General features: G+C 61.3%; 52 protein-coding genes and 1 pseudogene (1 of these 53 running past the window's edge). 24 read left to right on the top strand and 29 right to left on the bottom strand.

All coding sequences use genetic code 11. The features are described from left to right. From E4P01_RS07585 to E4P01_RS07530, 12 genes are all read left to right on the top strand, one after another. Positions 1 to 132: the final stretch of a DUF1543 domain-containing protein gene (locus tag E4P01_RS07585; RefSeq protein ID WP_216091560.1), read on the top strand. The gene continues 363 nt to the left of window position 1, outside the view; only the last 132 of its 495 coding nucleotides appear in the window; the start codon falls outside the window, past its left edge; it ends in the stop codon at positions 130 to 132. Positions 133 to 239: 107 nt separating this feature from the next. Next, on the top strand, positions 240 to 521 hold the full coding sequence (locus E4P01_RS07580) for a peptidylprolyl isomerase (RefSeq protein ID WP_005788801.1): 282 nt from the start codon (positions 240 to 242) through the stop codon (positions 519 to 521). A gap of 130 nt (positions 522 to 651) precedes the next feature. Beyond that, positions 652 to 2,511: an extracellular solute-binding protein gene (locus E4P01_RS07575; protein ID WP_032876050.1), complete on the top strand. Its 1,860-nt coding sequence runs from the start codon at positions 652 to 654 to the stop codon at positions 2,509 to 2,511. Further along, on the top strand, positions 2,511 to 3,569 hold the full coding sequence (gene yejB, locus E4P01_RS07570; protein ID WP_032876053.1) for a microcin C ABC transporter permease YejB: 1,059 nt from the start codon (positions 2,511 to 2,513) through the stop codon (positions 3,567 to 3,569). The genes E4P01_RS07575 and yejB overlap by 1 nt, the downstream gene beginning before the upstream one ends. Further along, positions 3,569 to 4,591 (top strand): ABC transporter permease, encoded by a 1,023-nt coding sequence (locus E4P01_RS07565; RefSeq protein ID WP_216091561.1) that lies wholly within the window; start codon positions 3,569 to 3,571, stop codon positions 4,589 to 4,591. The genes yejB and E4P01_RS07565 overlap by 1 nt, the downstream gene beginning before the upstream one ends. A gap of 10 nt (positions 4,592 to 4,601) precedes the next feature. Next, positions 4,602 to 6,173, top strand: a complete 1,572-nt coding sequence (locus tag E4P01_RS07560) for an ABC transporter ATP-binding protein (protein WP_216091562.1) — start codon at positions 4,602 to 4,604, stop codon at positions 6,171 to 6,173. Positions 6,174 to 6,195: 22 nt separating this feature from the next. Next, positions 6,196 to 7,599: a sigma 54-interacting transcriptional regulator gene (locus tag E4P01_RS07555; protein WP_216091563.1), complete on the top strand. Its 1,404-nt coding sequence runs from the start codon at positions 6,196 to 6,198 to the stop codon at positions 7,597 to 7,599. A gap of 280 nt (positions 7,600 to 7,879) precedes the next feature. Beyond that, complete coding sequence (locus E4P01_RS07550) at positions 7,880 to 9,271, top strand: GntP family permease (protein ID WP_216091564.1); 1,392 nt, start codon at positions 7,880 to 7,882, stop codon at positions 9,269 to 9,271. A 7-nt stretch (positions 9,272 to 9,278) separates the two neighbouring features. Next, on the top strand, positions 9,279 to 10,052 hold the full coding sequence (locus E4P01_RS07545) for a 3-hydroxybutyrate dehydrogenase (protein ID WP_216091565.1): 774 nt from the start codon (positions 9,279 to 9,281) through the stop codon (positions 10,050 to 10,052). A 162-nt stretch (positions 10,053 to 10,214) separates the two neighbouring features. Next, positions 10,215 to 12,170, top strand: coding sequence for an acetoacetate--CoA ligase (locus E4P01_RS07540; RefSeq protein WP_216091566.1), 1,956 nt, complete (start codon positions 10,215 to 10,217; stop codon positions 12,168 to 12,170). Positions 12,171 to 12,311: 141 nt separating this feature from the next. Then, a complete protein-coding gene (locus E4P01_RS07535; protein WP_216091567.1) occupies positions 12,312 to 14,849 on the top strand; it encodes a PAS domain-containing protein in 2,538 nt (845 codons plus the stop codon). Between the two features lie 43 nt (positions 14,850 to 14,892). Continuing rightward, positions 14,893 to 15,168, top strand: coding sequence for a peptidylprolyl isomerase (locus E4P01_RS07530; RefSeq protein WP_003174397.1), 276 nt, complete (start codon positions 14,893 to 14,895; stop codon positions 15,166 to 15,168). 103 nt (positions 15,169 to 15,271) lie between these two features. On the opposite strand, the gene E4P01_RS07525 is transcribed toward E4P01_RS07530, so the two are convergent. From E4P01_RS07525 to E4P01_RS07490, 8 genes are all read right to left on the bottom strand, one after another. Next, complete coding sequence (locus tag E4P01_RS07525) at positions 15,272 to 16,177, bottom strand: sugar kinase (RefSeq protein WP_216091568.1); 906 nt, start codon at positions 16,175 to 16,177, stop codon at positions 15,272 to 15,274. Between the two features lie 109 nt (positions 16,178 to 16,286). After that, positions 16,287 to 17,495, bottom strand: a complete 1,209-nt coding sequence (locus E4P01_RS07520; RefSeq protein ID WP_216091569.1) for an amino acid deaminase — start codon at positions 17,493 to 17,495, stop codon at positions 16,287 to 16,289. Between the two features lie 9 nt (positions 17,496 to 17,504). Continuing rightward, entirely contained in the window at positions 17,505 to 18,269 is a 765-nt protein-coding gene (locus tag E4P01_RS07515; protein WP_032876076.1) for an IclR family transcriptional regulator, read from the bottom strand. Positions 18,270 to 18,436: 167 nt separating this feature from the next. Next, positions 18,437 to 18,826, bottom strand: a complete 390-nt coding sequence (locus E4P01_RS07510; protein WP_005788829.1) for a RidA family protein — start codon at positions 18,824 to 18,826, stop codon at positions 18,437 to 18,439. A 15-nt stretch (positions 18,827 to 18,841) separates the two neighbouring features. Further along, positions 18,842 to 19,624 (bottom strand): amino acid ABC transporter ATP-binding protein, encoded by a 783-nt coding sequence (locus E4P01_RS07505; protein ID WP_103734357.1) that lies wholly within the window; start codon positions 19,622 to 19,624, stop codon positions 18,842 to 18,844. Beyond that, the gene (locus E4P01_RS07500) at positions 19,621 to 20,283 is read right to left on the bottom strand and encodes an amino acid ABC transporter permease (protein ID WP_032876082.1); all 663 of its coding nucleotides are present in this window, start codon (positions 20,281 to 20,283) and stop codon (positions 19,621 to 19,623) included. The genes E4P01_RS07505 and E4P01_RS07500 overlap by 4 nt, the downstream gene beginning before the upstream one ends. Positions 20,284 to 20,295: 12 nt before the next feature. After that, positions 20,296 to 20,958 carry an amino acid ABC transporter permease gene (locus E4P01_RS07495; RefSeq protein WP_005788836.1) on the bottom strand — a complete coding sequence of 221 codons (663 nt, stop codon included), beginning with the start codon at positions 20,956 to 20,958 and terminating at the stop codon, positions 20,296 to 20,298. A 52-nt stretch (positions 20,959 to 21,010) separates the two neighbouring features. Further along, the gene (locus E4P01_RS07490; RefSeq protein WP_005788838.1) at positions 21,011 to 21,859 is read right to left on the bottom strand and encodes a transporter substrate-binding domain-containing protein; all 849 of its coding nucleotides are present in this window, start codon (positions 21,857 to 21,859) and stop codon (positions 21,011 to 21,013) included. Positions 21,860 to 22,184: 325 nt separating this feature from the next. Between E4P01_RS07490 and E4P01_RS07485 the strand changes: the two are divergent. Then, a pseudogene (locus tag E4P01_RS07485) lies at positions 22,185 to 22,457 on the top strand (thioredoxin family protein); the annotation flags it as partial. A 37-nt stretch (positions 22,458 to 22,494) separates the two neighbouring features. Here the strand turns inward: E4P01_RS07485 and E4P01_RS07480 are convergent. The 3 genes from E4P01_RS07480 to rpiB all read right to left on the bottom strand — a co-directional run bounded on the left by E4P01_RS07480 (position 22,495) and on the right by rpiB (position 25,963). Continuing rightward, a complete protein-coding gene (locus E4P01_RS07480; protein WP_216091570.1) occupies positions 22,495 to 24,063 on the bottom strand; it encodes a TerC family protein in 1,569 nt (522 codons plus the stop codon). 394 nt (positions 24,064 to 24,457) lie between these two features. After that, positions 24,458 to 25,438 (bottom strand): sugar-binding transcriptional regulator, encoded by a 981-nt coding sequence (locus E4P01_RS07475; RefSeq protein WP_005788844.1) that lies wholly within the window; start codon positions 25,436 to 25,438, stop codon positions 24,458 to 24,460. A gap of 63 nt (positions 25,439 to 25,501) precedes the next feature. Further along, entirely contained in the window at positions 25,502 to 25,963 is a 462-nt protein-coding gene (gene rpiB, locus E4P01_RS07470) for a ribose 5-phosphate isomerase B (protein ID WP_078821549.1), read from the bottom strand. Between the two features lie 283 nt (positions 25,964 to 26,246). Here rpiB and E4P01_RS07465 point away from each other — a divergent pair, with 283 nt between their 5' ends. From E4P01_RS07465 to dhaL, 7 genes are all read left to right on the top strand, one after another. After that, the gene (locus tag E4P01_RS07465; protein ID WP_078821550.1) at positions 26,247 to 27,734 is read left to right on the top strand and encodes a sugar ABC transporter ATP-binding protein; all 1,488 of its coding nucleotides are present in this window, start codon (positions 26,247 to 26,249) and stop codon (positions 27,732 to 27,734) included. Continuing rightward, on the top strand, positions 27,731 to 28,708 hold the full coding sequence (locus E4P01_RS07460; RefSeq protein WP_216091571.1) for an ABC transporter permease: 978 nt from the start codon (positions 27,731 to 27,733) through the stop codon (positions 28,706 to 28,708). Before E4P01_RS07465 ends, E4P01_RS07460 begins: the two co-directional genes overlap by 4 nt. 34 nt (positions 28,709 to 28,742) lie before the next feature. Further along, the gene (locus E4P01_RS07455) at positions 28,743 to 29,750 is read left to right on the top strand and encodes a substrate-binding domain-containing protein (RefSeq protein WP_216091572.1); all 1,008 of its coding nucleotides are present in this window, start codon (positions 28,743 to 28,745) and stop codon (positions 29,748 to 29,750) included. A gap of 153 nt (positions 29,751 to 29,903) precedes the next feature. Further along, entirely contained in the window at positions 29,904 to 30,659 is a 756-nt protein-coding gene (locus E4P01_RS07450) for an SDR family oxidoreductase (RefSeq protein ID WP_216091573.1), read from the top strand. 28 nt (positions 30,660 to 30,687) lie between these two features. Further along, the gene (locus tag E4P01_RS07445) at positions 30,688 to 31,803 is read left to right on the top strand and encodes an alcohol dehydrogenase catalytic domain-containing protein (protein ID WP_032876099.1); all 1,116 of its coding nucleotides are present in this window, start codon (positions 30,688 to 30,690) and stop codon (positions 31,801 to 31,803) included. A 63-nt stretch (positions 31,804 to 31,866) separates the two neighbouring features. Continuing rightward, positions 31,867 to 32,868, top strand: a complete 1,002-nt coding sequence (locus E4P01_RS07440) for a dihydroxyacetone kinase subunit DhaK (RefSeq protein WP_032876100.1) — start codon at positions 31,867 to 31,869, stop codon at positions 32,866 to 32,868. A gap of 2 nt (positions 32,869 to 32,870) precedes the next feature. Continuing rightward, positions 32,871 to 33,518, top strand: a complete 648-nt coding sequence (dhaL, locus tag E4P01_RS07435; protein ID WP_216091574.1) for a dihydroxyacetone kinase subunit DhaL — start codon at positions 32,871 to 32,873, stop codon at positions 33,516 to 33,518. On the opposite strand, the gene E4P01_RS07430 is transcribed toward dhaL, so the two are convergent. Further along, positions 33,475 to 34,371, bottom strand: a complete 897-nt coding sequence (locus tag E4P01_RS07430) for a LysR substrate-binding domain-containing protein (RefSeq protein WP_216091575.1) — start codon at positions 34,369 to 34,371, stop codon at positions 33,475 to 33,477. The two genes, dhaL and E4P01_RS07430, sit on opposite strands and share 44 nt — an antisense overlap. A 150-nt stretch (positions 34,372 to 34,521) precedes the next feature. Between E4P01_RS07430 and E4P01_RS07425 the strand changes: the two genes are divergently transcribed. Continuing rightward, positions 34,522 to 36,030 carry an MFS transporter gene (locus E4P01_RS07425; RefSeq protein WP_216091576.1) on the top strand — a complete coding sequence of 503 codons (1,509 nt, stop codon included), beginning with the start codon at positions 34,522 to 34,524 and terminating at the stop codon, positions 36,028 to 36,030. Between the two features lie 460 nt (positions 36,031 to 36,490). Here E4P01_RS07425 and sohB read toward each other — a convergent pair whose 3' ends face one another. After that, positions 36,491 to 37,516, bottom strand: a complete 1,026-nt coding sequence (gene sohB / locus E4P01_RS07420; RefSeq protein ID WP_032876106.1) for a protease SohB — start codon at positions 37,514 to 37,516, stop codon at positions 36,491 to 36,493. Positions 37,517 to 37,710: 194 nt separating this feature from the next. Here sohB and E4P01_RS07415 point away from each other — a divergent pair, with 194 nt between their 5' ends. Both E4P01_RS07415 and E4P01_RS07410 read left to right on the top strand, forming a co-directional pair. Further along, positions 37,711 to 38,421 (top strand): histidine phosphatase family protein, encoded by a 711-nt coding sequence (locus E4P01_RS07415; protein WP_032876109.1) that lies wholly within the window; start codon positions 37,711 to 37,713, stop codon positions 38,419 to 38,421. Between the two features lie 56 nt (positions 38,422 to 38,477). Beyond that, entirely contained in the window at positions 38,478 to 38,792 is a 315-nt protein-coding gene (locus tag E4P01_RS07410; protein ID WP_005788868.1) for an SCP2 sterol-binding domain-containing protein, read from the top strand. A 68-nt stretch (positions 38,793 to 38,860) separates the two neighbouring features. Here E4P01_RS07410 and E4P01_RS07405 read toward each other — a convergent pair whose 3' ends face one another. The 4 genes from E4P01_RS07405 to E4P01_RS07390 all read right to left on the bottom strand — a co-directional run bounded on the left by E4P01_RS07405 (position 38,861) and on the right by E4P01_RS07390 (position 42,340). Beyond that, positions 38,861 to 39,448, bottom strand: coding sequence for an NUDIX domain-containing protein (locus E4P01_RS07405; RefSeq protein WP_005788870.1), 588 nt, complete (start codon positions 39,446 to 39,448; stop codon positions 38,861 to 38,863). Positions 39,449 to 39,476: 28 nt separating this feature from the next. After that, on the bottom strand, positions 39,477 to 40,340 hold the full coding sequence (locus E4P01_RS07400) for an SDR family oxidoreductase (protein ID WP_078821160.1): 864 nt from the start codon (positions 40,338 to 40,340) through the stop codon (positions 39,477 to 39,479). A gap of 348 nt (positions 40,341 to 40,688) precedes the next feature. Continuing rightward, a complete protein-coding gene (locus tag E4P01_RS07395) occupies positions 40,689 to 41,318 on the bottom strand; it encodes a ribonuclease T2 (RefSeq protein WP_032876116.1) in 630 nt (209 codons plus the stop codon). Between the two features lie 44 nt (positions 41,319 to 41,362). After that, positions 41,363 to 42,340 (bottom strand): Gfo/Idh/MocA family oxidoreductase, encoded by a 978-nt coding sequence (locus tag E4P01_RS07390; RefSeq protein ID WP_032876119.1) that lies wholly within the window; start codon positions 42,338 to 42,340, stop codon positions 41,363 to 41,365. Positions 42,341 to 42,466: 126 nt separating this feature from the next. On the opposite strand from E4P01_RS07390, the gene E4P01_RS07385 reads away from it, so the two are divergent. Next, complete coding sequence (locus tag E4P01_RS07385; RefSeq protein ID WP_032876122.1) at positions 42,467 to 42,829, top strand: NUDIX domain-containing protein; 363 nt, start codon at positions 42,467 to 42,469, stop codon at positions 42,827 to 42,829. Positions 42,830 to 42,844: 15 nt separating this feature from the next. Here the strand turns inward: E4P01_RS07385 and E4P01_RS07380 are convergent, their stop codons facing one another. The 12 genes from E4P01_RS07380 to E4P01_RS07325 all read right to left on the bottom strand — a co-directional run bounded on the left by E4P01_RS07380 (position 42,845) and on the right by E4P01_RS07325 (position 56,899). Beyond that, positions 42,845 to 43,093 (bottom strand): DUF1652 domain-containing protein, encoded by a 249-nt coding sequence (locus tag E4P01_RS07380; RefSeq protein WP_032876124.1) that lies wholly within the window; start codon positions 43,091 to 43,093, stop codon positions 42,845 to 42,847. Positions 43,094 to 43,550: 457 nt separating this feature from the next. Continuing rightward, positions 43,551 to 43,787: a hypothetical protein gene (locus E4P01_RS07375; protein ID WP_078821158.1), complete on the bottom strand. Its 237-nt coding sequence runs from the start codon at positions 43,785 to 43,787 to the stop codon at positions 43,551 to 43,553. Between the two features lie 4 nt (positions 43,788 to 43,791). After that, a complete protein-coding gene (locus E4P01_RS07370) occupies positions 43,792 to 44,238 on the bottom strand; it encodes a GNAT family N-acetyltransferase (protein ID WP_032876130.1) in 447 nt (148 codons plus the stop codon). 89 nt (positions 44,239 to 44,327) lie between these two features. Further along, positions 44,328 to 44,657: a hypothetical protein gene (locus E4P01_RS07365; RefSeq protein WP_032803867.1), complete on the bottom strand. Its 330-nt coding sequence runs from the start codon at positions 44,655 to 44,657 to the stop codon at positions 44,328 to 44,330. Between the two features lie 150 nt (positions 44,658 to 44,807). Next, positions 44,808 to 45,881, bottom strand: coding sequence for a class I SAM-dependent methyltransferase (locus E4P01_RS07360; RefSeq protein ID WP_032876133.1), 1,074 nt, complete (start codon positions 45,879 to 45,881; stop codon positions 44,808 to 44,810). 38 nt (positions 45,882 to 45,919) lie between these two features. Beyond that, positions 45,920 to 47,368: an adenylosuccinate lyase family protein gene (locus tag E4P01_RS07355; protein ID WP_103734372.1), complete on the bottom strand. Its 1,449-nt coding sequence runs from the start codon at positions 47,366 to 47,368 to the stop codon at positions 45,920 to 45,922. After that, on the bottom strand, positions 47,368 to 48,801 hold the full coding sequence (purB, locus tag E4P01_RS07350; protein WP_216091577.1) for an adenylosuccinate lyase: 1,434 nt from the start codon (positions 48,799 to 48,801) through the stop codon (positions 47,368 to 47,370). The genes E4P01_RS07355 and purB overlap by 1 nt, the downstream gene beginning before the upstream one ends. 29 nt (positions 48,802 to 48,830) lie before the next feature. Next, on the bottom strand, positions 48,831 to 49,817 hold the full coding sequence (locus E4P01_RS07345; RefSeq protein WP_216091578.1) for an HOASN domain-containing protein: 987 nt from the start codon (positions 49,815 to 49,817) through the stop codon (positions 48,831 to 48,833). A 37-nt stretch (positions 49,818 to 49,854) separates the two neighbouring features. After that, on the bottom strand, positions 49,855 to 50,850 hold the full coding sequence (locus E4P01_RS07340) for an HOASN domain-containing protein (RefSeq protein ID WP_216091579.1): 996 nt from the start codon (positions 50,848 to 50,850) through the stop codon (positions 49,855 to 49,857). Positions 50,851 to 51,111: 261 nt separating this feature from the next. Beyond that, on the bottom strand, positions 51,112 to 52,563 hold the full coding sequence (locus E4P01_RS07335) for an efflux transporter outer membrane subunit (RefSeq protein WP_216091580.1): 1,452 nt from the start codon (positions 52,561 to 52,563) through the stop codon (positions 51,112 to 51,114). Continuing rightward, positions 52,560 to 55,736 (bottom strand): efflux RND transporter permease subunit, encoded by a 3,177-nt coding sequence (locus E4P01_RS07330; RefSeq protein ID WP_032876146.1) that lies wholly within the window; start codon positions 55,734 to 55,736, stop codon positions 52,560 to 52,562. The genes E4P01_RS07335 and E4P01_RS07330 overlap by 4 nt, the downstream gene beginning before the upstream one ends. Next, positions 55,733 to 56,899, bottom strand: coding sequence for an efflux RND transporter periplasmic adaptor subunit (locus tag E4P01_RS07325; protein WP_216091581.1), 1,167 nt, complete (start codon positions 56,897 to 56,899; stop codon positions 55,733 to 55,735). Before E4P01_RS07325 ends, E4P01_RS07330 begins: the two co-directional genes overlap by 4 nt. Positions 56,900 to 57,063: the final 164 nt, after the last annotated feature.

Here is a 57,063-nt window from a genome sequence, read left to right as displayed (position 1 = left end):
GCCCACACCGACGGCGTGCTGGATATTGACGACTGCCTGCCGATCGACTTGGTGGACGGCCGTTATATCCACCTGGTGCAGGGGCCGCACCAACCGATCGTGCAGCGCAACGACTACATCGTGTTGCCTTGAACCGCCACGCTGAAAAAGGCAGGACTGAACAACAGCGGAACTTTGCCAGGAAATAACCGCCTGAATCCGGTACGCTCACCGTTTTTTTACTCTAGGAGTTATTCCCCATGGCCAAAGCCACCGCCCGTCACATCCTCGTTTCCACTGAAGACAAGTGCAACGAACTCAAGGCCCAAATCGAAGGCGGCGCTGATTTCGCAGAAATCGCCAAAGCCAATTCGTCCTGCCCATCCAGCCGCCAGGGCGGTGACCTGGGTTCGTTCGGCCCAGGCCAAATGGTCAAGGAATTCGACACTGTCGTATTCAGCGCCCCGGTCAATACCGTGCAGGGCCCGGTGAAAACCCAGTTCGGTTATCACCTGCTGGAAGTCACCAGCCGCCAGGATTGATTCAATCGGCGCAGATGCGATAAACAACGGCCCGCCCTTTGGCGGGCCGTTGTGCATGTGATGACTGGCGATGCCCAGGCCGTTAGCGTACAAATCTCTATTCTTCTTAACCCGGCGTTCAAGGCTGATAATGCGATTGGCTTTTTCATCTCTGCTCTGCTCCACCTTGGCCCTGCTGATGGCCAGCACTGCGGCGATCGCAGCCCCGCAAACCTACCTGACGGTTTACGGCGAGCCCGCCAAGTACCCCGCCGGTTTCAGCCACTTCGACTATGCCAACCCCAACGCGCCCAAGGGCGGCAGCCTGCGGCGCTCGGCGCTGGAGGTCGGGCGGTTTGATCATGTGCTGCCGTATATCGACAAAGGTATTGGCGTGTCTCAGGTCGACGGCTGGGTGTATGCGCCCCTGGCGCTGCGCTCGCTGGATGAGCCCTACACCGTTTATGGCCTGGTGGCAGAAAAAATGGAGCGCGCCGACGACGGCCTGTCGCTACGTTTCTACCTCAATCCCAAGGCGCGTTTCGCCGACGGTACCCCGATTACAGCCGAAGACGTGCGCTACAGCTTCGATCTGCTGATGACCCAAGGCAGCCTGCGCTTTCGCACGTTGTTTGCCGACGTCAAGCACGTCGAAGTCGAAGGCGAGCGTCAGGTACGCTTCGACTTCTCCAGCAACGACAACCGCACCCTGCCCCTGGATATCGCCACCTTGCCGGTGTTCCCGGAGCATTGGTGGAAGACCCGCGACTTTGCCAATGGCGGCGGCTACGAAGCCCCGCTGGGCAGCGGCCCGTACAAGGTCAGCAAGATCGACTCCGGCAGCACCATCACCTTTACCCGCGATCCGGATTGGTGGGGCAAGGATTTGCCGGTCAGCCGTGGCCTGTACAACTTCGATCACCTGAGCTTGGAATACTTCGGCGACACCGAAGTGGCGCGCCAGGTGCTGCGCGGCGGCGCCTACGACTTCAACCGTGAATTCTCCGCCACCGGCTATTCCATCGGCTACAACGGCCCGGCGCTGGACGATGGTCGCCTGCAGCGCGCACACCTGGCCAAAGAGATGCCGCAACCGGCCCAAGGCTATGTGTTCAACGTGCAGAAGCCGATTTTCAAAGATCGCCGCGTGCGCCAGGCCTTGGCGATGCTGTGGGATTTCGAATGGGCCAACCGGCAAATGATGCGCAACCTGTACATCCGCCAGCAAAGCTACTTTTCCAACAGCCCGCTGGCGGCCAGCCAATTGCCGACCCAGGAAGAACTGGCGATCCTGGAACCGTTGCGCGGACAAATCCCGGATGAAGTGTTTACCCAGGTATTCAAGGCCCCGGTCACCGACGGCAGCGGCATGATCCGCGATAAACAACTGCAAGCCCTGGCACTGCTTGAGGACGCTGGCTGGAAACCGGTGGGTGACAAACTCGTCAACGCCCAGGGCGAGCCGCTGGAGTTCACCTTCCTCAACGTCCAGAACGGGCTTGAGCGCCTGTTGCTGCCCTACAAGCGCAACCTGGCGCAGATCGGCATCACCCTCAATATCCGCCGCATCGACTCGTCGCAGTACGTGAACCGCCTGATGGCCCGTGACTACGACATGATCGTCACCGGTTTTCCGGTCACCACCTCGCCCGGCATGGAGCTGTACAACTACTTCGGCTCCGCCGCTGCGTTCGATCCGGGCGCCAACAACTACATCGCACTCAAGGATCCGGCCGTCGATACGCTGATCAACGGTTTGGTGAAGGCCGACACCCAGGCGCAGATGCTCACCTACGCCCACGCCCTGGACCGTGTGCTGCAATGGAATTACCTGTGGATCCCCAACTATTACCCCCCGGGCACCTCCGCCGCGTGGTGGAACCGTTTCGGCCGCCCGGCGATCGAGGCGAAGAATGACGAAGCCCTGGAAACCTGGTGGGAAGTCAGCCCCACGCCACTGACTAACGAGCAAATGCAGGCCGAGCTGAAAAAACGCGGAGGAGCCCGTTGATGTTTGCCTATATCGTACGGCGCCTGCTGCTGATCATCCCGACGCTGGTGATCATCCTGCTGGTGAACTTCGTGATCGTGCAGGCCGCGCCCGGCGGGCCGGTGGAACAGGCCATTGCCCATCTGCAAGGCATTGGCGGCGGCGGTGTAGCGGGCGCATCCGGCGAAGGTATCAGCGGCTCCCGGGCCAGTCGTGGCCTGGACCCGAAGCTGATCAAGGACATCGAAAAACAATACGGCTTCGATAAGTCCGCACCGGAACGCCTGTGGCTGATGCTCAAGAACTACGCCCAGCTGGACTTCGGCAACAGTTTCTTTCGCGGCGCGACGGTGACCGACCTGATCCTGGAAAAGATGCCAGTTACCATTTCCCTAGGCCTGTGGGCGACGCTGATCACCTACCTGGTGTCGATACCCTTGGGGATACGCAAGGCCGTGCGCCATGGCAGCAGCTTTGACATGTGGAGCAGCACGGCCATCGTGATCGGTTACGCGATGCCGGCGTTCCTGTTTGCGATGTTTCTGATTGTGGTATTCGCCGGCGGTACGTCGCTGAACTGGTTCCCGGTGCGCGGGCTGGTGTCGGAAAACTTTGCCGAACTGAGCACCGTGGGCAAGGTTGCCGACTATTTCTGGCACCTGGTTTTGCCGGTGACGGCGCTGGTGATCGGCGGGTTTGCCACCTTGACCATCCTCACCAAGAACTCGTTCCTCAATGAGATTACCCGCCAGTACGTGGTGACCGCCCGTGCCAAGGGCCTGAGCGAACGCCGGGTGCTGTACGGCCATGTGTTTCGCAATGCCATGCTGCTGGTGATCTCGGGGATTCCCCAAGCGTTTATCAGCGTATTTTTTGCCGGCTCACTGCTGATCGAAGTGATCTTCTCCCTCGACGGCCTGGGCCGCATGAGCTACGAGGCGGCAGTGTCCCGTGACTACCCGGTGGTATTCGGCTCGCTGTTTATCTTCACCCTGTTCGGCCTTTTGATAAAACTCATCGGTGACCTCTGCTACACCCTGGTGGACCCGCGTATCGACTTTGCTGCGAGGAACGCCTGATGCTTGACCTGTCTCCCGTTGCGCGTCGGCGTTTCGAACGCTTCAAGAAAAACCGGCGTGGCTGGTGGTCGCTGTGGTTGTTTATCGGCCTGTTTATCCTGACTCTGGGCGGCGAGTTGATCGCCAATGACAAACCCTTGGTGCTCAGCTTCAAGAACGAACTGTATTTTCCGGTGTTCAAGCGCTACACCGAACAGCAGTTCGGCGGGCAGCTGCCGTTCCAGGCGGATTACCGCAGTGACTATGTGCAAAAGCTGATCAAGCAGGACGGCGGCTGGATGCTGTTCCCGCCGATTCCCTTTAGCGACGACACCCCCAATTATGAGCTGACCCGCCCTGCCCCGAGCCCACCGTCGGCGGTGAACTGGCTGGGCACCGATGACCAGTCCCGCGATGTGCTGGCGCGGGTGATCTTCGGCGCAAGGGTGTCGATCCTGTTTGCCCTGGCCCTGACCGCCATCAGCGCCGCCATCGGCATTGCCGCCGGGGCGTTGCAGGGTTACTACGGCGGCTGGGTGGATTTGCTCGGGCAGCGCATTCTGGAGGTGTGGTCCGGCCTGCCGGTGCTGTACTTGCTGATTATCCTGTCGGGGTTCGTCGAGCCGAATTTCTGGTGGTTGCTGGGGATCATGGCGCTGTTTTCCTGGCTGGCGCTGGTGGATGTGGTGCGCGCCGAGTTCCTGCGCGGGCGCAACCTGGAGTACGTCAAGGCCGCGCGCGCCCTGGGCCTGGGCGACGCCAAGATCATTCGCCGGCATATCCTGCCCAATACCATGACCGCGACGCTGAGCTATCTGCCGTTTATCTTGACCGGGGCGATATCCACCTTGAGCGCCCTGGATTTCCTCGGCTTCGGTATGCCGGCTGGCAGCGCGTCCCTGGGTGAGCTGATCGCCCAGGGCAAGCAGAACCTGCAAGCCCCCTGGCTGGGCCTGACCGCGTTTTTCACCTTGGCGCTGATCCTGTCGTTGCTGGTGTTTATCGGCGAGGCGTTGCGTGACGCCTTCGACCCTCGCTCATGAGTAATTGCCTATGAACCTGATCGAAATCCGCGACCTGTGCGTCGCGTTCAGCGGCCAGACCGTGGTACGCAATCTGAGCCTGGATGTGCGCCCCGGCGAGTGCCTGGCGCTGGTGGGTGAGTCGGGCTCGGGCAAGTCAGTGACCGCCCATTCAATCCTGCAACTGCTGCCGCAAGCCGGTACCGAAACCACGGGCTCGATCAAGTATCGTGGCCAGGAGTTGATCGGTGCAGCGTCGTCTACCCTGCAAAAACTGCGCGGTAACCGAATTGCGATGATCTTCCAGGAGCCGATGACGTCCCTGAACCCGTTGCACAGCATCGAAAAGCAAATCGGCGAAACCCTGCTGCTGCACAAGGGCCTGGGCGGCAAGCAGGCGCGGGCGCGGATTCTCGAACTGCTGGAGCTGGTGGGTATCCAGAAACCCCAGGAACGGCTCAAGGCCTACCCGCATCAGTTGTCCGGCGGCCAGCGCCAGCGGGTGATGATCGCCATGGCCCTGGCCTGCGAGCCGGAGTTGCTGATTGCCGACGAGCCCACCACCGCGCTGGACGTGACCGTGCAGCGCAAGATCCTGCTGCTGCTCAAGTCTTTGCAGCAACGCCTGGGCATGTCGCTGCTGCTGATCAGCCATGACCTTAACCTGGTGCGCAGTATCGCCCAGCGGGTCTGCGTGATGCGCGCCGGGGAAATTGTCGAGCAGGCTGACTGCCAGACCTTGTTCACGGCCCCACAGCACCCTTACAGCCGCCTGCTGCTGGACGCCGAGCCCACGGGCGATGCGCTGTGCAGCGATGCGCGCGAGACGGTGTTGCAAGTAGACAACCTCAACGTCGATTTCCCCTTGGGCGGCGGGTTGTTTCGGCGCAAGACCTGGCTGCGTGCGGTCGACGGCATCAGCCTCAGCGTGCAGCGCGGCAAGACCCTGGGGATTGTCGGTGAGTCCGGCTCAGGCAAATCGACGTTGGGCCAGGCGATCTTGCGTTTACTTGACTCCACCGGCAGCATCCGCTTCCAGGGTGAGGCCCTCGACCCGCTCAACCATCAGCAGATGCGCCCGTGGCGCAAGCAGATGCAGGTGGTGTTCCAGGACCCCTATGGCAGCCTCAGCCCGCGCATGTCGGTCGAGCAGATCATCAGCGAAGGCCTGGAAGTGCATGCGCCATGCAGCCTGGCCGAGCGCGATGCCCAGGTGATCCAGGTGCTCAAGGACGTGGGCCTCGACCCCGCCAGCCGGCATCGCTACCCCCATGAGTTTTCCGGTGGCCAGCGCCAACGCATCGCCATCGCCCGCGCCCTGGTGCTCAAACCGGCGCTGATGCTGCTCGACGAACCCACTTCGGCCTTGGACCGTACGGTGCAGAAACAAGTGGTGGCGTTGCTGCGTGAACTGCAGGACAAATATGGCCTGACTTATCTGTTTATCAGCCATGACCTGGCCGTGGTGCGCGCCATGGCCCATGACATGATCGTGGTCAAGGATGGCAAGGTAGTGGAGCGCGGTGCCAGTCATGATGTGTTTGATTCGCCCCAGCACCCCTATACCAAAGAACTGCTGGCTGCAGCGCACATCCCTTTGTGATGATCAACAGGACTCTGCCTCCATGAGTACCAGCCTCAAGGATTATCAACACGTTCGCGGCCTGGCCATTCAGTCGTTGTTCGAGATCATCGAGCAGTCCAGCGAAGGCACGGTCATCGTCGACCGCGACGCGAACATCGTGTGGATGAACGAGCGCTACGCTAGGCGTTTCGGCCTGCACAGCGCCGATGAGGCCATCGGCCAGCCCTGCGAGCAGGTGATTTCCAACAGCCTGTTGCGCCAGGTGGTGCACAACGACCGGCCGATCCTGCTGGATATCCAGGACACCCCCAAGGGCCCGCTGGTGGTGATGCGCCTGCCGATCCACGACGATGCCGGAGTGGTGATCGGTGCGATTGGCTTTGCGCTGTTCGATGAGTTGCGCAACCTGTCACCGCTGATCGAGCGCTACCTGAGCATGCAGCAAGAACTGGCCTCGACGCGCTCGCTGCTGCGCTCGCGGCAAAGCAAATACAACTTCGCGCATTTTATCGGCACCAGCGCTGCAAGCCTGGAGGTCAAGCGCCGGGCGCGGCGCAGTGCGAGTGCCGAGTCGCCGGTGTTGCTGCTGGGGGAAACCGGCACCGGCAAAGAACTGCTCGCCCAGGCTATCCACGGTGCGTCACCGCGGGCGCACAAAGCCTTCGTGAGCATCAACAGCGCCGCGATTCCACACGATCTGCTCGAAGCAGAGTTCTTCGGCACCGCACCCGGTGCATTTACCGGCGCCGACCGCAAGGGTCGCCCCGGCAAGTTCCAGATCGCCCAGGGCGGCACGCTGTTTCTCGACGAAATTGGCGACATGCCGCTGCCGCTGCAAAGCAAATTGCTGCGGGTGTTGCAGGAAAAGGAATTCGAACCGGTGGGCTCCAACGAGATGCTGCACAGCGATGTGCGGGTGATTGCCGCCACATCCATGAACCTGGAAGCAGCGATCAAGCGTGGCGAGTTTCGTGCGGATTTGTATTACCGCCTCAACGTACTGCCGATCCAGGTACCGCCGTTGCGTGAGCGGCTGGAGGATATTCCGGCGTTGAGCGAGGCGATCCTTGAGGAGCTGCGCAGCCAGCACGAACTGGACCGCGATGCCCTGGCGCTGTTGGCCCAACATGCGTGGCCGGGGAATATCCGCGAGCTGCGCAATGTGCTGGAGCGGGCGGCGCTGTTGAGTGATGACCTGATGCTCAATGCCAGCGACCTTCGCGCAGCGATTGGCACGTTCAGCCCGGTACAACGAGGCTCCGTGGCGGCGGTCGAGGGTGAAACCTTTGCGGCGGCGCGGGAGCGGTTTGATCGGCAGGTGATTGGTGCGGCGTTGCAGGCGTGTACCGGGAATGTGGTAGAGGCCGCCAGGCAGTTGGGGCTTGGCCGGTCGACGCTGTACAAGAAAATGGTGGCGCTGGGGCTAACTCAGTCTCCATATTGAGACCCAATTCTCAATACAAAGACAATCCATTGTGAGAGGGGCTTGCTCCCGATGGCAGTGTGTCAGGCTGAGCATCTGTACCTGACCCACTGCTCTCGGAAGCAAGCCCCCTCCCACATTAGGTATTTGCTTGTCTCAAAATAGAGATAAAATTTCAAAGCGCTGTTGAAAATTCTGAAAATATTGTTGTTTTTCAAATAGTTAATAACATGGCACACATCTAGCTATAGCCCTCCCACCGCTTCACCCCACAACAATAACAATCCGATGGAGACACACCATGAGTGTGATCATTGCCCTGGCCGCGCTCGCGCTGCTGATGCTGGCTGCGTACCGTGGCTATAGCGTTATCCTGTTCGCCCCCATCGCCGCCCTCGGCGCGGTGCTGCTCACCGCCCCATCAGCCGTCGCCCCCGCCTTTACCGGGGTGTTCATGGAAAAGATGGTCGGTTTTATCAAACTGTACTTCCCGGTGTTCCTGCTCGGCGCAGTGTTCGGCAAGCTGATCGAGTTGTCGGGTTTCTCGCGCTCGATCGTGGCGGCTGCGATCCGCTTGCTGGGCACGCGCCAGGCAATGCTGGTGATCGTGCTGGTCTGCGCCCTGCTCACCTACGGCGGCGTGTCGCTGTTCGTGGTGGTGTTTGCGGTTTACCCGTTCGCGGCGGAGATGTTTCGCCAGAGCAATATCCCCAAGCGCCTGATCCCGGCAACCATCGCCCTCGGCGCGTTCTCGTTCACCATGGACGCCCTGCCCGGCACGCCGCAGATCCAGAACATCATCCCCAGTACCTTCTTCAACACCACTGCCTGGGCGGCGCCGTGGCTGGGGCTGATCGGCACGATCTTCGTGTTTTGCACCGGTATGCTCTACCTGGCCCGCCAGCGCAACAAGGCCCAGCGGGCCGGGGAAGGTTATGGCACCGAGTTGCGTAACGAGCCGGAAACCGCCGAGAACCTCAGCCTGCCCAATCCCTGGATCGCGCTGTCGCCGTTGATTCTGGTCGGGGTAATGAACCTGCTGTTTACCCACTGGATCCCGCAGTGGTACGGCAAGACCCACAGCCTCAGCCTGCCAGGCATGAGCGCGCCGGTGACCACCGAAATCGCCAAGCTCACCGCGATCTGGGCGGTGCAGGCGGCGTTGCTGGTGGGGATTATCGTGGTACTGGTGTTCGGCTTCTCCGCGATCAAAAGCAAGCTGGCCGAAGGCAGTAAAAGTGCGGTCAGCGGCGCGCTGCTGGCGGCAATGAACACCGCCTCGGAATACGGCTTTGGCGCAGTAATCGCCTCGCTGCCAGGCTTTCTGGTACTGGCGGACTGGCTCAAGGGCATCCCCAACCCGCTGGTCAACGAAGCAATTACCGTGACCCTGCTGGCGGGCATCACCGGCTCGGCTTCCGGCGGCATGAGCATTGCCCTGGCGGCGATGTCCGAGAGCTTTATTTCAGCGGCCCATGCGGCCAATATCCCTCTTGAAGTGCTGCACCGGGTCGCGGCCATGGCCAGCGGCGGCATGGACACCCTGCCCCACAACGGCGCGGTGATCACGCTGCTGGCGGTCACCGGCTTGACCCACCGCGAAGCCTACAAGGACATTTTCGGCATCACGATTATCAAGACCCTCGCGGTGTTCGTGGTGATCGGTACTTTCTATGCCACCGGCATTGTGTGAGGTTTTCATGACGACTTTGAATGGCAAGACCGCCCTGGTCACCGGCTCCACCAGCGGCATCGGCTTAGGGATAGCTCTGAGCCTGGCCAAGGCCGGCGCCAACCTGATTCTCAACGGCTTTGGCGACGCCAGCACGGTGATCGCCCAGGTGCAGGCGTTTGGTGGCAAGGTCGGGCATCACCCGGCGGATGTCAGCGACCCGGCGCAGATCGCCGACATGCTCACCTACGCCGAGCGCGAGTTCGGTGGCGTGGATATTCTGGTCAACAATGCCGGCATCCAGCATGTGGCGGCGGTGGAAGACTTCCCGGTGGAGCGCTGGGATTCGATTATCGCGATCAACCTGTCCTCGGTGTTCCACAGTACACGTTTGAGCCTGCCGGGCATGAAGGCCAAGGGCTGGGGGCGTATCGTCAATATCGCCTCGGTGCACGGCCAGGTCGGCTCAGTGGGCAAGGCTGCCTACGTGGCGGCCAAGCATGGCGTGATCGGCCTGACCAAGGTGGTGGGCCTGGAAACCGCCACCAGCAATGTGACCTGCAATGCGATCTGCCCGGGCTGGGTGCTGACGCCGCTGGTGCAGAAGCAGATTGATGATCGCGTGGCCAGTGGGATCGACCCGCAACAGGCGCAGCAGGATTTGCTGGCTGAAAAGCAGCCGTCCCTGGAGTTTGTGACGCCGTCGCAGCTGGGTGAGCTGGTGCTGTTTTTGTGCAGCGAAGCTGGCGCCCAAGTGCGCGGTGCGGCGTGGAATATCGACGGTGGCTGGCTGGCCCAATAACCCCCCAGACACCGGAGATCAAAATGTGGGAGGGGGCTTGCTCCCGATAGCAGTGTGTCAGGGTAGACATTTGTAACTGAACCACCGCTATCGGGAGCAAGCCCCCTCCCACATTGGAACGCTATTGTTTGGAAGACCGATACTAGAACAAGAGATCTCGCTATGTCCGACATCCTCTGGCAACCCTCGCCCGAACGCATCGCCAACACACGGATGGACCAGTTCCGCCGCTTCATCAACCAACGCCACGGCCTGCACCTCCACGACTACCCTGCCCTGCACCAATGGAGCATCGACCAGCGCCCGGACTTCTGGCGGGCGATTGTCGCGTTCTTCGACGTGCAGTTTCGCAGCCCGCCCAGCGTCACACTGATCGAAGACATCGAGATGCCCAGCGCCCAATGGTTTCCCGGCGCCACCCTGAACTTTGCCGAACACCTGTTGCGCCGCCGCGACAATCATCCTGCGGTGGTGGCTGTCAGCGAAGACGGCCAACGTGAACAGTTGAGCTATGCGCAACTGGCGGAACATGTTGCCGGCCTGCAAAAAAGCTTGCGGGCAGCCGGGGTGGGCATGGGTGACCGGGTGGCCGCGTGCATGCCCAACACCTGGCAAACCCTGGTGGGTATGCTTGCCACTACCAGCCTCGGCGCGATCTGGTCATGCTCTTCGCCGGATTTCGGCACCCAGGGCGTCATCGATCGATTCGGCCAGATCGAACCCAAAGTGCTGATTACCTGCGCCGGCTACCGCTATGCAGGCAAAAACATCGACCAGAGCGCCAAGCTCAATGAAATCCTTGCGCGCCTGCCCTCCCTGCAACAGCTGATCATCGTGCCGTACGCCCGGCCTCAGGCACAGGTCGACGATTATCTGAGCCAAGCCCGTGTCACGCTGTGGGACGACTTCTATCAGGCCGGCGGCGTGCCCGAATTTGTCGCAGTGCCGTTCGATCATCCGCTGTATATCCTCTATTCCAGCGGCACCACCGGCATCCCCAAATGCATCATCCATGGCACCGGCGGCGTGCTGCTCACCCACCTCAAGGAACACGGCCTGCACGCCGACCTGAGCCGCGAGGACTGCCTGTTCTACTACACCACCTGCGGCTGGATGATGTGGAACTGGCTGGTGTCGGTGCTGGCGATGGGCGCCACGGCGGTGCTGTATGACGGCTCACCGTTCCACCCCGGCCCCGAGCGTTTGATCGACTTGATCGATGCGGAAAAAATCAGTGTATTCGGCACCAGCCCGAAATTCCTCGCTACCCTGGAGAAAGCCGGGTTGCGGCCACGCCTGAGCCACGACCTGAGCAGCCTCAAAGGCCTGATTTCCACCGGCTCGCCGCTGTCACCCCAGAGCTACGACTATGTGTACCGCGAGATCAAGAACGAGCTGTGCCTGTCGTCGATGTCCGGTGGCACCGATATCGTCTCCTGCTTCGTGATCGGCAACCCGGTGCTGCCGGTGCGGCGCGGTGAGATGCAATGCAAGAGCCTGGCCATGGCCATCGAGGTGTGGGACGACCAGGGCCGGCCGCTGATCGGGGAAAAAGGCGAACTGGTCTGCACCCGGCACTTTCCGGCCATGCCCATTGGGCTGTGGAACGACCCGAACCAGCACAAGCTGCGCGCCTCCTATTTCAGCCAGTTCCCCGGCGTATGGGCCCAGGGTGACTATGCCGAGCAGCGGACCAATGGCAGCCTGCTGATTCATGGGCGCTCAGACGCGGTGCTCAACCCTGGCGGCGTACGCATCGGCACCGCCGAAATATACCGCCAAGTGGAAAAAGTCCCACAGGTGCTGGAAAGCCTCGCCATCGGCCAGCGCTGGCAGGACGATGTGCGTGTGGTGCTGTTTGTGCGCCTCGATGACGGCGTCGAGCTGGATGAAGCGCTGCAACAGCAGATCCGCCAGGTGATCCGTGCCAACACCACGCCGCGCCACGTACCGGCCAAGATCCTCGCTGTCACGGATATCCCGCGCACCATCAGCGGCAAGATCGTGGAGTTGGCGGTGCGCAACGTGGTACATGGGGAGCCGGTAAAGAACACCGATGCCCTCGCCAATCCCGAGGCATTGGAGCAGTTTCGCCGACGCCCTGAACTGGATTTTTAGATGAAAGGTTTCAGCGCTGAACCGCTGTTTTGAAGAAAAGCCGTCAATGCGTGCTATTTTTCCGGGGTAGTCATCCATTGATGATCCTTGGGACAATGGATGTGGTTATTTTTCAAAGCGTCGTGCTCAGGGCTTTTTTTCATGAATGGAACATCCACCGGTAGCGAAGCCGCTGCATTGATCAAGCGGCTGGACTGGGCGCAAAGCCCCCTCGGTGAGGCCACTGATTGGCCGCAGAGCCTGCGCACCGCCGTCGATATCGTCGTGCATTCGCCTATGCCGATGGTGCTGCTGTGGGGCCCGCAACTCATACAACTGTATAACGATGGCTTCGCCCAACTGGTGGGCAACAAGCACCCCGGCGCCCTGGGCCAACCTGCGCACCAGACCTGGCCGGAGCTGCAAAGCTTCGCTGCGCCGGTATACGACGCGGTGCTCGGCGGCCAGGTGCGCACCTTCAGCGAGCAGCGTTTTGTCTTGCAACGCGAATGTCGCGACACCGAAATCTGGCTCGACCTGACCTACAGCCCGGTGCGCGACGAAAGTGGCCAGGTGGCAGGCATCCTGGTCACCGCCATCGAAACCAATGAACGGCGCAGCAAAACCCTGGAACTGCAGCAGCGTTCCGAAGCGAGCCTCAAGGCCCAGCACAACACCGAGCAGCGCCTGCAACTGGCACTGGCGGCGACCGATGCCGTGGGCACCTGGGACTGGGACATCGGTGAAGATCACTTTATCGCCGATGCACATTTCGCCTACCTGCACGGTGTCGACCCGAGTGACGCCGGCCTGCTGCCCATCAGCGCCTATCTGCTCGGCGTGCATCCCGAAGACCGTGGCATGGTCACGCGCAGCATCAAGCATTGCATCACCTTCGGCACTGAATACGCCGAGGAGTACCGCCTGCTGCAAGCCGACGGCCAAGTGCGCTGGGTGTTCGCCCGTGGCCGCTGCTACAAGGACCAACAAGGCCGACCCGCACGCTTCCTCGGCGCCGCGCTGGACCTCACCGAGCGCAAGCACACCGAACAGGCGCTGCGCCAGAGCCAGACCGAGCTGCAACTGATCATCAACGCCATGCCGGTGTTGATCGGCTACGTGGACCATGAGCAGCGCTTTCGCCTGAACAACAGCGCCTACCTCGACTGGTACGGCAAGACGCCCCAGGAGCTGTACGGCAAGACTATCCGCGAAGTGCTCGGTGATGAGGTGTATGCCGGACGAATAGACAAGATCGAAGCGGCCCTGAACGGCAAGGCGTGCAGCTTCATGACCCTCACGCCCCATCGCGACGGCCGCCCGCGCCACGCGTTGATGAAATACCTGCCGCGCTTCAGCAATGACGGTTCGGTGAATGGCTTCTACATTTTTGTCATCGACGAGACCGAACGCAAACTCACCGAGGAAGCCCTGCGCCATCTCAACGAGAACCTCGAAGAGCGTGTGGCCCAGCGTACCCAGGCGCTGGCCGAGGCCAACCAGCGCCTGCAGAACGAGATGTTCGAGCGTGAACGCGCCGAAGACGCCCTGCGCCATGCGCAGAAGATGGAAGCGGTGGGCCAGCTCACCGGCGGTATCGCCCATGACTTCAACAATATGCTCACCGGCATCATCGGCAGCCTGGACCTGATGCAGCGCTATATTGCCGCCGGGCGCAGCGATGAGATTGGCCGCTTTGCCGATGCCGCCGTATCCTCGGCCCATCGCGCCGCCGCCCTCACCCACCGCCTGCTGGCGTTTTCGCGGCGCCAGTCGCTGGACCGCCGCCCCACCGATCCCAACCAGCTGGTGGCATCCCTGGAAGATCTGTTCCAGCGCACCAAGGGCGCGCATATCGCGCTCAAGGTGCAACTGGGCAAGGACATCTGGCCGGTAAATACCGATGCCAGCCAACTGGAAAACGCCCTGCTCAACCTGGTGATCAACGCCCGCGACGCCATGCCCGACGGCGGCGAGTTGCTGATCGAAACCGCCAACAGCTACCTGGACGGCACCGACATCACAACCCTGGAGCCGGTCAAGGCCGGCGACTACGTGATGCTCGGCGTGAGCGACAACGGCAGCGGCATGGCGCCGAAAATCCTCGCCAAGGCATTCGACCCGTTCTTCACCACCAAGCCTATCGGCCAAGGCACCGGCCTTGGGCTGTCGATGATTTACGGCTTTGCCCAGCAGTCCGGCGGCCATGTAACGATCCAGAGCGAACCGGGCCAGGGCACCTGCGTGCGCCTGTACCTGCCGCGCCTGCACGGCACCGCACTGGAAAGCGACCTGCCCGTCAGCCTCACCGAAGCCCCGGTGGCCCTGGCCGGTGAAGCCGTGGTGGTGGTCGAGGACGACCCCGCAGTGCGCATGTTGGTGGTCAACGTCCTCGATGAACTGGGCTATACCGCGCACCAGGCGGCCGACGCCCGTGCCGCGCTGCCGCTGCTGGAGTCGGATTTGCGCGTGGATTTGCTGGTGACCGACGTCGGCCTGCCGGGCATGAACGGCCGGCAACTGGCGGAAATCGCGCGCCAGCATCGCCCCGGCCTGCGGGTGTTGTTCATGACCGGTTATGCCGAGAAAGCCGCTGAGCGCCAGGGCTTTTTGGAAGACGGCATGGACATGGTCGCCAAGCCCTTTTCGATCGACCTGCTGGCCACCAAAATCCGCAGCATGATCGGCGGCGAGGCCTGAGTTCAGGCATAATCGCGCGCCGTCGCACACCTGGTAGAGATCAATGAAAGCCCAAGCCCGTCATATCCTGGTGAAAACCAGCGAAGAAGCCGAACAACTCAAGCAGCGCATTGCCAAGGGTGAAGCCTTTGACGTGCTGGCCAAGAAGTACTCCACCTGCCCGTCGGGCAAGCGTGGCGGCGATCTGGGCGAAGTGCGGCCCGGGCAGATGGTGGGCGCGATTGATGCGGTGATCTTCAAGAAGCCGGTGAAGGTGGTGCACGGGCCGATCAAGAGCAAGTTTGGCTATCACCTGGTGCAGGTGTTTTACCGGGATTGATGGGATTGCCTTTAGCCCCCTCCCACAGTTGACCCTGTTCCAACTGAAGGAATGCAGTCTAATGTGGGAGGGGGCTTGCTCCCGATCCGCCGCAGGCGGCCATTCACCTCGGTATCAGCGCCCCCGGCAGCTGAATCACCCGACTCGCCAGCCGATGCCCAGCCAATGCAGCCTCTTGCGGCGAGCCACCTTTGAGCCGCCCGGCCAGATACGCCGCACTGAACGAATCTCCCGCCGCCGTAGTGTCCACCACCTTTTCCACCTTCAACGCCGGCACCGCAAAACGCTCTCCCGCACAGCGAATCAAACACGCATCCGCGCCACGCTTGAGCACCACTTCTGCAATCGATGGATAGGCCGCAAACACCTGCTCGCTGTCCTCATAGCCAAACAACGCGTGCTCGTCATCCTCGGTCAACAAGGCTATATCCACTTCGGCCAACACCTTGCGATAAGCCGCACGGGCCGCTTGCACATCGGCCCATAGCCGTGGCCGGTAATTGTTATCGAACACCACCTTGCCACCTCGGCGGCGGGTTTCGACCAGGGTGTGCAGCAAGCGCTCGCGCCCAACCTCGCCCAGCACCGCCAGGGTAATGCCGCTGAAATACACCACGTCATAGTCCGGCAACGCTGCCAGGATCGGCTCGGCCGCAGCCGTGGTAAAGCAGTCACGCACGGCCGCTTCGTTGCGCCAGTAAAGAAACTTGCGCTCGCCACTGGCGTCGGTCTGGATGCAGTACAAACCCGGCAGACGCCCGGGCAGGCGCTGGACCATGCTCAGGCCAAGGCCCTCGGTTTGCCACTGCTGGCACATGGCGTCGCTGAAACTGTCATCGCCCAAGGCGGTGACGTAGTCGACGCTGGCGCACTCGCCCAGCTCACGGCGCAGGTACACCGCCGTGTTCAGGGTGTCGCCGCCGAAGCTCTGGTGCAGGCTGCCGTCAGCGCGGTGTTGCAGTTCGATCATGCATTCGCCGATAAGGGCGATGCGGGGTTGGGTGGTCATGGCTGCTGTCTCGATGGGGCTGATGGCCTCATCGGGGGCAAGCCCCCTCCCACAGGGGAATGCATTCCAAATGTGGGAGGGGGCTTGCCCCCGATAGGTGCGACTCGGTCTAGAAACAGGTACGCAGCGACTCGACCACCTGCAACTGCTCATCCACCAGGCAACCCACCTGCCATTTGTCGAAGGTCAGGCAGGGGTGGGACGTGCCAAACGAAATGATGTCGCCAATGCGCAACTCAACACCCGGCGCTACGGTCATGAACGCATGTTGGTCCATCACCGCGGTGACCTTGCACGCGCTCACATCATCACCGTGCGCCGGGACGATCCCGGCCTTGTAGCGCTTGAGCGGCACCGGCAAGCCGGCGTCATAGGCCACGTCACGCTTACCCAGGGCAACCACCGCAAACCCCGGCTCCGGCAGCGACTGCACGTGCGCCCAGACTTCCATCGCCGGGCGCAGGCCCTCGTTGAGGTCGCTGCGTCGGTCGAGCACACAGCATTGCGCGTCTTTGTAGATGCCATGGTCGTGGGCCACGTAGCTGCCTGGGCGCAACACACTGAGGAAACGACCGGCAGCGTTCTGGGCCTCGAACGACTCGGCGATCAGGTCGTACCAGGCCGAGCCCGACGCCGTGATGATCGGTTTGGGCAGGTCGAACAGGCCGCTGTCTTGCAGGTCCACCGCCAGGCGCACCAGGCTGGCAGCGAAGTCACGGATGCCGCTGATGGCGTGCTCGCCGTGGATCACCCCTTCGTAGCCTTCGATGCCGGTCAACGCCAATGCCGGTTGGGCCTTGATTGCCCGGGCCAGTTCACGCACTTCTTGCTCGCTGCGACAGCCACACCGGCCGCCGACCACGCCGTATTCGATCATCACGTTCAGACGCAGGCCGCGCGCGGCGAAGAACAGGCCCAGATCCGCGACGTTGTCCGGGTGATCAACCATGCAATGGAAGTCGAAATCCTGATCGGCCAACAGGTCGGCGATCAGCGCCATGTTCGGCGCACCCACCAATTGGTTGGCCATCAGCACACGACGCACGCCGCCGGCATAGGCGGCGCGGGCTTGTACGGCGTTGGCCAGGGTGATTCCCCAGGCACCGGCGGTGATCTGGCGCTCGAACAGCGCAGGCATCATGCTGGTCTTACCGTGGGGCGCCAGCTCGGCGCCGCTGTGGCTGACAAAGTCCTGCATCCAGCGAATATTGTGCTCCAGGGCGTCACGATGCAGCACCAGCGCCGGCAGGCTGACATCGCGGACCAAATGGGCACCGACGGCGGCGGCACCTTTTTCAACGGCATTGAGGGCAGACATGGAAAACTCCTATTCGTTGATGCGCCGGGCCAGGCTGTTGGCGCTGTCGATCAGCACCCGGCGGTAGTCGTGGTAGTGCTTGCTGGCATCGGCTCGCGGGGCAACGATGCACAGGGTCGCAATGCTGATGCCCTGGGCGTCCCGCACCGGGGCGGCGAAGCAATGGGTGAAGGTGTCGGCCACACTGTCGAAGGAAAAGAACCCATCGACGGTGGCCTGGCGGATCTGCGCCAGGAAGGTATCGAGCGGCAGGCGCAGGCCGTCCGGCAGGATGAAATCGTCGGGGTCGATCAGCTCGATGATCTGCTGGTCGCTCAAATGCCCCAGCAACAAACGCCCGGAAGCGGTCCACGGGATCGGCGCGTTTTCACCGATATCCGAAGAAATACGAAAATGCCGCTGGCCTTCGCGCATCAGCGCCACCGTGTACTTGCGCCCGTTGAGCAGGCACATCTGCGCGGTTTCGTGGGTCTGGCTGACGATTTCCTGCAGGGCGTGATCGGCCTCGCGGGTCAGGTCGAAGTGCCGCAGGTGCGCCTGGCCGAGGAAATACAACTGGCGCCCCAGATACACGTGACCGTCCTTGCCCACGGTTTCCAGAATGCGCCGCTCCAGCAGGGACGCGACCAATTCGTAGACCGTGGACTTGGGGCTGCCGATGCCGCTGGCAATGTCATTCGGGCGCAGGGGTTGGCCGATCTCCTTGAGAAAATCAAGGATATCGAACGCACGGTCCAGGCCTTTGGCGCGGCGTTTGATGGTGTCTTCGGTCATGGCAGTGATGGGTCCGGTCAAAGGTGTTTGCTGCACGGTGATCCTCTGTGGGAGCGGGCTTGCCCGCGATGACGGTGGGTCAGTGACAAAGGTGTTATCTGGCACTACGTCATCGCAGGCAAGCCAGCTCCCACATTGATCTTCAGTGATCTCAAGAGTGGGGGCATTCAGCCCTTTTTCTTGTAGGCCACGCAGTCGATCTCAACCTTGCAATCAACCATCATATTGGCCTGCACACAAGCCCGCGCCGGGGCGTGCTCGGGGGTGAAGTATTCGCCGAAGACCTTGTTGAAACTCCAGAAGTCCCGTGGATCTTCCAGCCACACGCCCACGCGCACAACATCCTTGAGCTCATAGCCGGCTTCTTCGAGGATCGCCACCACGTTGCGCATGGTCTGCCGGGTTTGCTCGACGATGCCGCCACTGATGATTTCGCCATCCACCGCCGGCACCTGGCCCGACACATACAGCCAGCCATCGGCCTCCACCGCACGTGCGAACGGGCGTGGCTGGCCGCCACCTGCGGTGCTGCCGGTACCGTAACGAGTAATGCTCATAAAAGTTGCTCCTTGTTAAAAACGAATGTTCTTTAAAAATTCCGCCAGTCGCGGCGACTGCGGCCGCTCGAAGATGTCCTTCGCAGTGCCCTGCTCTTCAATGCGGCCCTGGTTCATGAAGACGATCTGGTCGGAGACTTCATAGGCAAAGCGCATTTCGTGGGTGACCAGCAACATGGTCATGCCCTCCTCCGCCAGCCCCTTGATCACGCTGAGCACTTCGCCTACCAGCTCCGGATCGAGGGCCGATGTGACCTCGTCGAACAGCATCAGACTGGGGTTCATGGCAATGGCGCGGGCAATCGCCACGCGCTGTTGCTGACCACCAGACAATTGGCCGGGAAAGTGGTTGCGCCGCTCCAGCAGGCCGACGCGGTCCAGCCACTTTTCGGCCAGGGCCACGGCTTCATCCTTGCCCATCTTCTTGACCTTGAGCAAGCCAAGGGTGACGTTTTGCAGCGCGGTCAGATGCGGGAACAGGTTGAATTGCTGGAACGCCATGCCGGTCATGGCGCGGTGCTGGGCAATCACCCGCTCCGGATGCCGTACGCGCTTGCCGCCGACCTCGCTGTAGCCAATGGACTCGCCGTCCAGGGTGATCTGCCCGCCCTGGAACTCCTCAAGCAAGTTCACGCAACGCAGCAAGGTGGTCTTGCCCGAGCCGCTGGAGCCGATCAACGTCACCACATTGCCGCGCTGCATCGACAGATCGACACCCTTGAGCACTTCCACCTGGCCGTACTGTTTACGCAGGCCACGAATGTCCAGCAGCGCTGGTTTGGTTTGAGCTTGGTTCATGGCAAAGCCACCCGCTTTTCAATGTAGCGCCCGAATAATTCGATGGCGTAGTTGATGACAAAGAACATGAAACCGGCGAACAGGTAGAACTCCAGGGTCATGAAGGTGCGGGCGATCACCTGCTGGGTGCTGAGCAGCAATTCGGCCACGCCGATCACCGACAGCAAAGTGGACGCCTTGACGATTTCGGTAGAGGAATTGACCCAGGTCGGCAGGATCTGACGCAGGGCCTGGGGCAACAACACATAGCCCAACGACTGGTAAAACGTCAGGCCAATGGCCTTGCCCGCTTCCAGTTGCCCACGGGGAATGGCTTGCAGTGCACCGCGCACGATTTCCGACACGTGGGAGCCACAGAACAGGGTCAACCCGACCGCACCGGCCTGGAATGCACTGATTTTCCAGCCCAGGGCCGGGAGCATGTAGAAACACGCTAACACCAGCACGAACACCGGGGTGCCTCGGATCAGATCGACGTACAGACGAAACGGTGCACGCATCCAGAACTTGCCGTAGGTCAGGATCAACCCGGCGACGATACCGATCAGGGTGCCGAAGATAATCGCCAGTGCCGAGACCGACACACTGGCCTGGAAGCCGGCCCACAGGGTCTCGCGGGCGATCCACAATTCATGCAGCCAACTGGGGGATTCGTACATGCAAACCCTTCCTTAACGACGGATCGCCAGACGCTGCTCCAGGTAACGGAGCAGCATGGCAATCAGGTAACAGGCAGCCACATAGAGCGCGGTCGTCACCAGCCAGGTTTCAATCACCCGGTAGCTTTCAACGTTGATCTTGCGGGCGTAATAGGTCAGCTCCGGCACCGCGATCGCGGCGGCCAGGGACGTGTCCTTGAACAGCGAGATAAAGTTGTTCGACAGCGCCGGCAGCACGTTGCGCAGCATCACCGGCACGGTGATATAGGCGCGAATCCGCCATTCGCCAAGGCCGATCGCCAACCCCGCTTCACGCAAGCCCTTGGGAATATTCAACAGCCCGGCGCGGAATACTTCGGTCAGGTAGGCACCGGCGTACAGCGACAGGGTGACGATGAACGAAGGGATTTTGTCCAGGCGAATCCCCAGGGACGGTAAGGCGAAGTAGATCAACAGGATCAACACCAGGATCGGCGTATTGCGCACCACCGTCACATACACCGAAGCGAGGATGCGCAACGCGCGGTGCCTGGACAGCATGGCAAACGCCATCAGCAGGCCGATCACGCAGCCGATGGCAATCGACAGCAGGGCCAACTGCAGGCCCAGGCCGAGCCCCGCCAGCAAGGTGTCGAAATCACGCCAGACGGCGGCAAAATTCAACTGATAGTTCATGGTCGGCAATACCTGAGTGAGGCGCGCTCAAGCACGCCCCGGCTGTTCCGGATCATTTGAATTCCACGGGAAAACCGATGGCCGGTTCTGGCAGGTCAACGCCGAACCACTGCTTGAAAGAAGCCTTGTAGGTGGGAAATTCCACACCGGTCATGGCTTCATGCAGCGCGGTGTTGACGAAGTTCAGCCAATCCTGGTCGCCACGCTTGACCGCACACGCGTAGGTTTGCGGGCTCCAGGCGTAAGTGGGGCTGCGGTAGCGACCGGGGTTCTGCACCATCAGGTATTTGACCGAGGACTGATCGGTGGCAGCCGCGTCGGCGCGACCGGAGTTCACGGCCTGGTACATCAGGTCGACACTGTCGTACTGGTCGACCTTGGCTTTGGGCAGTGCCTGGTGCACCAGCTCTTCGGCGTACACGTTTTGCAGCACGGCCACGGTCACGTCATCGCCTGCGGCTTGAAGGTCTTCGATTTCCTTGTACTTGCTGTTGTTGGGCAACAGCAGGCCGACACCTTCACGGTAGTACGGCAAAGTAAAAGCCACCTGCTGCGCACGGCTGGCGGTGACGGTGATGAACTGGCAGCTCATGTCGACCTTGTCCGTCAGCAGGTTGGGAATGCGCGCATCGGATGACTGCACCACAAACTCGACCTTGCTCGGGTCATTGAACAAACCCTTGGCCACCATGCGGCCGATGTCGATATCAAACCCCTGCAATTTGCCATCCGCTCCCTGGAAGTGCCACGGCGCATTGGTACTGCCTGTACCCACGATCAGATGCCCGCGCTTGAGCACATCATCCAGCTTGCTGTCCGCCGCCTGCACCATGCTTGTGAAGGAAGCCGATGCGGCAACAAGAAAAACACACGCTTTGAATACGGAAGGTCGGTGATGCATGACAAGCACTCCAGGGGTTGTGTATTCCGTTATACCGGAACTTGGTATGTAACAACGGAATAGACAGCAGAAAGTGTGCCACAGCCACGGGAGGAAAAATATGCGGTCGGGAAACTCTTTAGGGTTCAGTAAGATAGGTATTGAAGCGCTTAACGGCTTTGCGCCGCCAGCATCGGGTGTTGCTACGCAACGCCCCACAACGGTGTTACTGCGCCCCCATACTGACCGCCTCGGATCGACGCACACCTGTGAAGGTTGACAGTAGACGGTGGTACCCCACCGGCTTAGCGTTGGCAAAAACCAACACAGCCGGAAGGGGATCGACATGGGAGTCGCCACGCGCAGAATTTCCAGCGCCAAAGAGTTCAATCGGGTACTGAACACCCCGCGCCCGGTGTTCATTCTGTTTGTTTCCGAGCACTGCCCTGCCTGTGCGCAAGCAGGCTCCTTATTCGAACAGGCCGCTTGGAAGCATCCCTGGCTAGTCAGTTTGGTACTCGATTGCGCCCATACGCCGAGGCACCCTGATGTGACAGGCACCCCGACGCTACTGATCTACCAGGAGGGAATCGTGGTAGAAAAACTCAAGGGCTTCGGCCCACTTGAAGAGCAAGAGCAGTGCGTAACAGACATCTTCAACCGTTATGACCTGAGCAAGGGCGCAAGTGCACTTGCGTCACTCGACGCTCCTCCACTTCAGCTACCGTCAAACGCCAACCCTCATGTTCCAGGCTATCGCCCACCACCGGCAAACGGTCGAGCAGGCTCATCACCAACCCCGCCAGGGTTTGATAATCCTCGGTCGCCGCAGCCTTGAAGCCCGTGCGCTGACGCACCAGATTGAGGTTCAAGGCACCGTTGGCACGAAAGCCGTCGTTCTGCTCGACGATGTCCGGCCCTTCGATTTCGCTGGCATCGGGCAATTCACCGGCGATGGATTCCAGAATATCGGTCATGCTCAACACGCCCATGAAGTCCCCGAATTCGTTGATTACGAAGGCGATATGGGTGGACTCCTGGCGCATCTGCTCCAGGGCATTGAGGATCGAAAAGCTCTCCAGCAGGTTGATTGCCCGGCGCGCCAGGTGCTCCAGGTTCGGCTCGTTACCGGCCAGGTACTCCTTGAGCAGTTCCTTCTTGTGCACAAAGCCCAAGGGTTCATCCACCGCACCGTTGCGGATCAGCGGCAAACGCGAGTAGGACGAATGCATCAGCTTCAGGCGGATCGTGTCGGGATCGTCCGCCAGGTCGATGCAGTCAACCTTGGCCCGTGGTGTCATCAGGGTACGAATCGGCCGTTCGGCCAGTTGCAGCACCCCGCTGATCATCACCCGCTCACGTCGATCAAACAGCGGGCCCTGTGCAGTATCCGGCTCGCCCAGCAAGTCAGCGACCTCTTCACCCACCTCCTCCACCGCCAGGCTGCGGCCACCCAATAAACGCATCACTGCATGGGCCGTACGCTCACGCACCGGCAGCACACCTTGTGCCGATTTCTTGCGACGCGAGCGGGCAATCTGGTTGAACACCTCGATCAGAATCGAGAAACCAATGGCCGCGTACAGGTAGCCCTTGGGAATATGGAAGCCCAAGCCTTCGGCGGTCAGGGCGAAACCGATCATCATCAAGAAGCCCAGGCACAGCATGATCACCGTAGGGTGGGCGTTGACGAAACGGGTCAGCGGCTTGCTCGCCACGATCATCAAACCGATGGACACGATCACCGCGATCATCATCACCGCCAGCTCATCGACCATGCCCACTGCGGTAATCACCGCGTCGAGGGAGAACACTGCGTCGAGCACCACGATCTGCGCCACGATCGGCCAGAACATCGCATAAGCCACACTGCCCTTGTGCTGGGCCACGTGGCCTTCCAGGCGTTCGTGCAGCTCCATGGTGGCCTTGAACAACAGGAACACACCACCGAACAGCATGATCAGGTCACGGCCGGAAAAGCTCTTGTCGAACACCTCGAACAACGGCTGGGTGAGGGTCACCAACCAGGAAATACTCGCCAACAGGCCCAGGCGCATCAGCAGCGCCAGGGACAAACCGATCAAACGTGCACGGTCACGCTGCTCCGGCGGCAACTTGTCTGCCAGGATCGCGATAAACACCAGGTTGTCGATACCCAGCACCAGTTCCAGCACAATCAAGGTCGCCAGGCCCAGCCAGGCCGTTGGATCCGCTAACCATTCCATTTATAGAGTCTCTGTATTCAAAGTTTTCAGAATGCCGGACACGGCAATGCGCGGTCAGTGGACCGGGACAAGGTTAGCAGTCGGAATACGGGGTGCTTCAGGGGGAACAGCGACAGTAAGTGTCTTGGGGAAAGACGACTGGGAGGCTCCGAGAGGGTGTTCATGCAAGTCCTGAAATAACAAAAGGACTTGAATCCTACAGCCCAAATACACAATTCCCACATAGCAAAACTATTACAAAACCTGTCTTCCAGCCGATGCAAAACCAATGTGGGAGGGGGCTTGCTCCCGATGGCGGTGTGTCAGTCAATATATAAGCTGGCTGACACACCGCTATCGGGAGCAAGCCCCCTCCCACACAAGCCCCCCATTCCACATTTGGAACGGTGTGGTATCAAGACTTTCGGGTGGCATCATCCAGCGCCAGGATGGTGTGGGCATTGGTGACGGTCGTCGCCAGCGTATTGATCACCCCCGACCGCAACGCCCCCAGCGTCGCCGCGGCCTTGGTGTTTTCACTGGCAATCGCCACCACATCCGGGATGCGGAACAGCTCCTGCACCGTCAACCCGATCACTCGGCCTTGAATGGCGTTGACCGCCGGCTGGCCGTGAATATCGATAAAGTCATAGCCCATCATATCGCCCACCGTGCCGGACAACCGCGCCTGGGCGATTTCCTGGGGCGAGAACCAGCCCATGCGCACCATGTTGCTGTTTTCGCTCATATCACCAATGCCGATCAGGGCAATGTCGGCACGCCGGGCGCGGTCGAGGGTGGAGCGTACCGTGTCGTTATTGATCAACACACCACGCAGTTCCGGGTTGGCCACCAGCGCCGGGGCGTACAGGCTTTCGCTCTCGCCGCCAAAGCGCAGGGCAAGGCGCCGGCAGATATGGTCGGGGTTCATGTACTCGCCGGCCTTGAGCGAACCACCGATAGCACATACGAACGTGCAGTTGCGCGTCACCGGCAGGAACACGTTATCGGCCACCGCGCCGACGTTACGGCCCATGCCCACGGCGACGATCATGCCATCGCCCAAGGTTTTGTTCAGGTAGTTGGCGACCAGGCTAGCGACTGCCGAGCGCTGGGTGTCGGGGTCGCTATGGTCAACGGCGATCAAGGCGCGGTCGAGCTTGAAGCGCTCCACCAACGCGCGTTCCAGTTCGTTGTTCATCGCCGGGTGCTGCAACACGCGCACCTCGACAATGCCTTCATCTCGCGCACGCTTGAGCAGGCGGCTGACTTTGGCCCGCGACAGGTCAAAGCGCTTGGCAATGGCTTCCTGAGTGACGTTCTCAAGGTAATAGAGCATCGCCACTTCGGTCATTTGATCGATATCGCTGGCCATGCGCTGGGTACTGTCACTCATGGGGACGGGCTTCCGTTTCGGCGTCAAAGGCGCATTCTCCCGACTCTTGCCCCGTGCCGTCCACTACTGATGCCCATCGCGCTCGATTGCGTTGATGCGCTCGACCTTGGCCCCGGAACGCGCCACCTCGAACTCCGAGACCAGGAACGCCGTGACAATGCTCTTGGCCAGTTCGGCGCCGATCACCCGCGCACCGATGGACAGAATCTGCGCATCGTTGCTCTTGCGCGCCCGCTCCGCCGAATAGGTGTCATGGGCCTGAGCCGCGCGGATACCCAACACCTTGTTGGCCGAGATGGCCATGCCGATGCCGGTGCCGCACACCAGCACACCGAGGCGCTGCTGCCCGGCGCTGATAGCGTTGGCCACGGCCAGCGCGATGTCCGGATAGAGCACCGGCGCGATGGAATGGGTACCGAAGTCAGTGACCGGGTAACCCAGCGCCTCGATATGGCGCTTCAACAGCTCTTTAAGCTCAAAACCCGCTTCATCGCATCCGATAGCCACCGGAAAAGGTGTGTTCATGGCGTCTGGCTCCGCTGCCCTGATCTAGATTAAGACTGATCATATGATCACTCAATGAAATTTCGCTCAGTCATTTCGCGATCATTATGCCCCTCATGTCAAGCGCGATTTAACTGACCTCCCAGTCCAAGCGGGATAAACAGCCATTAAAGCCACTACAGATGAGAATCAACGCTTTTTAATGAAAGAGATTGACTGATCAGAATTTCATTTGATACACATATGATCACAGCGAAACATGACTGTGCGACCTAATAAGAATTCACAGCACGAGGACACGCCGATGGCCACGCCATTACTGCTCCAGGCTGAACACGTCGCCAAGGCTTACGCCGGGGTGCCAGCCCTGCGTGACGGACGCCTCTCTCTACGCGCCGGCAGCGTCCACGCCCTGTGCGGCGGCAACGGTGCCGGCAAGTCGACCTTCCTGAGCATCCTGATGGGCATTACCCAGCGTGACGCCGGCACCATTGCGCTCAACGGTGCACCGGTGCAGTTCAACCGCCCCAGTGAAGCCTTGGCGGCCGGGATCGCGATGATCACCCAAGAGCTGGAACCCATCCCCTACATGACCGTCGCCGAAAACATCTGGCTGGGCCGCGAGCCGCGCCGCGCCGGTTGCATTGTCGACAGCAAGGCCCTGAACCGCCGCACCCGCGAGCTGCTGGAAAGCCTGGAGTTCGACGTCGACGCCACCAGCCCCATGCACCGCTTGAGCGTGGCGCAAATTCAACTGGTGGAAATCGCCAAGGCGTTCAGCCATGACTGCCAGGTGATGATCATGGACGAGCCCACCTCGGCCATCGGCGAGCGCGAGGCAGAAACCCTGTTCAAGGCCATTCGCCGCCTCACCGCCCGTGGCGCCGGCATTGTGTATGTGTCCCATCGCTTGAGCGAACTGGCGCAGATCGCCGACGACTACAGCATCTTCCGCGATGGCGCCTTTGTAGAAAGCGGGCGCATGGCCGATATCGACCGCGACCACCTGGTACGCGGCATTGTTGGCCAGGAACTGACGCGCATCGACCACAAGGTCGGCCGTGAATGCGCCGCCGACACCTGCCTGCAAGTCGACAACCTGAGCCGCAACGGCGAGTTCCACGACATCAGCCTGCAATTGCGCCGTGGCGAAATTCTTGGCATCTACGGGCTGATGGGCTCCGGGCGCAGTGAGTTTCTCAACTGCATCTACGGCCTGACCGTAGCCGATTCCGGCAGCGTCACCCTGCAAGGCAAGCCCATGCCCATCGGGCTGCCCAAGGCCACCATCAACGCCGGTATGTCGCTGGTCACCGAAGACCGCAAGGACAGTGGCCTGGTGCTGACCGGCAGCATCCTCTCGAACATCGCGCTGTCGGCCTACAAGCGCTTGTCGAGTTGGTCGCTGATCAATGCGCGCAAGGAAGCCCAACTGGCCGAAGACATGGTCAAGCGCCTGCAGATCAAGACCAGCTCCCTGGACCTGCCGGTGGCGTCCATGAGCGGCGGCAACCAGCAAAAAGTCGTGCTCGCCAAATGCCTGTCCACCGAGCCGGTGTGCCTGCTTTGCGACGAACCCACCCGCGGCATCGATGAAGGCGCCAAGCAGGAGATCTACCACCTGCTCGACCAGTTCGTACGGGCCGGCGGCGCCGCCATTGTGGTGTCGTCCGAAGCTCCGGAACTGCTGCACTTGAGTGATCGCATTGCCGTATTCAAGGGCGGCCGGCTGGTGACCATCAGCACCGACACTGCCCTTTCCCAGGAAGCCTTGTTGAGTCTTGCCTCATGAATGCCAAAACCCTTACCGCCCCTGTCACCACCGCGCCACGCAACCGCTTGCGCCTGTCTCTGGACCGCTTCGGCCTGCCGCTGGTGTTTATCCTGCTGTGCGTGGTGATGGCGTTTTCCAGCGAATACTTCATGACCTGGCGCAACTGGATGGACATCCTGCGCCAGACCTCCATCAACGGCATCCTCGCCGTGGGCATGACCTATGTGATCCTGACCAAGGGCATCGACTTGTCGGTAGGTTCGATCCTGGCCTTTGCCGGATTGTGCAGCGCGATGGTCGCCACCCAGGGCTATGGCCTGTTGGCGGCAGTCAGCGCCGGGATGTTTGCCGGGGCGATGCTTGGCGTGGTCAACGGCTTTATGGTCGCCAACCTGTCGATCCCGCCGTTCGTGGCCACCCTGGGTATGCTCAGCATCGCCCGCGGCATGACCTTTATCCTCAACGACGGCAGCCCGATCACCGACCTGCCCGACGCCTACCTGGCGCTGGGTATCGGCAAGATCGGCCCAGTGGGCGTGCCGATCATTATCTTCGCTGTGGTCGCGCTGATCTTCTGGATGGTGCTGCGCTACACCACCTACGGCCGCTACGTGTACGCGGTAGGCGGCAATGAAAAAAGCGCACGCACCTCCGGCATCGGCGTGCGCAAGGTGATGTTCTCGGTGTACGTGGTTTCGGGCCTGCTCGCCGGATTGGCCGGCGTGGTGTTGTCGGCACGTACCACCTCTGCCCTGCCCCAGGCCGGGGTTTCCTATGAGCTGGACGCGATTGCCGCGGTGGTGATCGGCGGCACCAGCCTGTCGGGCGGTACCGGTAGCATTGTCGGCACCTTGTTCGGGGCGCTGCTGATCGGTGTGATCAACAACGGCCTGAACCTGCTCGGCGTGTCCTCCTATTACCAGCAGGTCGCCAAGGGCCTGATCATCGTGTTCGCAGTACTGATCGACGTGTGGCGCAAGAAAAAACGCTGAAGAACGACCGATAACAATAACTGGAGTTCGACTTATGAAACTGGGTACTACCCTGGCCGCCGCGGCGGCCCTCTCCCTGCTCGCCAGCAGTGTCGCCATGGCAGCCGATGGCAAGACCTACAAGATCGGCGCAGCCGTCTACGGCCTCAAGGGCCAGTTCATGCAGAACTGGGTGCGTGAGCTCAAGGAACATCCGGCCGTCAAGGATGGCACCGTGCAGTTGACCGTATTCGACGGCAACTACGACGCCCTGACCCAGAACAACCAGATCGAAAACATGGTGACCCAACGCTACGACGCGATTCTGTTCGTGCCCATTGATACCAAGGCCGGTGTCGGTACGGTCAAGGCGGCCATGAGCAACGACGTGGTGGTCATCGCCTCCAATACGAAAGTAGCCGATGCCAGCGTGCCGTATGTGGGGAACGACGACGTCGAAGGCGGCCGCCTGCAGGCCCAGGCCATGGTCGACAAGCTCAACGGCAAGGGCAACGTGGTGATCATCCAGGGCCCGATTGGCCAGTCGGCGCAGATCGACCGGGAAAAAGGCGAGCTGGAAGTGTTGGGCAAACACCCTGATATCAAGATCATCGAGAAGAAAACCGCCAACTGGGACCGCGCCCAGGCCATGACCCTCACCGAAGACTGGCTCAACGCCCACCCCAAGGGCATCAACGGCGTGATCGCCCAGAACGACGACATGGCCCTCGGCGCTGTGCAGGCCCTGAAGTCTCACGGACTGACCTCCAAAGAGGTGCCCGTGACCTCCATCGACGGTATGCCGGATGCGATCCAGGCGGCGAAAAAAGACGAAGTCACCACATTCCTCCAGGACGCCCAGGCCCAATCCCAAGGCGCACTGGACGTGGCCCTGCGCGCCCTGGCCGGTGAGGACTACAAGCCGCAATCGGTGATCTGGGAGCGCTACGCCAAGGACGTGAAATGGGGTGACGGCACGGCCAAGAACTACATCCTGCCGTGGGTGCCGGTGACCAATGCCAATGCGGATGCGCTGTACAAGCAAGTCAGCGGCGGCAAGTAGTCAGTGGCTTGAAACACAGTCAACTGTGGGAGCTGGCTTGCCTGCGATGCAGGCACCTGGGTGCATCAGGTAGACCGGGTCGATGCAATCGCAGGCAAGCCAGCTCCCACATTGGACCGCGTTCTACCTTTTGATCTGTGACGGGAGTTATTCATGTCTGGTTTCTGGAACCAAGCCTTCGACCTCAGCGGCCGTTGCGCGGTCATCACCGGTGGCGCCGCCGGCATTGGTCTGGCCTGCGCCACCTTACTGGCGGAACGCGGCGCAAGGGTGGCGCTGCTGGACCGCGACCCGGCCGTGGTCGAGGTGGCCGCCAGCCTGGGTGCCGGGCACCTGGGCATTGCCGTCGACCTCGGCCAGGTCGGCCAGATACAACCCACCATCGACCGCGTATTCACACACTTCCAACGCCTGGATTACCTGATCAACAGCGCAGGCGTGGTGTTGCTGGACAAAGCCATCGAGATCAGCGAAAGCGCCTGGGACACCACCCTGGACATCAACCTCAAGGCGAGTTTCTTCGTGGCCCAGGCCTGCGCCAGACATATGCTCGCCCAAGGCAGCGGGCGCATCGTCAACCTGGCGTCCCAGGCCGCTGTGATTGGCCTGGACCGTCACGTCGCCTACTGCGCCAGCAAAGCCGCCATCGTCGGCATGACCAAGGTATTGGCCATGGAGTGGGCGCCGCAGGTGAACGTCAATGCCATCTCCCCCACCATCGTCGAAACCGCCCTGGGCAAAAAAGCCTGGGCCGGCGACGTGGGTGAGCGGGCCAAATTGCAGATCCCGGCGGGGCGTTTTGCCCAGCCGGAAGAAATCGCCGGGCTGGCGCTATACCTGCTCAGCGATGCCGCGCAGATGATCACCGGCGCCAACATGGTGATCGATGGCGGCTACAGCATTCAGTAATTCCATCTTTATGTCGTGAGGTCCTGTCATGTCCACCGTCACCGAACGCACACCCGAACAACTTGCCCCGAGCATCCCCAAAACCATGCAGGCCGTGGTCTGCCATGGGCCGGAAGACTACCGCCTGGAAACCGTCGACGTGCCCACCCCCGGCCCCGACGAGATCCTGACCAAGGTCGAGCTGTGCGGCATTTGCATGGGCGATATCAAGACCTATCGCGGCGCGCCGTCGTTCTGGGGCGATGCCGAGCAACCGCGCTATGTGAAGCCGCCGATGATTCCCGGGCATGAGTTCGTGTGCCGTGTCGTCGCCCTTGGCCCAGGCGCCGAAAAGCGCGGCGTGGCGGTCGGCGACCGGGTGATTTCCGAACAGATCGTGCCGTGCTGGGGTTGCCGCTTCTGCAACCACGGCCAGTACTGGATGTGCCAGAAGCATGACCTGTATGGCTTCCAGAATAATGTGCAGGGCGCCATGGCCCAGTACATGATTTTCACCAAGGAAGGCATCATCCACAAAGTGCCGGAATCCATCGCGCCCGACGAAGCGATCCTGATCGAGCCGCTGGCCTGCTCGCTGCACGCGGCGGAGCGCGCCAACGTCGACCATGACGACATTGTGGTGGTCGCAGGCGCCGGCACTTTGGGCCTGGGCATCATCGGCGCGGTGCGATTGCGCAACCCGAAAAAGCTTATCGTGCTGGACATGAAACCCGAGCGCGCCGCCCTCGCCCTGCGCATGGGCGCCGACGAAGTCTGGAACCCGGCCGAGGTCGATGTGCTGGCCAAAATCCGCGAGATCACCGACGGCTACGGCTGCGACATCTACATCGAAGCCACCGGGCACCACAAAGCGGTCAACCAGGGCCTGGCGATGCTGCGCAAGCTGGGGCGCTTCGTCGAGTTCAGCGTGTTCAATGACGAGGCCACGGTCGATTGGTCGATCATTGGCGATCGCAAGGAGCTGGACATCCTCGGCTCGCACCTGGGGCCCTATATGTACCCGAGAGCCATCGACTTTATCGGCAACCGCAAAATCGACATGCGCGATGTGGTGACCCACAAGTTTGCCCTGGCGGACTTCAAGGAGGCGTTTGCGGTGATGGAGCGCGGCGATAAATCGCTCAAGGTGGTGCTCGAACCCTGATTCCAGCAGCTCCCACAATGGAGGGGTGTCACCCCTTAGAACAAGAACACAGGAACCCGCGTTATGAATCGAGTCATCAACGATCCCGACCAAGTGGTCGAAGACATGCTGCGCGGCATCCTGGTCGCGCACCCCGAACTGCGCCAGTACGAAACCAACCCACGGGTCATCGTCAAGGCCCGGCCCTCCGGCCAGGGTCGGGTCGGCATCGTCACCGGCGGCGGCTCCGGGCATGAGCCGGCGTTCCTCGGCTATGTCGGCCCGGGCCTGGTAGACGCCGTGGCCGTCGGCGAGATTTTCTCCTCGCCCACCGCCAAGAGCTTTTTCGACGCCTTCCGCGCCGCCGACCATGGCGCGGGCGTAGCCTGCCTGTATGGCAACTACGCCGGCGACAATATGAACGTCAAGCTGGCGATGAAAATGGCCGCCAGCAAAGACATGCGCATCCGCACCGTGGTGGCCAACGACGACGTGGCCTCGGCGCCCAAGGCCGATATCGCCAAGCGTCGCGGAGTGGCCGGGGAAATCTTCATGTGGAAGATCGGCGGTGCCGCCGCCGCCCAGCATTACGACCTCGACGGGGTGATTCGCGTCGCGCAGAAGACCGTCGACCACTGCCGCTCGATCGGTATCGGCCTCACGCCCTGCACCATCGCCGCCGTCGGCAAGCCGAACTTCCAGATCCCTGACGGCCAGATGGAACTGGGCATCGGCCATCATGGCGAGCCGGGCATCGAAGTCATTCCGATTGAACCGGCCGCCGCCATGGCTGAGCGAATGCTTGCGCCGATCCTGGCCGACCGCGACTTCAGCCAGGACGACAGTGTGGTGGTGCTGGTCTCGGGCCTTGGCGCCACGCCAGTGATGGAGCTGTACATTTTCTACGCCGAGGTGGAAAAACAACTCAAGGCCAAGGGCTTGAAGATTCACCGTTGCTACGTCGGCAACTACTTCACCTCCCTGGAAATGATGGGCGTGACCCTGACCCTGCTCGGCCTCGACGCCGAGCTGAAAACCCTGATCGACCAACCCTGCCGTTCCATCGGCATGACCCAGGCGGAGTAAACATGAGCCAGCACTTTTCCACCCGTGACGGCAGCGCCATCGTTGCCGACCTGGTCAGCGTCATCGTGGCCAATCGCGAATACCTCAGCGAAGTCGACGGCGCCATTGGCGACGGCGACCACGGCATCAACATGGCCAAGGGCTTCGCCCACTGCGGTCGCACTATCGAAGGCCGCCAACTGAGCCTGGCCCAAGCCCTGGATGAACTGACCCTGAGCCTGATGGAAGGCATCGGCGGCTCCATGGGCCCGCTGTATGGCAGCCTGTTTATTGGCATGGCCGACGAAGTGCGCAATTGTGAAGACATCGACGCCGCAACCTTCGCCCATCTGTTGCGCGGCGGCCTGACCTCACTGCAGGACATCACCGAGGCGGGCGTGGGCGACAAGTGCCTGATGGATACCCTTATTCCTGCAGTAGAGGCGTTTGAACAGGCACATGCATCCGGGGCGTCTTTCAACGATGCGCTGGAGGCGATGAAAACCGCCGCCTCCCAGGGGCGCGATTCGACCAAGGACCTGGTGGCCAAGATCGGCCGCGCCAGTCGCCTGGGCGAGCGCACTCTCGGGGTGCTGGACGCCGGGGCGGTGTCGTGCTGCCTGATTCTTACGCGCCTGGCCGACTCGGTGCAGCCGCGCCTGACTGCTTGACCTGCTGGATATACCGCGCCACCGCCGGCGCTTTTTCAAAACGCCGGTAAATCAACGACAACCACGACGACGCCTCATTGCCCTGGATATTGCGATACACCACGCCCGGCAGGCTCACATGCCCGACCATCGATGCCGGCACTACCGCAACCCCCTGCCCCAACGACACCAGGGCCACCACCGCCACCAACCCGCCCGGCTGCGCGCCGAGGCGCGGTGCGTAGCCGCCCTGGGCGGCGACATGCAGGGTGCCGCTGATTTGTTCCGGCAGGATAAACGTCTCGTTTTCCAGGTGCTCGCAGGTGATTGCCTTAAGCCCCAGCAGCCAGGAATCATGGGCAAGTGCCAGCACAAAGCCTTCGCTGTCCAGGCGCACCGCCTCCACACCGTCCGGCAGAGTCATCGGCGAACGGATATAACCGATATCGCAGCGCCCCTCGGCCACCGCACCCGGTAGCGCAGCCATAGCCCATTCGCGCAGGTTCACGTTCACATCGGCAAACGCCTGGCTGAACCCCCGTACCTGGCGCTGCAACAGCCCGCAGTACAGCGCCGAGGCCACGTAACCCAACTCAATATGCCCGATCTCGCCACGCCCGGCGCGCTGGGCATTGCGCTGTGCGAACTCGAATTGGCGCACGGCGGCTTCGGCCTCGCTCAGCAGCGCGGCACCTGCTTCGGTGAGGCTGACTTCGCGCTGCCGGCGGACAAACAAGCGCGTGCCCAGGCTGGTTTCCATGTCCTGGATTTGCCGGCTCAGGGTCGGCGGCGCAATGCCCAATTGCTCGGCGGCGCGGGTGAAATTGCGCTGCCGGGCCACGGCCAGGAAGTAACGAAAATGGCGGATTTCCATGGCAGTATTAGCTCAAAAGTAATGAAGTACTTCCTGGCGCCTAACAAAAATGTGATTAGCCAGGGATAAGCTCGCAGTACCTGAACACTAGAGAGCCCTTGCGATGCAAGTCAACCGAGATTTCCGTATTGCCTACCAGGTAATTTGCTTGTGAGCCGGGTCAGTCCACGCCTGTCGCTGGTGACCGCCTCCGCTGTCTGCTCGTTGATCGTGCTGGATACCAACATCGTTGCCGTCACGCTGCCGAGCATCGCCCGCGACTTGGGCGCCAACTTTGCCGATATCGAGTGGGTCGTCAGCGCTTATATGCTGGCGTTCGCCGCCTTGTTGTTGCCGGCCGGGAGTATCGCCGACCGCTTTGGCCGCAAGAAAACCCTGGTCTGGGGCCTGGGTATTTTCATCCTCGCCTCCCTGGGCTGCGGCGCAGCACCCACCGCGCTGTGGCTGGACATCGCCCGGGCCGTGAAGGGGGTGGGTGCGGCGCTGCTGCTGACCTCGGCACTGGCGTCTATCGGGCATACCTTCCACGATGAAATAGAACGCGCCAAGGCCTGGGCGTTCTGGGGCGCGTGCATGGGCGTGGCGATGACCGCCGCACCGACCCTGGGCGGCTTGATTACCGAGTACCTGGGCTGGCGCTGGATTTTCTATCTCAACCTGCCGGTGGGGCTGGTACTGATGGCCTTGGTGCTGCGGGCGATTCCCGAGTCCCGCGACAGCCGATCGGCGCGCCTGGATCCCTGGGGCAGCCTGGCGTTCAGTGGCAGCTTGCTGTGCCTGATCTGGGGGTTGATCGAGGCCAATCGCATCGGTTGGGATAGCCCGCTGACCTACGCTCGCCTGCTCGGCGGTGGGCTGCTGATGGGTGTGTTTGTGCTGGTCGAGCACCTGCAGCAGCGACCGATGGTGGACTTGCAGCTGTTTCGGCACCCGCGCTTTATCGGCGCCTTGCTCGGCATGTTTGCCTATGCCGGGTGCGCCCAGGTGATGATGACGCTGCTGCCGTTCTACCTGCAGAACGGCCTGGGTTTCTCCGCGATTGCCTCGGGCCTGGGCATGTTGCCGTTTGCCTTGACCATGCTGATCTGCCCGCGCGTCGGTGTACGTCTGGCGGCACGCTTCACACCGGCGACCATGATGGCGAGTGGCTTGACCCTGGTGGGCTGCGGCAATCTGTTGAGCGCGTGGGCCGTGCAGGCCGGCGGCTATCTGCCCTTTGCCCTGGCGATCGCCGTCACCGGTGCAGGCGCGGGGTTACTCAATGGCGACACGCAGAAAAACATCATGGCCTGCGTGCCGCGGGATCGCGCGGGCATGGCCTCGGGCATGAGCACCACCATGCGCTTCAGCGCAATCATGTTGGCCATCGGCGTGTATGGCGCATTGCTGAGCAGCCACAGCGAACAGTTGCTGAGCGCGAGTATCGACCCGCAGTGGCAGGCGCAGGTGGCGGGTATTGCTTCGCGGGTGGTAGCCGGTGATATGTCCGCGGCGCTGGACTTGGTGCCCGAAGCAGCGCGAGTAACAGTGCAACCGCTGGCGCGGCAGGCGTTTGTGGGTGGGTTCAGCGGGGTGTTGTGGGTGGCGGGTTTATTGGGGTTGCTGGGCGCGCTGGTGGTGGGGGGCCTGATGCGCAAGCCGATACCCACACACAGCTGAATGTGGGAGGGGGCTTGCTCCCGATGGCGGCCTCAGGGCCGACCGGGATGCTGGATCAGACCGAGTACATATCCGTTATTTAGGTAACGGCCACTATGGGTTCCGCTCTTACAGCGGGTCACTTTCGAAAAGCGCGAAAGTAACCAAAGCGCTCTTTGCCCCACCACTCGGCACCTCGCCTAGGCTCGGTGTGCCCGTAATCCGCCATGGATTTGGGGGGCCGCCGCCACGCGCCATCCATGGCGCGGGGCGGCTAAACCGGCATCCCTGCCGGTTTACCCCCCAAATCCCTGTCGAATTCCGGCCAGCGTGGTTTAACGGGGCGCCCAAGATCAAAAGCAAGATCAAGAGCGGCTCGCTTCGCATCGTGGTTACGGTCGGCAGCTAATAGGTTGTGTGGATGTCCGTGCCCATCGGGGGCAAGCCCCCTCCCACAGGGGACCGCCTACAGCCTGAGGATTTACCAGAACCGCTGCTGGGTCAAACGGCTCCACCAGGTCAGCAATACCCGGTCTACCGAACCGCTGGCCGCCAGGCCCACGCGCTCTTGCAGGCTTTTACGCTCGGCATAGTGCAGGTGGAACACTTCGGCAGTCTTGGCCTTGGTGGCCAGGTATTCATCGCTGGTCTGCAGCTCGTCGACCAACTGTTTGTCGAGGGCGGCCACACCCAACCACACTTCACCGGTCGCTACATCATCAATCGCCAATTGCGGGCGGTACCGCGAGACAAAGTTCTTGAACAACTGGTGGGTAATGTCCAGGTCTTCCTGGAACTTCTCCCGGCCCTTCTCGGTATTTTCGCCAAACACCGTGAGGGTGCGTTTGTATTCACCGGCGGTCAGCACTTCGAAGTCGATGTCGTGCTTTTTCAGCAGGCGGTTGACGTTGGGCAACTGCGCGACCACGCCGATGGAGCCGAGGATGGCGAACGGTGCGCTGATGATCTTCTCGCCGATGCACGCCATCATGTAGCCGCCGCTGGCCGCCACCTTGTCGATGCACACGGTCAACGGCACGCCGGCCTGGCGGATGCGCGCCAGTTGCGACGACGCCAGGCCATAGCTGTGCACCATGCCGCCGCCGCTTTCCAGGCGCAGCACCACTTCATCCTTGGGTGTGGCCAGGCTCAGCAGCGCGGTGATTTCATGGCGCAGGCTTTCGGTCGCCGACGCCTTGATGTCGCCATTGAAATCCAGCACGAACACCCGTGCCTTGGCCTGGGGCTTGTTCTTGTCTTTCTTCTTTTCGGCTTTGCTCTCGGACTTGCGCAGCGCCTTGAGCTGGTCTTTGTCGAGCAGGCTCGACTCCAGGCGCTCGCGCAGGCCCTTGTAGAAATCATTCAGCTTGCTGACCTGCAGTTGGCCGGCGGACTTGCGACGACCCTTGCTGCGCAGCGCTGCGAAGCTGATCAATACCACCAGAATAGCGACCACCAGGGTGACGGTCTTCGCCAGAAAGCTCGCGTATTCGGCCAGAAAATCCATATGTCTCCTTAAAAAATGCACTGCGCCAGGCGCGGATGGCCCCAGCATACCGACGCCACTGCGTTGGAGCCAGTGCTCAAACCGCCAGCAGGCGGGCTCCAACGGGCTTTTAAAACAAGCGTATGTTTTTTCATTGACAGCTCGCAGGCATCCTCATAACCTCGCCAGACTTTCAACGTACCGGGAAAACGGACGTGGGCAGCATCTATCTGATTCGACATGGCCAGGCCTCCTTCGGTGCAGACGACTATGACGTCCTGTCGCCCGTCGGCGTGGAACAGGCGCAAGTGCTCGGTCGCCATCTGGCAGACCTGGGCCTGGTGTTCGACCGCTGTATCGCCGGCGACCTGCGTCGCCAGCAACACACCGCCAGCGCCACGTTCGATCAATACCGCGCCCTCGGCCTGCCGGCCCCCATACTCGAAACCGACAGCGCCTTCAACGAGTTCGACGGCGAAGCCATCATCCGCGGCCTGCTGCCTGATTTACTCGGCAGCGAGCCCGATGCCGTGCATATCCTGCGCAATGGCCCGCAGAACCGCAGCGAGTTCCAGCGCATCTTCGCCCTGATCATCGAGCGCTGGCTGGCCGGCACCTATGACCCACCTGGGCTGGAAAGCTGGCTGGGGTTTGTCGAGCGGGTCCAGGGTGGCTTGCAACGCATCCTTGAGGCCGCCCGGAGCGCCGACAAAATCGCGGTGTTCACGTCCGGCGGCACCATCACCGCCCTGCTCCACCTGATTACCCGAATGCCTGCAGCCCAGGCGTTCGAAATGAACTGGCAAATTGTAAACACCTCGCTCAACCAGCTGAAATTCCGTGGTCGCGAGGTGGCACTGGCTTCCTTCAACAGTCATGCCCACCTGCAACTGTTGAAGGCGCCGCAGCTCATCACTTTCCGATGAACTGCGGCCAACCGTGACCCCAAGGTCACTGGACTCACCATAAAAGGATCGAAACCATGACTGACGTAGCCAAAGCTGTAGAAGCAATGAAAGCCAAATTCAACCCAAGCGCTGCCGAAGGCTTGGACCTGGTGTTCGGTTTCCGTATCGACGACACCAAGAATTTTTCGCTGGTGGTCAAGGACAAGACCTGCGAACTCCAGGAAGGTGAAAACCCTGACGCCCAGGTCACCCTGGTGATGGACAGCGAGACCCTGGAAGGCATCGTCGACGGTTCCACCGACGGCATGCAGGCGTTCATGGGCGGCAAGCTGCGCACCGAAGGCGACATGATGCTGGCGATGAAGTTGAGCGAACTGTTCCCTTCCTGATTCGGTAACCCGGGTCAAACAATCCCGTCTTTACAGGCGGGATTTTTTTGCCTGCACGCCTGGTCCCATCACCACCCGTCTCTCAGTATCCGCAACTCCAAATGCTGCAATAACATAATCGTTTTTCCATCCACAATATCCCCACTCTGCACCATCGCCAGCGCCTGCTCGAAGCCCAGCTCCAACACCTCGATATCCTCGCCCTCTTCTTCCAGGCCACCGCCCGCCCCCACTCGATCGCCTGGCTGATACTCACCGATAAAAAAGTGAATCCGTTCAGTCACCGATCCCGGGCTCATAAACGCTGCATAGATTTTCTCCACATGCCCCACGCGGTAGCCGGTCTCTTCTTCGGCTTCCAGGCGTATACGCTCTTCGGGGCTGGCGTTGTCGAGCAAGCCGGCCGCTGCTTCAATCAGGTAGCCGGAGTAATCGTTGACGAACGTCGGCATACGGAACTGGCGAATCAGCAGCACCGTGCGGCGCTCGCGGTTGTACAAAAGGATCGTTGCGCCGTTGCCCCGGTCGTAGACCTCACGCGTCTGGGCTTGCCAGCTGCCGTCGCGACGGCGCAGGTCGAAGCTGTATTTCTTCAACAGGTACCAGTTGTCCGAAAGGGTTTCTTCGCCAGTGATGCGCACGGGGCTATTGTTCATGGTCAAGCCTTGGTAGAGGGAGACAGATTCAGGTGATGGCCTGGGTATGCGGCTGTTTGATGCGCGACCATGCGGCAGCAACATCTTCAGCACTCCCCGCTTTTATACGGGCGAGATTGCGCGGGTAATCCACGCCGGGATTTTCGCTGAAACGCGTCGCGGTGAATTGACCGTTGCTGGCGCGCAGTATGTAGCCGGTATCCGTGCACTGCGACGAAGCAAGGAACAAGACCCCCGGCGTCACCCACTCCGGCTTGAGTTCGTCCGGCTCGTCGGTCACGCCCCACATGCGTGTCTTGGCCACCGGCGAGATCGCGTTGACGCGGATTCCGGCCTCGGCACCTTCATGACTCAGCGCGTTCATGATGCCCAACTGTGCCATCTTGCCGGCGCTGTAAGCCACTAGCCCGGTTTGCTCGTATTGCGCATACATGGCGCGGTCGGAAGTGGTGAGGATGATGCGCGGCGCGCTAGAGCGCAGCAGGTGCGGCCAAGCGTGCTTGCACAGCCACAGCGGGGCGTAGAGATTGATGTCCATGGCGCGCTGAAGGAAGCTGGCGTCCAGCTCTGCGATGGGCTGGTAACCCACCCAACCGGCGTTGTGAATCAGGATGTCGAGCCGGCCGAACATTTCGAGGGCAAACGCGATCAGTTGCCGGCACCCCTCGTCCGTGGACAAGTCACCGCCATGGCCCACCACCGTCAGCCCTTCGTCACGCAGGGTGTCGGCGGCCTGTTGCACCACCGACGCATCGGTGCCTGCACCCATCTTGTCGGCACCAATATCGCTGATGACCACACGGGCGCCGGCCAGGGCCAACCCTCGTGCATAACTGAGCCCCAAGCCGCGTGCGCCGCCGGTGACGATCGCGGTTTTGCCGGTGAAATCCATGTACTTACCCTCCTGTTGGCCGTCTACCCTAACAATCGGCACCCGTGTTGTTCAATGCTGTAACACTTTCATCCGTCACGACCGTCGTATTAATACCTGCGCTCGCGGACCTTCTGGTAAAACCCGTGTTTCGCCTTTGTCCTGGAGCCTTCATGCCATCCTCTTTTCCAAAGTGACCCGCTGTAAAAGCGGAACCAATAGCGGCCGTTACCACAGGAATGGACATGTACTCGGTCTGATCCAGCCTCGTGGTCGGCCCTGAGGCCGCCATCGGGAGCAAGCTCCCTCCCACAAGATCAGTGTTGCTTTTAGGCCGTCACGAGAACAACCTGGCTGCCGCAATCGAGCTCAGCGCTGCGTCGGAATGCGAATATCACCGCTACGGCATTGGCTTTTTACACTGCGCGGGCATCCGGTGAATGCCAGTTCCTTGGTCAGGCACACGCGCACCTCCGACAGCACCTTGCCCTTGCAGATCACTGCCAAGCCGTGATTGCCCATGCGCGGGTTACTCTCGCGAAACAAGTCCTCAATCTCACGCGCCTGTAGCGACGCGGGTGTATTGAACGGCTGCAGTTGCGGCGGGATGACCACCGCGCCGAGTGCCGTGTCGGTCTTGTCCAGATACTCCAGCGGTTCAAGCCCGCTGCAGGTGCCATGTTTGGCCCACTCGTGCTTGAGCAGCGCACGGGTTGGAAACATTGCCGCACCCTTGTCCATTTCCTCGTCATTCAAGCGTGACTGTGGCGCACAGGAGGCCGGCCACCCTCCCCGCGCGTATTGCGGCCACAAGCCGTGTAACACAAACCCATAGCCCTTGCCCGTGCACTGTTCATTGCCTGGGTGCGTCAGGCAGAAGGTCGGTGACCACGACAACGACAGCACATAAAAGTCAAACTCCCCCGGCAGCCCTTGGTCACGCGGCGCCGCAGTTGCAACTGTGGCGATCAGGAGCCACAACACCATCCAGTATTTCATCCCGGTATTCCTTTAAAAAATGAAGTCTTACGCTATCGCGGCAGCTAGGGATGATTGGAGTAACGTTGCAACACCTTGTCCAGGATGATATCGGTCTTCAACGCCTCGATCGCCAGCGACGGATGTTCGGCGTCCCCGCGAATATGCGCATTCATGCCCAGTACGTGGTGCCACTGGATATGTGCATGGCACGGCACTTCCAACACCTCGCTGGTTTCGCCTTCCAGGCGCAACGGCTGGTCCTCGAACACTGAAAACTGAATGCGGCCACGGCTGCCGATCAATTCGACACGGTCTTCGCGACGGTCCGCCACGAAGTTCCAGCAGCCCATGCCCAAGGCACCATTGGCGAAGGTCCAGCAGGCCGTCACGGCATCCTCTGCCGCGTAGCGCCCGGCCTGACGCGCGGAAAAGCCTGAGACCTCGACAATATCCCCGGCCAGGTACTGGAACAGGTCGAACCCGTGGCTGGCCAGGTCGGCGAAATAGCCGCCACCGGCAATGGCCGGATCGGTGCGCCAATTGGCGGCGTTGCTATCAGTTGCAGCGGCAGGCTTGCACAGGGTCCAGGTCAGGTGCCGCAACTCACCGATACGCCCTTCCTGCAGCCAGCTGCGCACTTGCTGAAAGCGCGGCAACGAGCGCCGATAGTAGGAAACAAACAGGTGCAGCCCGGCGCGCTCGAAGGTGCGTTGCATCAATGCGCTCTGCTCGGCATTCAGCGACATGGGTTTTTCGACGCAGCAATGTTTGCCCGCCGCCGCCACCATCAGGCTGTATTCAAGGTGACTGTCGGGCGGTGTGGCGATGTAGACCGCATCCACCTCAGGGTCATTGATCAGTGCCTGGGCATCGGTATGAAAGCGCGCGATACCGTGCCGCGCCGCATAATCGCGCACCGCCTCGATACGCCGCCCCATCACGGCCACCAATGCCGAACCTGGCGCTTTGTAGAAAGCGGGTCCACTCTTTAACTCAGTGACACTGCCACAGCCGATCATGCCCCAGCGTATGGTCTTCATCGAATGCCCTCGTTCGTCTTCGTCAATCGGGCAGTATCCACATACAGAACCCGGCACGCCATAACCACTTAGCATGACATTTGCATTACACTTTTGTGACATTCATCCGGCGCGGGGGCACATACGATGAAAATTAGGGCAACCGTCATTTGCGAACATGAAGGGCATATTCTCTTTGTGCGCAAGGCCAGATCAAAGTGGGCCTTGCCGGGCGGCAAGGTAGAACGCGACGAACGCCCGGTGGGCGCCGCCGAACGCGAGCTGGAAGAAGAAACCGGATTAAGCGTCGATGGCTTGCTGTACTTGCAAGAGCTGAAGGCCCGCGACACGCTGCACCACGTGTTCGAGGCCTCGGTGGTGAATATCGAGGAGGCGCGGCCGTGCAACGAAATCGTTGCCTGCCAGTGGTACGCCTACAGCGCCCTGGACGAACTGGACACCACCGACGCCACCCGTCACATCGTCAAATCCTTCCTGCGGCGCCTCTGACGCCGCGCACAACCACTAACCTACCGCCGCAAACCCACGGCGCCCGGCCTTGATCTCGGCACGCAACTCACCAATCAGGTTTGAGATGGAACGGATGCTGTTTAGGCCTTCAGGGGATACGCACGTCAACAGAAGATCGACGCGACCGGACTGCGGCTCATAGATGCTGATGCGCAGCGAGCCATCGCTGTTCAAGGTGCAGTCGCAGCAAAGAGGCTGGAACCCCGAGGCCATGATGCGGTTGAATTCGACGATCGAGATCATGACAAGCGCCCTTGTACGGGCCTACCTGATGGTTGTGATCCAAACAGCGTAGATGAGGTTTTGCCGCAGGCCGGACGATTGATGCAAAAGTGTTAGCCATGCCTCATTTCGCCCGGCAACGAGCGCGTTTCGAATGACAGGTCGTATCGCTGCCGTTATTGCCCGTACTTAATTCCAGGCAAAAAAAATCCCAAGTAGCTGATGGAAACTTGGGATTTAAAAATGCATAAACCGTGGGAGGTGAACGCCCGGCTATAGTAGCGACTGTAAAAACGTGTAACAAGATTATTTTAATCCTTTCGTCGGATTGAAAGCGCCGTAAGTCATTCAATAACCACATGTTTTTTATGGTAACGGGAAAAGTTAGTGCCACTTTTTGGTGCAAGTAACGGTTATACCCGTGCCATAAGTCCATTTATAAAAAAGGGTTCTTGATTAGGTACGGCACACTGTTTAATCACTGTTCACTCAATTGCTTGCACGTCTGTTGAAGTTCAGCGCGCCTGGCAGCGCTCACCTCCACGACGGTCTCCATGTGCCGACAAAGCGCCAGGCGCTCAGCGGCCTCTTCACGCTGGCGGTCCACCTGGGCGTTGAGTTGAACGAAATAGAACCCCAGTAGCGCCGCGAGGCACAGCACCCCCACGGCGAGATACAGCAAGCCGTTGGAGGATGGGGGTTTTTGGGCACTCATGACCTTAGGGTGCCCTGCTCTTTTCGTAGCGAACATCGTCGCCATCAACTGGGCCGACGTTGGACCAGCCCAGGCGTTGATAGAAACCGTTGGCACGGATTTCATCACGCCCGTCAGTGATCAGGTACAGCCTGTTGTGGCGTTCAAACAAAGCGGCTTCAGCCACTGCCATCAGTTGCCGTCCCAGGCCCAGGTTCTCGTGTGTGGGCAACACGAACATCGCGAACACTTCACCTTCATCCAGATCAACCATGGAAAATCCGGCGGCCTGGCCGTTGACTTCGGCGACCCAGGCGCAAGGCGCTTGGCGTATCGCGTCGACCAGTACCGGCGGCGTGATCCCCCGTTCGGCCATCTGCTCAAGGCTCAGATGGTTTTGCACCACCGAGGTGCGAATAGCGCACAGCGTATCGACATCATCGGCTGTCGCCGCTCGAATAAGCACTCGCATACAAGCCTCCATGAAGAAGTGCGCAATTGTATGCAAATACTCACACAGGGTTTGTGGGGGATTTGTAAGCGTCGTTAAACGGCTTCGGCTTATTTACGTGCGACTTTGTAGCGCAGGCAATCCTGGTAAAAACTTTTGCGGATCGCCTCCGGCTTCAGTCTTGAGTGGCTGTCATAGGTTTGCTCGGTAATCCCCATGGCCATCATGCGCATCCAGGATTTGTTGAACTTGATGGTCTGGATCTTCTGCCGAGCGGCATACAGCGACACTCCGGACAACTTCAACTCCTGAGCCCTGGCAGCTGTGCCCGCGCCCCAACTGCACATGTACTTGTCACCCTCACGCAACTCCCGAGCCTGTACGGTGGTCGCGCCCCCCGCCAGGGAGCAGGCAATCAGCATCATTCCAACAGTGCGCATTTGCATCCCCGCCTAACCACCTGAAAATAAAAGTGATTTTGGCGAGGATTTTGTTACAAAGGGGCCATTAAATTGCCTTATTGCGCAATATTTCGGGAACGCTGCGCACCGTGGCGAGGGTGCAAGCGCCTTCGCCACAGCAAGTTCACATCAAGGCTTGAGTTCGAATAGCGCCGGCATCGGCGGCCACTCCGAGGGGACTTTGCGGAAATGGCTGAAACCGGCCGCCTGCGCCATCTGGCGCGCACGTTTCTCACCCATGAACGCACCCAGCCCTTCCCCGCCATGGGACAGCGAGCAAGTCATGCAATAGAGGGTGCTCTGCGGGTACATGACGCGGCCGAACAGGTTCATGTTCTCGTGCAGCTCTTCGGACAGGTTGAGTTCTACCATCAGGTAGGTGCCGTCTTTGGCCGTGGCGGCGCGCAGATCCTTGAGCATTTGCTGGGGGTCAGTGGCGTCGTGGATCACCACGAAAGTGGTCACGAAGTCGAACTGCTGGCCGCGCAGGGCATCCGAGTCGTTGACCTCGAACTGCACCCGGTCGCCCACCCCAGCCGCCTCGGCGTTGGCGCGGGCCAACTCGATGGAAGGCAAGTGGAAGTCGCAGCCGACGATGCGCGCCTCGGGGTAAGCCTTGGCCATAGTGATCGCCGCCAGGCCCGCGCCGCAGCCGAAATCCAGCACACTGCCGCCGGTTTTGAGCTTCTCTTCGACACCGTCCAGGGACGGGATCCAGTGCTGGACCAGGTAGTGCTTGTACCAAGGCATGGTCATGCGCTCCATGCCTTTCCAGGTTTCCAGCGGGAACGCTTCTTCGGCGCAGCCACCGCCATGGCGGAAGGCTTCGATGACTTTGGGCGCCATGCTTACGAACGGCACGCTCAACTGGATGATGCCACCGGCGAAATACGGCGAGTCTTCATCGGCGAGTACCGGCACAAATTCAGCGGGCATCCGGTAGCGGCGAGTTTGAGCGTCATAGGTCACATAATTTCCGGTGACCATACTGCCCAGCCATTCACGCAAGTAGCGGGCGTTGTAGCCGGTCTTGTGCGCCAATTGTTCCAAGGTGACGGCCTCGCCGTCGGCCAGTGCCTTGAACAAGCCCAACTGGTCGCCGATGTAGAGCATGGCGCCGCGCAGCGTGTTGCCGTAGTCCTCCATGATGCGCGCCGAAAACTGTTGAACCTTGGCTTGATCAACTTCCATAAGTTTGGACATCTGTCGCTCCTTGATGATTGTGTAAGTCTGTTCAGTGATCAACGCGCCGCCAGTTTGGACAGCACGTTATCGACGATGTGTTCGGACATGCCCAGGTGAGTTCTCGGCTCGAACAGTCGCGCCAAAGCGCCTGCATTCATGACGGCAAGCACCCGGGCGTCGGCTTCGATTGCGGCGCGGATCGACACGTGATCACGCTGGCTGGCCTGGGACACTTCAAAGATGATCTGGTAGGCGCTGCTCTTGCCCAACTTGCGCGCCATTTCGAACACCACGGCTTCGGTGCAGATCGCATCGCCGTAGGCATGGGCAGTGCCCTCCATCTTTTTGACGTTAACGGTGAGCCCATCGATGGTGTCGGTCAGGATCGACAGCGCCATCAGCGCATAGTGAGAAACGTCCGCCACCGCACACCATTCCAGGCGTGTGCCGCGATAATCGCGCTCGTGTTCGAGGATCATCGCGTCCAGGGCCAGCATGACCTGGGCCTTGGCCAGCCGCGCCAACACCACCACTTGCTCGCAGCCTTCGGGGTTGCGTTTGTGCGGCATGGTGCTGCTGCCGATCTGCTGGTCGCTCCAGCCCACTTCCACTTCAGCGATTTCCCAGCGATTGAGCGTGCGGATCTCATCGGCCACACGGGCCAAGGAGGCCGTGACCATGGCCAGGGTGCTGACAAACTCCGCGACGCGGTCACGGGACACGTGCCACCCCGTCAGCGGCACTTGCAGCGACAGGCGCTGCGCGAAGCGTTCCAGCATCGGTATCGCTTCCGGGCCGAACGCCGCCATGGTGCCAACCCCGCCGAACAGCTGCACTACCAGCACACGCTGACGCGCTTCGGCCAGGCGCTGGCGATGCCGCAACAGTTCATCGATCCAGCCGGCGACCTTCAGCCCGAAGGTGGTCGGCAATGCCGGGATCGAGTGAGTCCTGGCCACCATGAGCGAGTCACGGTGCGCATCGGCCAGGGTCGACAACTTGCCGAGCAAGGTCTCCAGGGCCTGGTCCATCGCGTCGAGGACGTCGCGCATTTCCAAGGACTGGGCGGTGTCCTGGATATCCTGGGTGGTGGCGCCGTAGTGAACGTACTCGCGGGCGCTTGGGCTGCAATTTTTTTGCAGGGCGCTCAGCAACGGCATCAGCGAATGGCCGGTGGCTGCCACGCCCTCGGCCAACTGGCGCACATTGATGCCCGACAGCAAGGCGGCTTTTTCGATTTCCAGGGCGGCCTCGCGCGGGATGATATTCACATCGGCCTGAGCCATGGCCAACGCGGCTTCCACATCCAGCCAGCGTTGCAAGCGACAGTGACTGCAGAAGATCTTGCGGCTCTGCGGGCCGGCATAGCCTGAACCGTGGGTTTTCGAGTCGAGAATGTGGCTGTGTTCATGGCGGCATTGCTCGCCTTCATGATCAAGGCCCAGGTGTTCGGTGCGTGCGGTGCAAGACGCACGGGCTACCGTTTCCAACGTTTGCGCATCCATTACATACCCTCCATCGCATACTGGGACTGACTGGTATTACCTTGGGTTGCCATCACCGCTTCAAGGTCATCGCTTGAACAGCGGGGGATTGTTTTATTGGCCACCTGCTCGACCATCTCCGCCGCCAACCCGGTGTAGGCGGCCGGGTCAAGCAGGTCGTCGAGCGCCTGGCGGGTGAAGCAGCCGTGCAGACGTTGATCGCTGAGCAAGGCTTCGCGAAAAGAACCGCCCGAACCTTGAGCCTGCAGGGCGATGTCGTGGATCAGGTGATGGGCCGTCTGCTTGCCCAGACGCGGCGCCAGCGCGAGCATGATGCGTTCCGACAGGATCAGCCCGCCGAGCATATCCAGGTTGCTGCGCATCCGTGCTTCGCGCACGTCCAGGCCGGCCAGCAGTACGCCTTCCATACGGGCGAGCAAGGCCCCGGCATAGATGAACAGCTCCGGCAAGGCAGCCCACTCAATCCGCCAGGTGGTGCCGTCTCGTTCATGCAGCTGGAATGCCGCGTCGGTGAGCGCAAGCATCTGCGCACGCACCAGGCGCGACAGCGCGCTGATCAAATCCACCGTCGACGGGTTTTGCTTGTGGGGCATGGTGCTGCTCCCCACCTGCCCTGCCCGTCGCCCTTCGCGCACCTCATCAATCTCGGTGCGTTGCAGGTGGTAGATCTCATTGGCAACCCGACCCAGGGTTGCCGATGCCTGCACCAGCAACCACGCCGCCTCCAGAATGCGGTCGCGGGCGCTGTGCCAACTGCTCAACGGTGCCGCCAGGCCGAGGCTTTCCAGAGTCCGGCGCTGCACCTCCAGGCCCTGCGGGCCAAGACCGGCCAGGGTGCCCACGGCGCCGGTGAGATTGCCCACCATGACCCGGGCATAGGCTTCGTCAAAACGCTCAAGGTGTCGATCGATCTCATCGACCCACACTGCCACCTTGTAGCCGAACGTGGTGGGCAGCGCTTGTTGCCCGTGGGTCCTGGCGACCATCGCCGTGTGTTTGTGTCGCAGCGCAAGCTTGAGCAAATGCCCACGGATAGCGCGCAAACGCTGCAACACCAGGCCCCAGGCATCGCGGACCTGCAACATAAGGCCGGTGTCGAGGATGTCCTGGGTGGTCACGCCGTGGTGCACGTATTCACCCAGGCCATCGGCGCACAGGGCCTCCAGTGCGCGAAGGGTCGGCACCAGGATATGCCCGGTTTCCATGCTTTGGCGTCCCAGGGCATCAAGGTCCAGCAGTTCCACACTGGCGACCCGGGCGATTTCCCGCGCGGCCTCAGGGGGGATGATGCCCATCTGCGCCTGGGTCGCCGCCAGTGCTGTTTCAACATCGAGCCACTTCTGCACCTGATTGGCATCAGAGAAGATCGCGGCAAATTCCGGGGACGAGTAAGCGCCCCCGTGGATACGGGATTCAGTTATATGACTTGGCATGTCGGGGTACTCGCGTTGTCCAGGGAGGGCTATTTCACGCGCTGCATTTCTTCCCAGACCGCATCGTAATAAGCCCGCTCCAGCCGGAAGTGCTCGGCCAGCGACGTCAGAAACGCGTTCTGGAACCCGAGGTCCGGAATACGACGTGAAATCAGCGCCCATTCACGCTTGGCCCGTGGCGGCACCAGGCTGATATGCACTTCGTAGTACTGCGCGTCGTCCTGGCTCAAGCCCGCGTTACGCAAAGCGTTGTACAGCTTGCCGTGATTGCCGGGCACCACCAGCTCGGTGATATAGAACACCGCCAGGCCCCAGCCGACATCGGGGTTACGGAAACACCGCGCGCGGTTGTTCAGGTAGGCGATTTCTTCGGGCATGGTCGAGATGGCTTCGAAATCGGCGGTCAGGCCAATGGCGGCGAGGAGCTTGGCCAACAACCGAGGGTGGGAGCGCTGCTCGTCCTCTTCACCCAACTCGCCGTACAGATAACGGCCGAGTGCGGCGGCCTCGTCGACGTCGGTCAGGTTGACCAACAGGTCGGCGGCATCACGGTACAGGCGGTAGGTGCGGAACCATTGATGGCGCAGAAATACCTGCAGTTGTTCGCGGGAAGCCTTGCCCTCAAACACATACTGCGACATCGGGTGATGCTCTCGCGATTGCGCGGCAATTTGTTCTTCCAGGCGTTGCTGGAAGCCGGTTTCGGACAAGGGCGATGCCAGATCCACCGACGGCATGAAGCGCTCTTGCACGCGATAGATGGCATTGGCCAGCCAGCGACGGCTCGAGGCGCTGGCAACGTCATCGCTGAGCGAAAGGATATACAGCAATTGCTGGCACTGCGCCGCGTTTGCGGCGTCGCCCTGCAAGCCCGACTCGCACAGGCCGCTCAGCATATTGGCGGCAATTTCGATGCGATTGAACGTTGCCTCGGGCTTCAGCGCTTCGGCCAACAAGCGGGCTTCGGCGGTGTGGATATTCTGCAACTGCGGCTGCGAGAAATTACGTGGGCTCATCATGTGCTCCATTATTGTTGTTCTGCGATCACAGGGCTCAGGCAGACAGGCGCTGTGCCTGCATCTGCTGCCACAAACTGTCGAAGTAGGCCTTGTTGATTTCGAAGTGACGTTTCAACGCGCGCATGAACGTGCGCTGGAAGCCTTCATCGCCGGCGAACTTGGCAATCAGTGCCCACATCTCCTCGGTATCGATCTCATCCTGGGTGCCATGCAGGCGATGGAATTCACTGGGTTGCTGTGGAACATCCAGGCGTTGCAACAGCTCGTAGATGCGCCGATGGTTGACGCAACTGACTGACTCCACCGCATAGAGCAGTGCAAGGCCCCAGGCGACATCGGTGTGGCGCACGCAGCGAATGCGATTATTGAGGTAGGTCTTTTCCAACGGATGCAGCGCAGGAAAATCAATCGCCAGCGCAATATCGAAATACTCCATCAGATGGGCCAGCATCGCCGGGTGCGAACGCTCCGGCATCTCGGCACCCGCTTCACCGTAAAGGTTGCGGTAGAACACCGAGGCGTCTTCGATCGCTTCAAAGCGAAAGGCCAGTTCGGCCAGCAGGCTGTAAAAGTTGTAGGAGCGGGTCCAGTGATGCTCCAGGAAGAACCGCACATCTTGCACAGGCGGCGTACCCTGGAACAGGTGCACCGACATGGGGTGGTTGACCCGGCTGCGAGCGGCGATTTCAGCGTCGACCAGCTGTCGGAACTCATCCACCGGCAACGCGGTGAAGCCCGGCAGGTCAACGGCGAACTCATCTTCGGCGCGGTAGACCTCACTGGCCATCCAACGGCGGGTCGGCTCAGTGCGTGGATCGCCCGGAATGTGCAGTTGCAGCAGGGCTGCCTGGTAGTGGGCGTAGGCATCGGCATCCCCCGACAAGCCTTGCCGGGTCAGCGCGAGCAGTGCTTCCAGCGCGCGGGTGACCTGGGCGTAGTGGGCGCCGGGTTCCAGGGCACTGGCCATCAGTGTCGAGGCCGTGGTGAACAGGTCGGAATCCGAGCGTTGTAACAGGGCAGCAGTATCCATTGATAACCCCTCGATTCTTGTTTTTGTGATTTGGCGTACTCGAAGAAAAGGCTAAAGGTTCCTCTAGTGGCAAGGTCAATACCTGTAGGAAATTTCTTTTCCCAATGGACATTTACCTGGCGTGTGGAGAGCAAAATGTGGGAGGGGGCTTGCTCCCGATGGCAGTGGGTCAGTGCCAGATGTACTGACTGACCCGCCGCCATCGGGAGCAAGCCCCCTCCCACATTTGCACTGCCGTGCTGTGTTTTTGCTCGGCTGTGGCTAACGCAGCGCCGCAGCCCCACTGCAAGCCTGCCCCGCCTGTTCACAAATCTGCCAGCCACCGCCCAGCGCCTTGTAGATCCCCACCACCGCCAAGCGCTGCTGGGTGCGCGCCGCCGTTAACGCACGGCGACTGGTGAAGTCGGCACGTTCGGCCTCAAGCACATCCAGATACATGCCCTCGCCTTCGGCAAATCGCGTGCGCGCAAACCTGGCCGCCTCGCGATTGGCCGCCGCCTCCAGCAGCCGCAGGCCCAAGGTGCTGCCCGCGGCACTGTTGGCCTGGAACGCATCGTCGGTTTCCTGCAGGGCACGCAATACGGTCTGGTCATAGGCGATCAAGGCCGCTTGTGTACGCGCCTCGCTGGCGGCGATCCGTGCGCGTACACGCCCGGTGTCCAGCAGCGACCAGCGAATCACCGGGGCGATAACGTTCGACTGCATGCCTGCATCACCCAGGGAGCCGAGGCTTCCGGCCAGTAGTCCGATGGAGCCCTGCACCTGGATATCCGGATACAGGCCGGCGGTTTCCACGCCTATTTGCGCAGTCTCAGCCGCCAGGGTGCGTTCGGCCGCAGCGATATCGGCGCGCCGGGCCAACAAGCCGGCCGGGTCGCCGACTTGCAGGGTACGCAGGTTCAAGGCCTCACGGCCGGGCTTGGCCGCAGGCGGATTGAACCCCTGCGGCGCTTGCCCCAGTAGCACGGCCAGCGCGTTGGTGGAGGCGGCGCGTCGCCGTTCAAGGTCGGGCGCTACCGCCTCGACATTGCGCAGCAAGGCCTCGGCGCGCAGCCGGTCGAACTCGGTGGCGGCGCCGACGCTGACCAGATGTTCCACCAGGCCCAGGCTGTCGCGCTGGCTCTGGCTGATATCCGCGACCACCGCCTGTTCAGCTTCGATCCCTTGCAGTTCGAACCAGGTGGCCGCGACGGTGGCGGCGACGCTCGCCTGTACACTGCGCAGCAATGCCTGGCGCGACCCCGCCTGCGCTTGCGCTGCCTCTACCGAGCGGCGGACGCGCCCAAACAGGTCGATTTCCCAGGCCGCATCCAGCGCCGCGCGGGTGGTTTCGATTGAGCGTTCCTGGCCCAGCGGCGTCTCGACTTCACTGCGCCGTCGGTGCTCATAACCGAGGGCGGCACCGCCACTGGGCAGAAACCCTTGGCGGCTCTCGCGCAGCATCGCCTTGGCTTCATCCAGGCGTACGGCGGCGATGCCGATGTCGTGGTTGGCCGCCAGCGCCTGCTGAATCAATTGGCTGAGTGCCGGCTCGTCGAACACTTGCCACCACTGCACCTCGACCTCACCGCTGCCCAGACCTGCAACGGGCGCACCGAAGCTTGCCGGCCTGTGCGGGGCGTGCAGCACCGGCGCGGAATAGTCAGGCCCTACCGCAGCGCAGCCGGCCACCAGCAGCAACGGCAACATAAAGAGTGGAAAAGACCGTTTCATGATGCGCGCTCCTCCAGCTGCAACTTCGGACTCGAACCCTGACGCTGCAAGCGCAGCGCCAGGCTGCGCATCACCACGTAGAACACCGGCGTGAGGAACAGGCCGAACAGCGTCACGCCCAACATCCCGGCAAACACTGCAACCCCCATGGCATGACGCATTTCGGCCCCGGCGCCACTGGCCAATACCAGCGGTACCACGCCGGCGATGAATGCAAGCGACGTCATCAGGATCGGCCGCAAGCGCAGTTGGCACGCGTGGACAACCGCCTCCAACGGGCTCGCACCTTCGGCTTCGAGGCTGCGGGCAAACTCGACGATCAGAATGGCGTTCTTCGCCGCAAGCCCCACCAGCACCACCAACCCGATCTGCACGAACACGTTGTTGTCACCGTCCACCAGCCACACGCCGATGATCGCGCTGAGCAAGCACATGGGCACGATCAGCAAGACCGCCAGAGGCAACAGCCAACTGTTGTACTGCGCGGCGAGGATCAGGTACGCCAGCAACACACACAGCGGGAAAATAAACAGCGCCGATGACCCGGCGAGTTTTTGCTGGTAGGTCAAATCCGTCCATTCATAGGTCACGCCTTCGGGCAGTACCTCCTGCGCCAGCCGCTCCATCAGCGCAACAGCTTGCCCCGAGCTGACCCCAGGCATCGCCCCACCGGAGATATCCGCCGAAGGGTAGCCGTTGTAGTGAATCACCCGGTCCGGGCCGGAACCCGGTGTGACGGTGACAAACGCCGACAACGGCAACATGTTCCCGGCCGCATTGCGCACTTGCAGGCGGCCGATGGCTTCGGCCTGCATACGATGGTCGGCATCAGCCTGGGCGGTCACCTTGTAGGTCCGGCCGAAACGGTTGAAGTCGTTGACATACAGCGACCCGAGATAGACCTGCAAAGACTCGAACACATCCGCCAGACGCACGCCCTGGCTCTTGACCTGGGTGCGATCGATGTCGACGTTCAACTGCGGTGCGTTGACGTCCAGGCTGGTCATCAATCCGGCGACCTGGCCCGACTCAGTGGCTTTGGTCATCAATACCTGGGTCTGCTGCACCAATGCCTCAAGCCCAACCCCGCCACGGTCCTCGACCTGTAACTTAAAGCCACCGGTCACCCCAAGGCCGGGCACCGGCGGCGGCGGGAATACGCCGAGGAATCCGTCAGGGATGCTCGCGAACTTGGCTTGCAGGCGCCCGGCGATGGCGACCGCAGTCATATCGGGCGAGGTTCGTTCCTTGAATGGATCGAGCATGACGAACATCACCGCAGCATTCGGCACATTGACGAAGCCGTTGACCGATAACCCCGGGAACGCCACGACGCTTTCGACACCCGGTTCATCCAGGGCGATCTTCGACATCTGCCGCACCACCGCATCGGTACGGTCCAGCGAGGCCGAATTGGGCAATTGGGCGATACCCACCAGATAGTACTTGTCTTGCATCGGCACAAAGCCCGCCGGTACAGCGTTGAAGCCGAACCAGGTCAGCGCCAGTAATGCGCTGTAGGCGACCAGCGCCACCCCGCGGCGGCCGACGACCTTGCGCACCGAGTTGCCATACGCCTGCGGCGCCCGCTGGAACGGTCGGCTCAGCACCTGCACCCAATGCGCAGCACGACCGCGCAGGCTGCGCGGGTCGTGCGCCACGGCGGCGCTGCGCGGGCGCAGCAACAGGCCGGCCAGCGCCGGACTCAGGGTCAACGAGTTGACCGCCGAGAGGATCGTGGAAATCGCGATGGTCAGCGCAAATTGCCGGTAGAACTCACCCTGCAGACCACTGAGAAACGCTGTGGGAATAAACACCGCCGCCAGCACCGAGGTAATGGCGATGATCGGGCCGGTGACCTCCCCCATTGCCTTGCGCGCTGCCTCGGTGGGCTCCTCGCCGTTCTCGATATGCCGCTCGACGTTCTCGACCACCACGATGGCATCGTCGACCACGATGCCGATCGACAACACCAGCCCGAACAACGACAAGGTATTGAGGGAAAACCCCATCAGATGCATGACCGCGAAGGTGCCAATGATCGACACCGGCACAGCCATCAACGGGATCAGCGATGCGCGCCAGTTACGCAGGAACACCACCACCACGATGACCACCAGCAGGATCGCTTCCATCAGCGTGATGGCGACTGACTCCAGCGAAGCGCGCACAAACACGGTCGGGTCGTAGGCTATCCGCGACACCAGCCCTTCGGGGAAGTTGGCCTGCAGGCGCTGCATGGTGTCACGCACCGCCTGCGCTACATCGAGCGCATTGGCCCCTGGGCTCTGGATGATCTGCAAAGCCACGGCCGGCTCGCCATCCAACAGGCTGCGCAGCGCATAGGCATCGGCGCCCATCTCGATACGGGCCACATCGCGCAGGCGCGTGACCTGGCCGTTATCGCCGGTGCGGATGATGATGTCGCCGAACTGCGCTTCGTCCGTCAGGCGCCCGAGAGTGTTGACCGTGACTTGGAAAGCCGCATTGGAATCAGGTGACTGGCCGACCGAGCCGGCTGCCACTTGCACGTTCTGCTCGCGTACGGCGCCGATCACATCACCGGCGGTCAAGCCACGGGCAGCGATCAGGTCCGGGTCGAGCCACAGCCTCATGCTGTATTCACCGGCGCCCCACACCAGCACGTCGTTGATCCCCGGTATGCGCGACAGCTCATCGCGCACCTGCAAGTAGGCGTAGTTGGAGATGTACAGCGGGTCATAACGTTGGTCGGGAGACAGCAGGTGGACCACCATGAGGATGTCCGGCGAGGTCTTCTGCGTGACCACACCGAGACGCTGCACCTCTTCGGGCAAACGCGGCAACGCACGCGAGACGCGGTTTTGCACCTGGATCTGCGCCATGTCGGCATTGGTGCCCTGGGCGAAGGTCGCCGTCAGGATCATGCGGCCATCGGTGGCCGACTGCGAGGTCATGTAGAGCATGCCCTCAACGCCGGTGATCACCTGTTCCAGTGGCGCCGCCACCGTCTCGGCAATCACTTGCGGGTTGGCCCCAGGATAATTCGCGGTGACTTGCACAGTGGGTGGCGTGACCGCGGGGTATTCGCTCAGCGGCAGGTGGAAGAAGGCGACAAGGCCGCCGATCATCATCAACACCGACAGGACGATGGCGAAGATGGGCCGATCAATAAAGAACCGTGGAAAGCTCATTGCACGCCTCCCACAGTCAGCGGTGCCTCAAGCGGCTTGCCCTCGATGCTGGCGGCCAGCGGCGTCACCGTCATGCCCGGGCGCACCAGCCCTTTGACGACAATGCGCTCGCCCGGTTGCAGGCCCTGTTCAATCACCCGCAGGCCGTCAGCCATCGGGCCCAATTCGACCGGGCGGTATTGGGTCTTGTCGCCGTCACCGACCACCAGCACATAGCGCCGGCCCTGGTCGGTGCCGATGGAATGGTCGGCAATCAACACCCGCGTTTGTGCCGCGCCGGTGTCCAGCTTGACCTTGGCGAACAGCCCGGGGGTCAGGCGCCCGTCCGGGTTTTCGACCACCGCACGCACGCGCACGGTGCCGGTCTTGCGGTCGGCTGCGTTGGCCAGAAAGTCCACCCGCCCGGCCCGCGCATAGGTCGCATCATTGAGCATCGCCACCATTACCTTGGCAGCTTTGTCCCCCTTCGATCCGGCGTGTTCACGGGTCGCTGCCAACGAGTGCAGATAGGTGCGCTCGTCGACATCGAAGTGCACATGCAACGGATCGACCGAAACGATCGTCGTCAACGGCGTCTCCCCTCGGGTGACATAGTTGCCTTCGGTGACGAGGGCACGATCGATGCGGCCGCTGATGGGCGCGGTGACGCGTGTGTAGCTCAGGTCCAGCTGTGCCGTATCCAATGCCGCCTTCGCCGCCTCGACCTGGGCCCTGCCGGCATTCAAGGAGGCAATGGCGGTGTCGAGGCGATCACGCGCCACCACCTTCTTGGCGAACAGTTGCTCGGCTCGGCCATGCTCGGCCTGGGCCAGCAACGCATTGGCCTCGGCCTCGCGCAAACGCGCCTTGGCAGCGTTCAACGCGGCCTGAAATCCCCGCGGGTCAATCACAAACAACGGGCTGCCCTTGGTGACGAACTGGCCTTCGGGCACGCTGACACTTTGCAGATAACCACTGACACGCGGGCGCAGCTCGACCTGCTCAATGGCGGTCAACGAACCGGTGTACTCGACAAACGGCGTCACCGCTCGCGCCACCACTTCGGCCACTGGCACGCTGGGCGGCTTGGCGGCAGCGGCCGGCGGCGCGTTGTCTGTGCATCCGCCCAGCGTCAACACCACGGCCATTGCCCCGGTGATCAGGCTTATTGGTTTGGCGTACATCGTTCACCCTCCTTGGAATTTTCAAGACAAATCGACACTGGAGGTTTTTATCGGGCTTGCCACATTGGGAAGGTCAAGCGCTATAAAACCGGGAGGGTGTGTTTTTGTCTGGAGGGTGTTTTGAGTGGGGATTGGGTGCGCAGGTCAAGCGCGCTTTATAGCAG

This window comes from Pseudomonas sp. NCIMB 10586 (assembly GCF_023127895.1).
GTDB lineage: Bacteria > Pseudomonadota > Gammaproteobacteria > Pseudomonadales > Pseudomonadaceae > Aquipseudomonas > Aquipseudomonas synxantha_A.
This window is presented reverse-complemented; position numbering and strand designations above follow the sequence as displayed.

What these genes read in the sequence shown, in the direction of transcription:
- E4P01_RS07575 (WP_032876050.1), top strand. Translation starts at nt 652, where the DNA reads ATGCGATTGGCTTTTTCATCTCTGCTCTGCTCCACCTTGGCCCTGCTG.
- E4P01_RS07375 (WP_078821158.1), bottom strand. Translation starts at nt 43,787, where the DNA reads ATGAGTGCCCAAAAACCCCCATCCTCCAACGGCTTGCTGTATCTCGCC.
- E4P01_RS07475 (WP_005788844.1), bottom strand. Translation starts at nt 25,438, where the DNA reads ATGAGTGACAGTACCCAGCGCATGGCCAGCGATATCGATCAAATGACC.
- E4P01_RS07565 (WP_216091561.1), top strand. Translation starts at nt 3,569, where the DNA reads ATGCTTGACCTGTCTCCCGTTGCGCGTCGGCGTTTCGAACGCTTCAAG.
- E4P01_RS07495 (WP_005788836.1), bottom strand. Translation starts at nt 20,958, where the DNA reads ATGAACTATCAGTTGAATTTTGCCGCCGTCTGGCGTGATTTCGACACC.
- E4P01_RS07325 (WP_216091581.1), bottom strand. Translation starts at nt 56,899, where the DNA reads ATGTACGCCAAACCAATAAGCCTGATCACCGGGGCAATGGCCGTGGTG.
- E4P01_RS07385 (WP_032876122.1), top strand. Translation starts at nt 42,467, where the DNA reads ATGAAAATTAGGGCAACCGTCATTTGCGAACATGAAGGGCATATTCTC.
- E4P01_RS07540 (WP_216091566.1), top strand. Translation starts at nt 10,215, where the DNA reads ATGTCCGACATCCTCTGGCAACCCTCGCCCGAACGCATCGCCAACACA.
- E4P01_RS07460 (WP_216091571.1), top strand. Translation starts at nt 27,731, where the DNA reads ATGAATGCCAAAACCCTTACCGCCCCTGTCACCACCGCGCCACGCAAC.
- E4P01_RS07510 (WP_005788829.1), bottom strand. Translation starts at nt 18,826, where the DNA reads ATGAGCATTACTCGTTACGGTACCGGCAGCACCGCAGGTGGCGGCCAG.
- E4P01_RS07490 (WP_005788838.1), bottom strand. Translation starts at nt 21,859, where the DNA reads ATGCATCACCGACCTTCCGTATTCAAAGCGTGTGTTTTTCTTGTTGCC.
- E4P01_RS07440 (WP_032876100.1), top strand. Translation starts at nt 31,867, where the DNA reads ATGAATCGAGTCATCAACGATCCCGACCAAGTGGTCGAAGACATGCTG.
- E4P01_RS07365 (WP_032803867.1), bottom strand. Translation starts at nt 44,657, where the DNA reads ATGCGCACTGTTGGAATGATGCTGATTGCCTGCTCCCTGGCGGGGGGC.
- E4P01_RS07355 (WP_103734372.1), bottom strand. Translation starts at nt 47,368, where the DNA reads ATGGATGCGCAAACGTTGGAAACGGTAGCCCGTGCGTCTTGCACCGCA.
- E4P01_RS07545 (WP_216091565.1), top strand. Translation starts at nt 9,279, where the DNA reads ATGACGACTTTGAATGGCAAGACCGCCCTGGTCACCGGCTCCACCAGC.
- E4P01_RS07390 (WP_032876119.1), bottom strand. Translation starts at nt 42,340, where the DNA reads ATGAAGACCATACGCTGGGGCATGATCGGCTGTGGCAGTGTCACTGAG.
- sohB (WP_032876106.1), bottom strand. Translation starts at nt 37,516, where the DNA reads ATGGATTTTCTGGCCGAATACGCGAGCTTTCTGGCGAAGACCGTCACC.
- E4P01_RS07580 (WP_005788801.1), top strand. Translation starts at nt 240, where the DNA reads ATGGCCAAAGCCACCGCCCGTCACATCCTCGTTTCCACTGAAGACAAG.
- E4P01_RS07410 (WP_005788868.1), top strand. Translation starts at nt 38,478, where the DNA reads ATGACTGACGTAGCCAAAGCTGTAGAAGCAATGAAAGCCAAATTCAAC.
- E4P01_RS07330 (WP_032876146.1), bottom strand. Translation starts at nt 55,736, where the DNA reads ATGAGCTTTCCACGGTTCTTTATTGATCGGCCCATCTTCGCCATCGTC.
- purB (WP_216091577.1), bottom strand. Translation starts at nt 48,801, where the DNA reads ATGCCAAGTCATATAACTGAATCCCGTATCCACGGGGGCGCTTACTCG.
- dhaL (WP_216091574.1), top strand. Translation starts at nt 32,871, where the DNA reads ATGAGCCAGCACTTTTCCACCCGTGACGGCAGCGCCATCGTTGCCGAC.
- E4P01_RS07555 (WP_216091563.1), top strand. Translation starts at nt 6,196, where the DNA reads ATGAGTACCAGCCTCAAGGATTATCAACACGTTCGCGGCCTGGCCATT.
- E4P01_RS07455 (WP_216091572.1), top strand. Translation starts at nt 28,743, where the DNA reads ATGAAACTGGGTACTACCCTGGCCGCCGCGGCGGCCCTCTCCCTGCTC.
- rpiB (WP_078821549.1), bottom strand. Translation starts at nt 25,963, where the DNA reads ATGAACACACCTTTTCCGGTGGCTATCGGATGCGATGAAGCGGGTTTT.
- E4P01_RS07400 (WP_078821160.1), bottom strand. Translation starts at nt 40,340, where the DNA reads ATGGATTTCACCGGCAAAACCGCGATCGTCACCGGCGGCGCACGCGGC.
- E4P01_RS07335 (WP_216091580.1), bottom strand. Translation starts at nt 52,563, where the DNA reads ATGAAACGGTCTTTTCCACTCTTTATGTTGCCGTTGCTGCTGGTGGCC.
- E4P01_RS07535 (WP_216091567.1), top strand. Translation starts at nt 12,312, where the DNA reads ATGAATGGAACATCCACCGGTAGCGAAGCCGCTGCATTGATCAAGCGG.
- E4P01_RS07360 (WP_032876133.1), bottom strand. Translation starts at nt 45,881, where the DNA reads ATGTCCAAACTTATGGAAGTTGATCAAGCCAAGGTTCAACAGTTTTCG.
- E4P01_RS07405 (WP_005788870.1), bottom strand. Translation starts at nt 39,448, where the DNA reads ATGAACAATAGCCCCGTGCGCATCACTGGCGAAGAAACCCTTTCGGAC.
- E4P01_RS07465 (WP_078821550.1), top strand. Translation starts at nt 26,247, where the DNA reads ATGGCCACGCCATTACTGCTCCAGGCTGAACACGTCGCCAAGGCTTAC.
- E4P01_RS07560 (WP_216091562.1), top strand. Translation starts at nt 4,602, where the DNA reads ATGAACCTGATCGAAATCCGCGACCTGTGCGTCGCGTTCAGCGGCCAG.
- E4P01_RS07340 (WP_216091579.1), bottom strand. Translation starts at nt 50,850, where the DNA reads ATGGATACTGCTGCCCTGTTACAACGCTCGGATTCCGACCTGTTCACC.
- E4P01_RS07525 (WP_216091568.1), bottom strand. Translation starts at nt 16,177, where the DNA reads ATGACCACCCAACCCCGCATCGCCCTTATCGGCGAATGCATGATCGAA.
- E4P01_RS07450 (WP_216091573.1), top strand. Translation starts at nt 29,904, where the DNA reads ATGTCTGGTTTCTGGAACCAAGCCTTCGACCTCAGCGGCCGTTGCGCG.
- E4P01_RS07505 (WP_103734357.1), bottom strand. Translation starts at nt 19,624, where the DNA reads ATGAACCAAGCTCAAACCAAACCAGCGCTGCTGGACATTCGTGGCCTG.
- E4P01_RS07500 (WP_032876082.1), bottom strand. Translation starts at nt 20,283, where the DNA reads ATGTACGAATCCCCCAGTTGGCTGCATGAATTGTGGATCGCCCGCGAG.
- E4P01_RS07380 (WP_032876124.1), bottom strand. Translation starts at nt 43,093, where the DNA reads ATGATCTCGATCGTCGAATTCAACCGCATCATGGCCTCGGGGTTCCAG.
- E4P01_RS07395 (WP_032876116.1), bottom strand. Translation starts at nt 41,318, where the DNA reads ATGAAATACTGGATGGTGTTGTGGCTCCTGATCGCCACAGTTGCAACT.
- E4P01_RS07520 (WP_216091569.1), bottom strand. Translation starts at nt 17,495, where the DNA reads ATGTCTGCCCTCAATGCCGTTGAAAAAGGTGCCGCCGCCGTCGGTGCC.
- E4P01_RS07530 (WP_003174397.1), top strand. Translation starts at nt 14,893, where the DNA reads ATGAAAGCCCAAGCCCGTCATATCCTGGTGAAAACCAGCGAAGAAGCC.
- E4P01_RS07370 (WP_032876130.1), bottom strand. Translation starts at nt 44,238, where the DNA reads ATGCGAGTGCTTATTCGAGCGGCGACAGCCGATGATGTCGATACGCTG.
- E4P01_RS07550 (WP_216091564.1), top strand. Translation starts at nt 7,880, where the DNA reads ATGAGTGTGATCATTGCCCTGGCCGCGCTCGCGCTGCTGATGCTGGCT.
- E4P01_RS07430 (WP_216091575.1), bottom strand. Translation starts at nt 34,371, where the DNA reads ATGGAAATCCGCCATTTTCGTTACTTCCTGGCCGTGGCCCGGCAGCGC.
- E4P01_RS07515 (WP_032876076.1), bottom strand. Translation starts at nt 18,269, where the DNA reads ATGACCGAAGACACCATCAAACGCCGCGCCAAAGGCCTGGACCGTGCG.
- yejB (WP_032876053.1), top strand. Translation starts at nt 2,511, where the DNA reads ATGTTTGCCTATATCGTACGGCGCCTGCTGCTGATCATCCCGACGCTG.
- E4P01_RS07345 (WP_216091578.1), bottom strand. Translation starts at nt 49,817, where the DNA reads ATGAGCCCACGTAATTTCTCGCAGCCGCAGTTGCAGAATATCCACACC.
- E4P01_RS07480 (WP_216091570.1), bottom strand. Translation starts at nt 24,063, where the DNA reads ATGGAATGGTTAGCGGATCCAACGGCCTGGCTGGGCCTGGCGACCTTG.
- E4P01_RS07445 (WP_032876099.1), top strand. Translation starts at nt 30,688, where the DNA reads ATGTCCACCGTCACCGAACGCACACCCGAACAACTTGCCCCGAGCATC.